This is a genomic window from Shinella lacus (assembly GCF_010994755.1).
Taxonomy (GTDB): domain Bacteria; phylum Pseudomonadota; class Alphaproteobacteria; order Rhizobiales; family Rhizobiaceae; genus Shinella; species Shinella lacus.
Window position 1 is genome coordinate 1 of record NZ_WHSB02000005.1, and the last position, 57128, is coordinate 57128.

The window sequence follows — 57128 nt, forward strand, 5'->3', positions numbered from 1 at the left end:
AGAATCGAAAAGGCCGTGGTGGGAAACCACCACGGCCTTTTCGTTTCAGTTGACGCTGACCGGCTTCGAGCGCATGCGCGACACCGTCTCGCGCTCGGCGCGCTTGCAGCGCATCGGCGGCAGGCCGCGGTCCATCAGCGCCATATCCTCCAGCACCATGTCGCCCATCTTCTTGAAGGCGCTGTCGAGCGCGCCGGCGCGATGCGCCGAGCGTACGAAACCGGCAAGCGTTCGCACCGGATGGTCGAGCGGCAGTGGTTCCTCCGGATAGACGTCACTTGCCGCAACGATATGGCCGGATGCGACGGCCGCCATCAGTGCCGGGAAATCGACCACGTCGGCGCGGCTGAGCAGGATGAAACCCGCGCCCTTGCGCATGGAGGCAAAGGCCTCGGCGCCGAGAAAACCCTTGTTCTCGCTCGTCACCGAGGCGACGACGAAGACGAAATCGCTCATCGCCAGCACTTCGGAAAGCGACGCCGGCTCGACGCCCGCCTCGCGCAGCATCGACGGCGGCAGCCAGGGATCGAACACGCGGATTTTCGCCCGGAAGCCGGAAAGCACGCGGTTCAGCGCCCGGCCGAGATCGCCGAAACCGACGATGCCGATTTCGGAGCCGGAGAGAAGACGGGCGGACTGGTTGCCCTCGCCGCCCCAGAGCTCTTTGCCCTCGCGGAAGGCGACGTCCGCATCGATCACCCCGCGCGCGAGGTTCAAGGCCATGGCGAGGCCGAGTTCCGCGACCGGCTCGGCAAAGACCTGCCCCGTCGTCACAACGTGGATGCCGCGCGAAAACAGGATTTCGTAGGGCATGTTGTTGAGGAGATTGCTCTCGACATTGAGAATGGCGCGCAGTTTCGGCATGCGCGCCAGCGTCTCGGCGGAGAGCGGTGGCTGGCCGAGGATGTAGCGCGCCTCGCCGAGCACATCGTCGGAAAGCCCGCCGATGTTTTCCGGATCGGCCTCGACGATGTGGTAGGTCCTGCGCAGTTCGGCCTCGGCCTCCCGCGTGAAGATCAAGTCCAGCGAGCGCGGCTCGGGCGCGCTGATCACCAGCGGCAGGGGGGCATCGGTCATGGCTGCTCCGGAGAATGGATGGGGGAATGTTACCAGTCGAGGCCGCGCAGGTTGCGCTCGCGCGACAGCGGCATGCCGCTGCCCGTCGTGGTCACGCCGCTGCGCGTGCAGTCATAGACCGTGCGGCCCCAATGCTGCTGCGTGCTGTTTTCCGGCGGCGGAATGTAGCGCGGCGTGCAGTCCACCCGCTCCTCGGCTTCATGCTCCTGTGTCGTCACGACACCCGGCAGATCATGAAAAACCTGCGCCTGCGTGGCGGCCGGGGCAAACAGGAGGGGCAGGGCGACAAGGGCCAATCGTATCTTCATCGTCTCTTCCGGCCGGCGGCCGGTCCTTCGTCTTCCACAAAGAAGTACCGCGAGCCGGAAACATGCGCTATAGGCCTCACGATAATCGTGCAGCTTAGATGGGGTTTTTCATGGCAAGTGCAATCCGCTATCACGAAGGCGACATTTCCGCGGCGGATGCGGCCCGCTATACCGGCGCCATCGCCATCGACACCGAGACGCTCGGCCTCATCCCGCGGCGCGACCGGCTCTGCGTGGTGCAGCTTTCGCCGGGCGACGGCACGGCGGATGTCATCCGCATCGCCGCCGGCCAGAAGGAGGCGCCGAACCTGACGGCCATGCTGGAAGACCCGGCCCGCCAGAAGATTTTCCACTACGGCCGCTTCGATATCGCCGTGCTGTTCCACACCTTCGGTGTCACCACCACGCCGGTGTTCTGCACCAAGATCGCCTCGCGGCTGACGCGCACCTATACCGACCGGCATGGCCTGAAGGACAATCTCAAGGAAATGCTCGAGGTCGACATTTCCAAGCACCAGCAGTCCTCCGACTGGGCGGCCGAAACGCTCTCGCCGGCGCAGCTCGAATATGCCGCCTCCGACGTGCTGCACCTGCATGCGCTGCGCGACAAGCTGAATGCGCGCCTCGTGCGCGACGGCCGACTGGCCCATGCGGAAGCCTGTTTCGCCTTCCTGCCGACCCGCGCCAAGCTCGACCTCATCGGCTGGGAAGAGACCGACATTTTTGCGCATAGCTGAGCCTTTTCGTGCAGGAGCAGCACCAGACCGGGCCGACGCTGGAGCCGCTGCGCCGCGTGATCCGCGGCCGGCTGGCGGCGTTGCCGCCGGGGCTTGCAGAATTCGTGCTGTTCGGGCTGAAGCAGGCCTGGGCCTGCCTGTTCGGCGGGCTGATGCTCGGCCTGATCATCCTGACGAAACTCGTCTGGCAGCCGGACTGGCCGATCCATCGCTACGACGCGCTTTTCGTGATGGCGCTCGCCATCCAGATCACCTTCCTCAAGCTCAAGATGGAGAGCTTCGAGGAAGCGAAGGTCATCCTGATCTATCACCTCGTCGGCACGGCCATGGAGATCTTCAAGGTCCATATGGGCTCGTGGGTGTATCCGGAGGAGGCGCTCATCCGCATCGGCGGCGTGCCGCTGTTTTCCGGCTTCATGTATGCCTCGGTCGGCAGCTACATGGCGCGCGCCATCCGCATCTTCGACATGCGCTTCACCCACTATCCGCCCTTCTGGGCGACGGCGCTCCTGGCGATCGCCATCTACGTCAATTTCTACATGCACCATTTTTTCATCGACATCCGCATGGTGCTCTTTGCGGCGACCGTGCTGCTGTTCTGGCGGGTGCGCATCTACTATACGGTCGAGCAGAAACCGCGCTGGATGCCGCTCGTGCTCGCGGCTTTCTTCACCAGCATTTTTCTCTGGATCGCCGAAAACATCGGCACGGCGACGGGCGTCTGGCTCTACCCGGGCCAGAAGATCTGGCACATGGTGCCCTTCACCAAGCTCGGCTCGTGGTATCTGCTGCTCTATGTCAGCTTCGTGCTGGTCACGGTCGTCTGCCGGCCGCAGCCGCCGGATACCCCCGAAATCCGACGGGCACAGGCTTAACGTTCGGTTAATCGCCTGCGGACTATCCTCCGGCAAGACTGGAGGTTGCCATGTTGACACCCCTGCAAAGCGCGCAGTCCACCGCCGCCGTCTCGGCGATGCAGTCGATCGTCGAGACGATCGAGGATAGGCGCCGCGAGGAAGCGGAAAAGACCAGCGGGCGCAAGACCGATGACGTCCTGCAGCCGGCGGCCCTGCGTTCGGATGACACCGCGCGGCAGGCGAATGCCCGCATCAACGAACATTTCTTCGGCAGCAACGGCCGCGGCGAGGATACGCTTGCCAAGCTGATCTCCCGCTTCAGCGACGCGCTCGGCGTCACACAGCAGGAGGGCGAAACGCCCCGCGCCTTCGCGCAACGCCTTTCCGACATGCTGACGCTCGTTGACGGCATCGCGCTGCCGGCGAAGGGCAGCACGCTCAACGTGACACTCGGCGGGCTCGGCACGACGCTGACCGCCGTCAAGCAGGCGATGGCCGGCCCCTCGGACGACCAGACTGCCAACCTCGTCGCCCGCCTCGCCTTCGCCTCCGGCGTGGAGCAGGGCGAGGAGGAAGCCGACGCCGATTTCGAAAAACGCCTTTCCACCATGCTGACGCGCCTGCGCGGCGAATTGCCGACGGACGTGGCGACGCTGGAAAGCAAATCCGGCCTTTCCGACCTCGGCCTCAAGGCCACGGATCTCGTCGCGGCGATCCGCAGCCCCTATGGCGCGGAAGCGGAGCGCGTGAAGGAAGCGCTCGCCGAGAAGGCGCGCGACGAAAAGGCGCTGACGCCCGAGATGCGCAAGGTGCTCGCCCGTCTGGAAGACGCGGCCGACCCGAAGAGCATCGAGGAACTCAAGCTCGACCGCACGAAGCGCGACCCGACCCGTGTCGAGGATGCCGAGACCCGCGCCGAGCGCGAGGAAACCATCCAATCGCTGGAAGCCGGCGAGAAGCTTGAAGACGTGCAGAAGCTGCAGGACGCCGTCGGCCGCGCCCATGAGGATGCGACGAAGGACAAGACGGACGGCAAGGCGGCGGACGACCCGGCCAAGGCCGCGGTCGACACGATCCAGCTGCTCGCCGCCGGTGCCGCGGCGACGGCACTTGCCGAGAAGACGCCGGCGACATCCGACAAGGCTCCGACCGACGCCAAGGACATCACGGCGGAAACCGTTCGTGATCTCGATGCCGCCAGCGTGCGCGAGCAGGAGGAACGGGAAGAGGCCAAGAAGGAAATCTTCACGCTGCGCGTCGACGACAACGGCATCTACGACCTCATCACCCGCCAGCTCGTGGCCTGACGATCAGGGCTTGCGCCGCACGATGCCGAGCCGGGCGATGACTTCCGGCGGAATGGCGTAGCGTCGGACCGCATCCTTCTGGCTGCGCAGGCCGCACATTTCCCGCTGGATGAAGAAGGCCCAGACTTTGTCTGCCGCGTCGTTCAGGAGGTCCTCGCGTTCCAGCTCGGTGCAGCCGGCGGCGAGGCGCTCGGCGAGCAGCGCCAGTGCCTTCTCGACCTTCAGCCCGTGCCGGCCGAGCGCGTCCGCCCGTTCCGACATCAGCTCGTATTCCAGGATGTTCAGCCCCGTATCCTTGGTGAAGGAGGGGGCGAGCGCCTGCGGCGGGCGTACCGTCATCTCTCGTCTCCAGTCATCGAAGCCAAGATGGAGCGGCGGACGCCCGTCTGCAAGGGGATCAGGCGGCGCGGGCGCGTACCTCGTCGAAGGTCCAGTCGCGCAAAAGCTTGCCGTCACGCCAGACCGGCTGGAGCAGGTTTTCGCGGCCGACCAGCTGGTCGATGCGCGCGGCTTCCAACCCGCCGACGCCCGTAACCACCGCCTGCCGACCGGCCTTCGAGGCTTTCAGGTTCATCGTCGCCGGGCGCTTGTAGACGTCGTGCCAGGCGCCGGCCGTATCCTGCCGGGCATTGGCCTTCATGGCGAAGGAATAGGTGTCGCGGTTGACCTTCTGCAACAGCCCCGCGCCCATGCCGAAGGCGATGTTTTCCGCGGAGAAGCCGAAGGCCTCCAGGCGGCCGAGGATGAGGCCGATATCGGCGGGTGAAATGCCGTCGCCCTGGATGACGCGCACGCTGTCGTCGAGCACCTTGTAGCCCTTGGCATTCAGGTGCGTGCCGAAGGCATAGGCGAGCTGGCGCACGACCTGCACCGGTGTCTCCACCGGATCGCCGCTGTCGGGCCGCACGACCAGCGTGCCACCCGCCGTCTGCACCCGCTCCTTCAGTTGCTTGCCCCAGATTTCCGCGACGGCATTGTTGATGTCGTAGCTGTCGGAGACGACGGCATAGAGGCCCTTCGCCCCGAACTTGTCGATCATGTTGCCATAGGCTTCCGCCTCATGCTCCTGGCCCCAGGACGTCATGGTCGAGTGTTCGGAGGCCGGGATCGAGAAGCCTGCCATGTCCGCGCCGTAGTAGCGGCGGGCAAAGAGCACCGCGCTCACCGTATCCGTGCCCATGAAATTGACGAGATGCGCCGCACCGCCGATGCCCGCCTGCTCGAAGCTCGTCGTGCCGCGCGCGCCAAAATCGTGCAGGCGGAAGGGGAGGACGGCGGCCGGGTCGTCGCAGGTCTTTTCCAAGAGGGGCTGGATGATCTGCTTCACCTTGCGCGAATTGGAGGCGACCGTGCTCGGATACCAGATGGCGCGCAGAAGAGAGGTCTCGATATAGGAGGTCAGCCAGTAGCAGGCCGGATCGGTGTTCACCACCTGCACGACCGGCACGCCGCGGCGCACCATGGTTCCCTCCGGCAGCGCCTCGATCAGCAATGGCAGGAAGCCGCCGTGCTTGTTGACGATATGCGCCCAGCCCTCGCGATTGAACGGCAGGCCATGCGCCGTCACGATGCCCTCGGCCTCCTCGATATCCTCGCGCGTGACCGGCTTCGACAGATAATCCTTGAGGAACATCTGGAGGCCGAAGAACAGCACTTCCGGCTGCTCGGAATGGCCGCGGGCCTCGACATAGGAGGAAATCGCGCGCGTTTCCGGCGGATATTGCAGGTAGTGGCTGAACTTGTAGCTGTCGGTGTTGAGGATGGGATTGGTGAGGTTCATCGAGGGGGTCTCCGCCGCATCCGCGGCCCGCAAAACACCGGCGGCCAACAGTGCCGAGAAGATTTACGCGAGCTGAGCATAAGGGGCAAGGCCCGTTTCGCGCGACAATTCGGGATGAACAATGCTGCATGCGCGAAGCGTTTCTGCACGCGTTAGCAATTCGTTAACCATAAAATGCCAATTCTAATGGATAGGAAGTTGTTCGGAATAGCGGGCTCACCCGTCCGGCACAGTTGCAGCGGTTCAGTGCTTCGCCGGGTTACCCGTCGCCTCCGCAGAAATGCCCGGTTCGTCCGGGCCGAAGATCATCACCTCGCAGCGTCGCGCATGATGCGCCATCCGACGAACGATGGAACATTGGCAGGCTTTGCGATGCGGATAGCATCGGCCGGGAAGAACAGGAGGCGGGCATGCTGCCACGAGTGGCACCTACGACCGGGGCACTACAGCCCTCCCCCGCCCTTCAGGCCGGCACCCCCGTCGAGGCCGCCGTCAAGCCGCAGCTTTCCGCCGCCGCCCTCGCCAACCTCCGCGCCGAGGTGCTGTTGCGCCTCATCGAGACCATGCTCAAGCACATGCCGCGCACGAGCGAGCCGAGCCCGAGCCGCGACCTGCTCGAAACGCTGCTTGCCGCGCTGAAGACCCTGCCCGGCCGGGAGGGCGAAGGCGGGCGCAAGCTTGCCGACATCCTCGCCAAGCTGCCGCCGGAACTTCGCCCCGCCGTGGAAAAACTGATCGGCACCGTGCTTTCCGCCATGCCGACGCGCAGCCTCGTCGAGGTGGTGCGCAACCCGAACGGGCCGGAAGCGCAAAAGCTCGCCATCCTGCTGACGGCAAGCCTCGATGCCGACGATCTTCCCGCCGCCGGCGCGGAACGCCAGCAGAAGCCGCTCGGTCTCACCGCCCAGCAGCTCGCCGCCGTCGGCCGCCATGGTCCGCAGCAGACCGCTCAGGCAACGCAGATCGCCGGCGATGCGCGCGCCCTCCAGACCGTGCTGAAGCGCATCTTCGATCTCGACAGCGGCAGCAAGCCGCGGACCGTGAGCACGGCGCGCGCGGTGGAGACGGAGCTGGCCCGCCCCGCCGCCCTCGCCGGCACGAACCGCCTGCCGGTTCAAGCAAATATAACAGTGCGGACGGAGCTGCCCGTGCCGGCTCCCATCGCCAAGGTCGCCGACCGACCGCCGGTGGAAGCAACCGAGGCCGTGACCCGCGACAACGTCGATACGGAAGAAACGCAGAAAGCGGCCCCGGCCGTGAAGCGGGACGAGATGCCCGCCAAGGCGCAGACCGCCAATGCCACGGGCCAGGCGCTCGCCCGCAGCGTGCTGCAAGCCGTGGCACGCGACCTGCCGCAGGCACTCGTGATGCAGGCCGTCGCCCATCTCGTCGAAAACCTCTCGCCGGAAGAGGCGAAGTTCCTGCAAGCGCTGCTGGAACAGCCCATCGATCCGCCGGCGGAGCAGAACCAGAATCCCCTCAGCACCGAACTGCCGGAACAGGCCGCAGAACAGGCAGTGGAGGCCGAAACGGTCGCCGATGGCGGCAAGGTGCGCGCCGAGACCGCACAATCGACCCCGGCCCTGCCGCGTCAGACGGCCGAGCTGGACGACGCCCTGCCGCTGCCGCAGGCCCGAGAAACCGTCCGGGCCGCCGTCGCGGCCGACACGACACCCGAGAGACTGCTTGCGGCAACGGTCTTGCCGCGCGAGGGCGTGCCGCTCGCCTTCGTGCCCTACCTGCCGGCGGAAGAGGACCTTGAATGGTTCGAAACCCGCGACACGGAGAAGGATGAGGATCAGGCGGAGGGTGAAGGCGAAGGGGACGGCGAGGATGCGGAGCCCGATGCCTCGGGCGACGAACCGGAAGAGGTCACCCCGGAAACCACCGAGATGGTGCGCCGGCGCGAGAAGACGGCGGAGATGGTCGGCGTCATCGAGCCGGGCCTCGTCTTCTACCAGAAGCTCGGCGACTACTGGACCTGAACAAAAAAGCCCGCGGAGATCGCTCTCCGCGGGCTTCTTATTTTTCAAGCAAGCAAGGCTTACTCGGCGTTGTTGCGGTTCTTCAGAGCCGCGCCGAGGATGTCGCCGAGCGACGCGCCGCTGTCGGACGAACCGAACTGCGCGACGGCTTCCTTCTCTTCGGCGATTTCGAGCGCCTTGATCGAAAGCTGGATCTTGCGATCCTTCTTCGAGAAGTTCAGCACGCGGGCGTCGACGGTCTGGCCGACCGAGAAACGCTCCGGACGCTGTTCGTCACGGTCACGTGACAGATCGTTGCGGCGGATGAACGAGGTGAGGTCTTCGTGGTTGACGAGACGCACTTCGATGCCGCCATCGTTGATCGCGATGACTTCAGCCGAAACGACAGCGTTCTTGCGCAGGTCGCCGGACGCAGCGGCGTCGCCGACCGAGTCCTTGCCGAGCTGCTTGATGCCGAGCGAGATGCGCTCCTTGTCGACGTCCACATCCAGAACGACAGCCTTGACGACGTCGCCCTTGTTGAACTCCTCGATGACCTGCTCGCCCGGACGGTTCCAGTCGAGGTCGGAGAGGTGCACCATGCCGTCCACGTCGCCGTCGAGGCCGATGAACAGGCCGAATTCGGTCTTGTTCTTGACTTCGCCTTCGACTTCCGTGCCAGCCGGGTGGCTGTGCGCGAAGGCCTGCCACGGGTTCTCGAGGGTCTGCTTGAGACCGAGCGAGATGCGGCGCTTCGTCGGGTCGACTTCGAGAACGACCACGTCGACTTCCTGGCTCGTGGACAGGATCTTGCCGGGGTGAACGTTCTTCTTGGTCCAGGACATTTCGGAGATGTGGATCAGGCCTTCGATGCCCGGCTCCAGCTCAACGAACGCACCGTAGTCGGTGATGTTCGTGACCGTACCGGAGATCTTCTTGCCGGTCGGGTACTTGGTGCCGATGCCATCCCACGGATCCGACTCGAGCTGCTTCATGCCGAGCGAGATGCGGTGGGTTTCCTGGTTGATGCGGATGATCTGAACCTTGACCTGCTGGCCAATGGACAGGATTTCCGACGGATGGTTGACGCGGCGCCAGGCCATGTCGGTGACGTGCAGCAGGCCATCGATGCCGCCGAGGTCAACGAACGCACCGTAATCGGTGATGTTCTTGACGACGCCGTCAACAACCTGGCCTTCTTCGAGGTTCTGAACGATTTCAGAACGCTGCTCGGCGCGCGATTCTTCGAGAACCGTACGGCGCGAAACGACGATGTTGCCGCGACGCTTGTCCATCTTGAGGATTTCGAAGGGCTGCGGGTTGTGCATGAGCGGCGTGACGTCGCGGATCGGACGGATGTCGACCTGCGAACGCGGCAGGAAGGCAACGGCGCCGTCGAGATCGACGGTGAAGCCACCCTTGACCTGGTTGAAGATCACGCCTTCGACGCGCTCGCCGGCTTCGAACTTGACTTCGAGCTTGGCCCAGCTCTCTTCGCGGCGAGCCTTTTCGCGCGAAAGAACAGCTTCGCCCAGCGCGTTTTCGATGCGCTCGACATAGACTTCGACTTCGTCGCCGACCTTCAGCGTGCCGTCCTTGGACTTGGCACCGAATTCCTTCAGCGGTACGCGACCTTCGACCTTGAGGCCGACGTCGACGATGGCGACGTCCTTCTCGATGGCCGTAACGATGCCCTTGGCGACATAGCCTTCGGCCAGATCGTTAGACGCAAAGGATTCCTGCAGAAGGGCTGCGAAATCTTCGCGCGTGGGGTTTGCTTGAGACATGAAAACTCCTGGTGTGCCACTCGGGCACGGGCGCCGGGGGTTAGCGTTGATGATAAACGGAGCTTTGTCCGCTGCCTCGGGAGGCAGCAAATCCGGCGCGGGGACAGGCTTCGTTCTAGTGCTTCAGAGCGGCGTCGATGATCGATTTAGCCGCCGAAAACGCCGCCTCTATACTCATTTCCGAGGTATCAAGCAAGTGCGCATCGTCGGCGGGGCGAAGCGGGCTGTCGGCGCGGCCCATGTCGCGCTCGTCGCGGCGGCGGATATCGTCGAGGATCGTCTCGAAATCAGCCACCCCGCCGCCCGCCACGATCTCGTCCAGCCGGCGCGTCGCGCGCACTTCCGGCGAGGCCGTGACATAGAGTTTCACCGCCGCATCGGGGCAGACCACGGTGCCGATATCGCGTCCATCGAGCACCGTGCCGGGCTCGCGCGCCGCAAAACCGCGCTGCGCCTCGACCAGCGCCCGGCGCACCGAGGGCATCACGGCGATCTTCGACGCCGCCTCGCCGATGTCATGGGCGGACAGCACCGTGCGGTCGAGCCCGCCGAGATCGAGATTGCGCGCCACGCCGGCCGCCACCGCCTCGTCGTCGAGCGGCAGCCCGCGATCGATCAGCGCCTTCGCCGTCGCGCGATAGGTCAGGCCCGTATCGAGGTGATGAAAGCCATAGTCCTCCGCAATGCGGCGCGACAGCGTGCCCTTGCCGGCAGCGGCGGGACCATCGATGGCAATCGTTTTCATAGAACACCCATGTGTCACATGTTTTTCATGAAGGGTGTTAGCGGAAGACGAGGGGCGATGCCAAGAGGCAAGACATTGTCCTGGAACTCATTGGCCATAGCTTTTTGCCCTCGACCTACAGAAGTCAACGCCGCTCGTGCTCAGCCGCCCTACGTGCGCGAAGCACGAGCAGTAGGCACAGACCATAGGTAGCCGACAGTGTGACAAGAATAGCAGGATGAATGTCCGGAGCTATTTGAGCTTTCCCTCGCACTTGCTCAACAAGAGCGAAAAGCGCTCCGAAAAACGTTATCCCCAGATACAGCAGCAATGCCCAGAACACCAACCGGGGCGCCCTAACAATGCTATTCCTCAGGATAATCCGAAGTGCCTTTATCTGAGATGGAACAGCCTCAAGGCGGTCTGCCGCAGAAACAGGAGCAGCATCGAGCATGGCGTTCGCGCGGGTCAAGAGGCGTTTCTCAGCTATTGTCGCCAACACCACCAGAACAGCCACGAAGATGACAAGCACAACCGACGAAACGATGCCGTGCCTGTATAAATGAAGCGAGAGCAACACCGAAAGTAAAATTCCGATGCCACTGATCACGCCGATCAGCCATCTCCGTAAGACCAGCCTTTCAACGGCCTGAAATTCGACTTCGCTCAGCACAACCGCCTTCGCCCGCAAATGCAGGCGATAAACTACGCGTCCGTCGTCAAGACGTCGCACGAGGCGGCCGGGAAATTTCGTCATGCTCTGTCTTTCGGCTTCGGTGAAACCTAGGCGGAAGCCATTAACGCTCCATTCCCGTCCAAGTCGAAAGTTTAATCGTTCACCTCGATCTTCGCCCCAAGCCCCGCCATCAGGTCCATGAACTCCGGGAAGCTCGTGGCGATCATCGTGGCGTCGTCCACGGTCACGGGATGTTCCGAAACGAGGCCCATGACGAGGAAGCTCATGGCGATGCGGTGGTCGAGATGCGTGGCGACGGCGGCACCCGCGGCATTGCCGAGGCCCTTGCCATCCGGGCGGCCGCGCACGACGAGCGAGGATTCGCCCTCGTCGCAGTCCACGCCGTTAAGCTTGAGGCCGATCGCGACGGCGGAGAGGCGGTCGCTTTCCTTGACGCGCAGCTCTTCGAGGCCGTTCATCACGGTCGTGCCCTCGGCAAAGGCAGCGGCGACGGCGAGCACCGGATATTCGTCGATCATCGACGGCGCGCGGTCTTCCGGCACTGTCACGCCCTTGAGCTCGGAGGAGCGTACGCGCAGGTCGGCCACGTCTTCGCCGCCGGCAAGACGCGCGTTCAGCACGTCGATATTGGCGCCCATTTCCTGCAAGGTGAGGATCAGGCCGGTGCGGGTCGGGTTCATCAGCACGTTGAGGATCGTGATGTCCGAGCCCGGCACGAGCAGGGCCGCCACCAGCGGGAAGGCCGTCGAGGACGGATCGCCCGGCACGTCGATGACCTGGCCGGTGAGCTTGCCACGACCTTCAAGCCGGATCGTGCGTACGCCGTCCGCATCCGTCTCGACAGTCAGGTTGGCGCCAAAACCCTGCAGCATCTTTTCCGTATGGTCGCGCGTCATGATCGGCTCGATGACCGTCGTGATGCCCGGCGTGTTGAGGCCCGCGAGCAGCACCGCGGACTTCACCTGGGCGGAGGCCATCGGCACGCGGTAGGTGATCGGCGTCGGGGTCTTCGGGCCATGCAGCGTCACGGGCAGGCGGTCGCCGTCGACGGATGTCACCTGCACACCCATTTCGCGCAGCGGATTGAGCACGCGACCCATCGGGCGCTTGGTCAGCGAAGCATCGCCGATGAAGGTGGACGAGAAATCGTATACCCCGACGAGGCCCATGGTCAGGCGGCAGCCGGTGCCGGCATTGCCGAAATCGAGCGGCGCTTCCGGCGCGAGAAGCGCGCCGTTGCCGAGGCCGTTGATGATCCAGGTGTCGCCGTCCTTGCGGATCTTGGCGCCCATGGCCTGCATGGCCTTGCCGGTGTTGATGACGTCCTCGCCTTCGAGCAGGCCGGTGATGCGCGTCTCGCCGCTGGCCAGGCCGCCGAACATGAAGGAGCGGTGGGAAATCGACTTGTCGCCGGGGATGCGGACGGTCCCGGAAAGGCCTGAGGATTTGCGGGCGGTTGCGGGCCGGCTGCTTGCGCCGTGCGACATGGGCGTCTTCCTTATATACATCCACCGCTCCCCGGAGAGGATCGCCCGGGGAGAACGCGGGCTTGCTATCACAAACGATTTAAAGCGTCATCATCCCGCCGGAAAACATTCGTCCGGGAGCGGCGGCCGTTTCCTCCCGAAGTTTGGCTTTGACAGGATTGCCCAAGACGACTATGGGGACCGGCTAATCATTCTACCGTTCAACGCGCCGGCAACCCGGCCCCGCCGGAAACATACGGCACAGAGAAGGCTTCGACTGTGGCAAAAGCGGAACTCGGAACCAAACGCATCGATCCGGAAACGGGCAGGAAGTTCTACGACCTGAACCGCGATCCGATCGTCTCCCCCTACACGGGCAAGTCCTACCCACTGTCCTATTTCGAGGAAACGGCTGCTGTCGCCGTTCTCGAAAAGGCTGAGGAAGAGGACGTCAACGAAGTCGATACGGAGAACACCGAAGTCGAACTCGTCTCGCTCGAGGATGCCGACGACGAAGCAGCGGCCGGCGACGACATCCCGGACCTGGGCGATGACGACGTCGAAATCGACGGCGACGAGGACGATACCTTCCTGGAACAGGAAGAAGACGACGATGACGACATGACCGGCCTGATCGGCGTCACCGGCGACGAAGACGAAGTTTAAGCTTTTGATTTTCCGGCCGGTTTCAAAAAAACCGGCCGGATCTCATTTTTCGGCTTGCCATCTCCGATCACCGGAAGTAATAAGCCGCACACCGAACGGACACACCGCTTCGGTTCCCGGAAAACCGGCCATGCCGGACCCGTTATGGGGCTATAGCTCAGCTGGGAGAGCGCTTGCATGGCATGCAAGAGGTCAGCGGTTCGATCCCGCTTAGCTCCACCAAACTTCCCTTGATCCATAAAAGACTGAAACCGCCAGCACCCTACGGCTGTTCGCGTGTGCCCGGCACCTCGCGCTGGTCGGCGTCTTCAAGGTCGGTCTTCACGACGAAGGCGTCCGTGTGCTGGCGGGCGGCTTCGCGTACTGCGGCGAGGTTGGGGACGTCGTCGCCCTCGATTTCGCCGTCGCCCTGGTCGATTTCGCGGGCCGCCTGAAACCAGTGATCGTCGGGCTTGCCGTCAGGCTGGCCTTCCTGCCGCCAGAGTTCGTGGGCGCGTTTGCGGATTTTTTCTTCGCGGTCGTCGGTCATGGAGTTGCTCCCTTCGCATTTCAGCAATGAACGAAGGGCGTGGCGGGATGTTCCGCGCCCTGCCCTTCGCCCCCGCTGAATTATGTGCCCGCTTGCGCAGGTAAGGAAGCGCGAATAAGCATGAGCTTTCGGGCGTCTCAGGGATTGGACGCACGCCTTGTCGGGGGACAACATGAGCTTTACGGAAACGACGACCACCTCTTGGTTCTCCAGGCTGAAGGGCGCGCTGATCAAGATCGTGGTCGGCTTCATCCTTCTCATCGCCTGCATCTGGCTGCTGTTCTGGAATGAAGGCCGGTCGGTGAAGACCTATCGCGCGCTCGTCGAGGGTGCTGGCCTCGTCGTTTCGGTCGACAATGGCAGCGTCGATCCGGCAAACGACGGAAAGCTCGTGCATATTTCCGGGCCGGTGAAGCCGGTGGGCGTGCCGGAGGACGACGTGCTCGGCATTTCGGCGGATGGCGCGGTCGGCGTCAACCGCATCGTCGAGATGTACCAGTGGATCGAGACCTCGAAGTCGGAGACGCGCAAGCAGCTCGGCGGCAGCGAGGAAACGGTCACCACCTATTCCTACCACAAGGAATGGAAGAGCAACGAAGTCAACTCCAACAACTTCCGCCAGTCGGGCCATGACAATCCGCAGAAGCCCATCGACGATGCGAGCTTCCCGGTGAAATCCGCCACGATCGGCGCCTTCAGCGTGGAGGGCCGCGCGGTCGCCCGCCTTGGCGACGAGCGCCCCGTGCCGCTGACCGCCATCGAGGCGAACCGGATGGGCGAGGCGGTGACGCTCGGCAAGCCGGTCTCGACGATCGCCGGCCAGGCCGTCTTCTCCTTCAACCCGGAGGACCCGCAGGTCGGCGATATCCGCATCCGCTTCGAGCGCTCGGACATTTCCGAGGCAAGCTTTATCGGCGCGCAGCGCGGCAGCGGGCTGACGCCCTACAAGACAACAAACGGGCGCGACCTCTTCCTGAGCGACGCCGGCCTTCTCGATGCGCCGGCCATGTTCGACGCGGCGCAGAGCGAGAACACGATCATCACCTGGCTGGTGCGGGTCGGCGGCCTCGTCGGCATCTTCGTCGGCTTCGCCTTCATCCTGTCGATCCTCGGCGTCATCGCCGACGTGGTGCCCTTCATCGGCTCCATCGTGCGCTTCGGCACGACGGCGATCGCCCTCATCTTCACCCTGCTGATCGGCCCGGCCGTCATCGCCATCGCCTGGATCGCCTATCGCCCGTTCGTTGCCATTGCGGTTTTCGCCGCCGGCATTGCGATCGCGGCCGGCATCCTCTATCTGCGGCGCGGCAAGGCGGCGGCGACAACGCCGGCTCTCGGGAGAGCGTGAACGCGCCCGCACGACGACAACAGGGCGGGTGACGCTTGACCTATTATGCCTCGAAGATCTTCTGGCTCGCGGCCCAGCCCCTGTCGCTTGCCCTTCTGCTGGTCGTGTTCGGCCTGCTGGCCGGGCTGATGCGCTGGAAGCGGCTGCGGACGACGGCAAATATTTTTGCTGCCCTCCTGCTCTTTGTCACGCTGTTCACCTCGACCGGCGCGGTGCTGCTGCAAACCCTGGAAGACCGCATCCCGCGGGCGGAGCTACCGGCCGGCGGACCGGGCTGCGTCATCATGCTCGGCGGTGGCATCGAGGCGGAAGTGATTGCGGCGCGTGGCGGCTTCGAGATGAACCAGGCCGGCGACCGCTTCATCGAGACGCTGCGGCTGGCGCGGGAGTTTCCCGCGGCACGCATCCTGATTTCCGGCGGCGATGGCTCGTTCAGCGGCAACTATGAGGGCGATGCGGCGGTGGCGACGCGCTTCTTCGAAGCCTTTGGGGTTCCTGCCGACCGGCTGATCCGCGAGACGGAATCACGCACCACCTTCGAGAATGTCGAGAACACCAAGGCACTATTGGCGGCAAACGGCCTCGGCCGCTGCCTGCTGGTGACCTCTGCCTTCCACATGCCGCGCTCGGTCGGCCTGTTCCGCAAGCTCGACATCGACGTGCTCCCCTGGCCAACAGATTTCCGCACGACGGGCCAGGCCGGACTTGCCTTCGATTTCAGCCAGCCCTCGACGAACAGCCAGCTGATGACGACGGCACTCAGGGAATGGACGGGCCTGCTCGCCTACTATCTCGCCGGCCGCACGCACGCGCTCTTCCCGCAATAGAAGCTATTTTTTCGAGATCGTGTCGAACTGGGCGCCGCGCACGCGGATCGTCATGATGCAATATTCGGAATCGTCGCGCCCGCAGCTTGCGGCATTGGCCTTCAGTTCCAGCACCATGTTGCCGTAGCGCTTCTTCAGCTCGTAGCCGTAGAGATCGGCATTGGCGGCGAGGAAATAGCCGCCCTCGGCCACCTGGATGTAGAATTCGTAGGGGCAGCCGACATTGCCGCACAGGCCGCCGGGCGTGCCGTCGCAATTGACCGCGCCGAGATTGACGATGGCGTCGGGAAGGCTGTCATTGTTGAAATCGATGGTTTCGGAAAAGTCCTCGCCGTAGATCGGCGTCTTGCAGCGCTTGGCGACTTCGGCCTGCGCCGTCGCGATGGCATCCGGCACGATTTCCGCCGCGCGGACCGGCAGGACGGTCGAAACGAGCGCTGCGCAGACAAGCGCCAGGATTCTGATGCGGATGGCCATCTCTCAAACCTTTCCATGGCAGGCGATTCGGTCATTATGCGGACAAGCCGGCGCGCTGCCTGATTCTGCCCGGGTACACGGGCGCGCACTCTAACGCGGCAAAGCTGTCGCGAGGCTTGGCCCGAGAACGGGCCTGTGATGGAAGGGGACAACAAGCGTGCCGATCCTGGAACTGCTCGACTATACCGGCGTGGCGGTCTTCGCCGCCACCGGCGCGCTTTCGGCCTCGCGCAAGCAGCTCGACATCATCGGCTTCCTGTTCCTTGCGGCCGCGACCGGCATCGGCGGCGGCACGTTCCGTGACGTGATCCTCGGCGCTACACCGGTCTTCTGGGTGGTGAACCCGACCTATCTCATCGTCTGCGTGGTGGTGGCGCTTGTCGTCTTCGTGCTCGCGCACCGCATCGAGTCGCGCTACCGCCTGCTGCTCTGGCTCGATGCGATGGGGGTCTCGGCCTATTGCGTCATGGGGGCCGCCAAGGGGCTTGCCGCAACCGGATCGCCGACGGTCGCGATCACCACCGGCGTGCTGACCGCAAGTTTCGGCGGCATCCTGCGGGACCTGCTGGCTGGCGAGCCTTCCGTGCTGCTGCGGCCGGAGGTCTACGTCACCGCGGCACTCATCGGCTCCGCGGCCTTCACGGCGGCGAGCGTCGCCGGCGTACCACTCTGGCTCGCCTCGGCAATCGGAATTGGCGCGGCCTTCATCGTGCGCGGCGGGGCGTTGCGGTTCGGCTGGCGGTTTCCGGTCTACAGGCCGCGGCCGGGGCGGCATCCGGATGACGTGATGTGAGGGCTTAGAGTGCTCTCAAGGCTTGCGCGGGCGCAGGCGGATGATCACATCAACGTGAGCGATCTCCATGCCTTCCGGCGGCTCCGGCAGGTTGCCGATCGCGATATTGCTCACCGGAATGTCGAGAACGTGGTTTTCGCCCTCGACGAAGAAATGGTGGTGGTCGGAGACATTCGTGTCGAAGTAGGTCTTCGAGCTTTCGACCGCGAGAACACGGATCAGGCCCGCCTCGGTGAACTGGTGCAGCGTGTTGTAGACGGTTGCGAGAGACACCGGAACGCCCGCAGTCACGGCTTCTTCGTGCAGTTCTTCCACCGTCAGGTGGCGATCGCCCTTGGCGAACAGCAGGTCGGCGAGAGCCACGCGCTGGCGCGTCGGGCGCAGGCCGGAATGGCGCAGGCGCTCTTCGATGGGCAACTCGTGTGCATGCGTCATGGGCGACGGATCCGCTTGTCTGGCCTTGAACAACAATCTTGATATTTCGATATAACTTTAGCGCCGCCGGGATTCAATAGGATTACGGCGCTTGAAAGGCGCGCAACAGGCGGAAAAACCGGGGCCTTTGCTTGCCCCGCCCGAATTTAGGCTGGCTGTCACCGCAAGCATCATGTATGCGGACTGCTGAATTAACGTATCGCCCGGCCAGGGCGCGACGATAAAAAGGGGTGGTCCGGGGTGCTTCAATTCGCGCCTTAGCTGCTCTAAATCTAAACGCAATAAGCGTCTACGCGACCGGGGATGAGACATTCGATGACGACCAGGCAATCCAGCTACAACTATGAGGAAATTCTGAGCTGCGGCCGCGGCGAGCTTTTCGGCCCCGGCAATGCCCAGCTTCCTCTGCCTCCCATGCTGATGGTCCATCGCATTACTGACATTTCCGAAACGGGCGGTGCCTTCGACAAGGGCTATATCCGCGCCGAATACGATGTGCGCCCCGACGACTGGTATTTCCCCTGCCACTTCCAGGGCAACCCGATCATGCCGGGCTGCCTCGGCCTCGACGGCATGTGGCAGCTCACCGGCTTCTTCCTCGGCTGGCTCGGCGAACCCGGCCGCGGCATGGCGCTCTCCACCGGCGAAGTGAAATTCAAGGGCATGATCCGCCCGACCACGAAGCTCCTGGAATACGGCATCGATTTCAAGCGCGTCATGCGCGGCCGCCTCGTGCTTGGCACGGCCGACGGCTGGCTGAAGGCCGACGGCGAGACTATCTATCAGGCATCCGACCTGCGCGTCGGCCTGTCCAAGGACAAGGAAGCCTGAGGCGGCGGCCTACGCCGCCTTCACCACGAGACGTTCTAGATAAAGGTCAGAAACATGAGACGGGTTGTTGTCACGGGTCTGGGGATCGTATCCTCCATCGGGAACAATGCTGACGAAGTAACGGCGTCGCTGCGCGATGCGCGCTCCGGCATCAGCTTTTCCCAGGATTTCGCCGACCACGGCTTCAAGTGCCAGGTCTGGGGTGCGCCGAACATCGACACGGCCGACCTCGTGGATCGCCGCGCGGCCCGCTTCCTGTCGCAGGGCGGCTCCTGGAACCATGTCGCCATGAAGCAGGCGATCGCCGATTCCGGCCTGGAAGAAGCCGATTACGCCGCCAACGAGCGCGCCGGCATCATCATGGGCTCGGGCGGCCCCTCCACCCGCACGCTGATCGAGGCGGCCGAGATCACGCTGAAGAACAACTCGCCCAAGCGCATCGGCCCGTTCGCCGTGCCGAAGGCGATGTCGTCCACGGCATCGGCGACGCTTGCCACCTGGTTCAAGATCCACGGCGTCAACTATTCCATCTCCTCGGCCTGCTCGACCTCGGCGCACTGCATCGGCAATGCCGCGGAAATGATCCAGTGGGGCAAGCAGGACATCATGTTCGCCGGCGGCCACGAGGACCTCGACTGGACCATGTCGAACCTCTTCGACGCCATGGGCGCCATGTCGTCCAAGTACAATGACACGCCTGCCACCGCCTCGCGCGCCTATGACGTCAGCCGCGACGGCTTCGTCATCGCCGGCGGCGCCGGCGTGCTGGTGCTGGAAGAATACGAGCGTGCCAAGGCCCGCGGCGCCAAGATCTATGCGGAAATCGTCGGCTACGGCGCGACCTCGGACGGCTACGACATGGTCGCTCCGTCGGGCGAAGGCGCGATCCGCTGCATGCGCCAGGCGCTTGCCACGGTGAAAGGCGACGTCGACTATATCAACACGCACGGCACCTCGACGCCCGTCGGCGATTCGAAGGAGATCGGCGCGATCCGCGAAGTCTTCGGCGACAAGATCCCGCACATCCAGTCGACCAAGTCGCTGACCGGCCATTCGCTGGGTGCAGCCGGCGTGCAGGAATCGATCTACGGCCTCCTGATGATGCAGGCCGGCTTCATCGGCGAGAGCGCGCATATCACCGAGCTCGACCCGGAATTCGACGGCGTGCCGATCGTGCGCAAGCGCATCGACAATGCCAAGATCGACACCGTTCTTTCCAATTCCTTCGGCTTCGGCGGCACGAACGCCACGCTGGTCTTCCAGCGCCACAACGGATGACCAGCATGACGGGGATCATGAACGGCAAGCGCGGCCTCATCATGGGGGTCGCGAACAACCACTCCATCGCCTGGGGCATCGCCCAGAAGCTGGCGGGCCAGGGCGCGGAACTCGCCTTCACCTACCAGGGCGAAGCGCTCGGCAAGCGCGTGAAGCCGCTTGCCGCCGAGCTCGGCTCGGATTTCGTCATCCCCTGCGACGTCGAGGACATCGCCTCGGTGGATTCGACGATCGAGGCCATCAAGGAAAAGTGGGGCAAGCTCGATTTCGTCGTGCACGCCATCGGTTTTTCCGACAAGAACGAGCTGAAGGGCCTCTACGCCGACACCTCGCGCGACAATTTTTCGCGCACCATGGTGATCTCCTGCTTCTCGTTTACGGAGATTGCCAAGCGGGCGGCAGAGCTGATGACGGAAGGCGGCTCGCTCCTGACGCTGACCTATGGCGGCTCGGTGCGCATCATGCCGAACTACAATGTCATGGGTGTCGCCAAGGCGGCTCTGGAAGCCTCCGTGCGCTATCTTGCCGGGGACTACGGCCCGCGCGGCATCCGCGTCAACGCGATCTCGGCTGGCCCGATCCGCACGCTCGCCGGTGCCGGCATTTCCGATGCACGCGCCATGCTCTCCTGGCAGCAGAAGAATGCGCCGCTGCGCCGCACCGTCACCATCGAGGATGTCGGCAATTCGGCGCTGTACCTGCTTTCCGACCTGTCGAGCGGCGTCACCGGCGAAATCCACTACGTGGACGCCGGCTACAACATCACCTCCATGCCGACGCTGGAGCGTCTGGCAAAGGCCGACAGCGAATAGGATTTGCGGCGCGAAGCGGAAGCTTCGCGCCGTCTTCCCCTGCGCTCAAAGCGCCATCAGCACGACGACGAGCAGGATGACCACGGCGAGCACGCCGAGGAACAGCACGCGCACGCGGCTGTTCATTTCCGGCACTTTTCCCTCCGCGGCGCGCTTCAGGAAGGCGAGCGGCACTTCGGAGGTCGGCGTATGCCCCTCCGCCTCCTTCACATCCTTGACGATGACTTCCGCCACATCTTCCGTGATCGGCGGTCTTGCAGGTCCAAAAGCCATTACGGATCTCCTGAACGGAACGGTTCCGTGATGGTGGACCTCTTTCATTGAAATGGCAATCGGTCGCTATTCCAGCACGACCGGCACAAGCGAGAGGACGAGCAGCAGCGCCATCGCCCGGTTGAACAGCCGGAGGCTGCGCTCGCGCGTAATGAACCGCGCGGCTCCCACGCCGACGGCGGTCCAGGCCAAGGTGCTGACGAGGGTCGCACCGCCGAAGATGACGGCGAAGGCGGCCGGAACCGTCAGGTCTCCGGCGATGCCGCTGCCATAGGTGACGACGGCGCCCGCCACCATCACCCAGAGCTTTGGATTGACGAGTTGCAGCAGCGCGCCTTCCACGACCGTGAACGGCCGCTGCCTGCCATTCTCCGCGGCAAAGCCTGCGGGCGCGGCATTGGCAATGCGCCAGGCGAGCCAGAGCAGATAGGAGACGCCCACCCACTTCAGCACCAGATGCACGCGCGGCTCCGAGACGATCGATCCGCCCGCCGCCGCAACGACGAAGATGATGACGGCGACACCGATGCCCATGCCGATCGCCACCGGAAGCGTGCGGCGGAAGCCGTAATTCGCGCCGGAGGCCGTCACCATCGTGTTGTTCGGCCCCGGCGTGCCCGCCATGGCGAATGCAAAGCCCGATGCCGCCAGAACCCAAGCCCAGTCCATATCGCTCTCCTCGTCAAACCGAGGCAAGCCTAGCCGACCCCGTGCGCAACGGGGTTGCCAAGATGCCAAAGCTGGGGAAGAGTTTGGCATCAGCTGCCGTCAAGCGGCTTGAACGTTTGTGAGGATTCCAATGCAGCTCGACGACATAGATCGCCGCATCCTGCGCGAGTTACAGCAGGACGGTCGGATGCAGAATATCGAACTGGCAAGGCGCGTCGGCCTGTCGCCCTCGCCCTGTCTGCGCCGGGTCAAGCTGCTGGAGGAGGCGGGCGTGATCAGCCGTTACGTGGCGGTGGTCGACCAGGCGAAGGTCGGTCTGCAACTTTCCATGTTCGCCCGCGTCTGGCTCACGGCACAGGATGCCGAGACGATCGACCATTTCATCGCCGCGATGAAGCGGCTGCCCGAGGTGGTGGAGTGTTACATCATGCTCGGCGAGAGCGACGCGCTGTTGCGCGTCGTCGTGTCGGACCTTGCGGACTACCGCCGCTTCCAGGCGGCCAACCTTACCCGCAAGAACGGCATCCAGAACGTCAAGACGGACGTGCCGAGCGAGACGATCAAACAGACCTTCGCGCTGCCGCTGTGAGCATTTAGACTAGCGCTTGCCCCAGAGGACCTTGAAGCGGGCGTTGCGGCAGACCTCGCCCGATTCCTTGAAGGCTTCCTTCAGCACCGGCTCGTAAGGCAGGCCGCGGTTGGCGACCATCAGCAGGCGGCCGCCGACCTTGAGCGCCTTCGCCGCCGCCTGGATCATGCCGGCGCCGAGCGCGTGGTCGGCCGCATGGCCCTCGTGGAAGGGCGGGTTCATGACGATGAGGTCGTAGTGGTCGCGCGGCGTCTCGGCTGTCAGGTCGAACCAGTAGTAGCGCGTCGGAATGTTCGGGCAGTTCTCCGCCATGTTCTCCTTGGCGGCTTCGAGCGCTTCGTAATGCGCCTCGAACAGGTCGATGCCCTTCACCTGCGGCGCGCGGCCGCCGAGCATGACGGAGAGGTAGCCCCAGCCCGCGCCGAAATCGGCGGCGTGGCCGTGGAAATCTTCCGGAATGCGGGTCGCGAGCAGTTCGGAGCCGTCGTCGATCCGGTCATGCGAGAACATGCCCGGGGCTGCGGTAAAGCGGCCGACGATGCGCACCGGCTTGGCCGCCAGCTTGGCGATCGCATCGGCCGGGTCTTCCGGACGGGCGAACCAGATGGCGAGGCCGTGATATTTCGGCATGTAGTCGCCGGTCAGGCCCAATTGGTCCAGGCGCTTGCGCATGGACTGGATGCCGTCTTCCTTGCCGCCGGCAACGATGATGATGCCGCCGGTGCGCACGCGGCGCAGCGCTTCCGCGATGCGGTTCTCGTTCTCGCCCTTGTGCTTGTTGATCAGGATGAGCGCGCCGTCATAGTCCTCGCCCTCGACCAGCGGCTTGACGGGCACGCGCACCGCCTCCAGGCCGCGATAGAGCGGGCGAAGCGGCTGGACCGCGTCGAGCACCGCCCCAAAGCCTTCCGGCGGCCGCTGGCCGGCCTCTGCGCCGAGGAACAGATAGCGCTCGTCCTCGCCGGGCATGGCAAGCGTGCCGGAGGCGAAAGGATGGAACAGGGTTTTCAGGGCTTCGCGGGTCATATGGGTGGGCTTTCGGACGGGCGGGAGAACAGATTGAGCATAAGTAAAAGGGGCGCGGAACGTGCCGCTCCGCGCCCCTTTCAAAGGTAGAGAGTAGGCTTACTCGGCGGCTTCGCCGTCGCCCTTTTTCTCGGCAGCGACTTCCTTGCCGGTCGCCTGGTCGACGACCTTCATGGAGAGGCGAACCTTGCCGCGCTCGTCGAAGCCCATCAGCTTGACCCAGACCTTGTCGCCTTCCTTGACGACGTCGGAGGTCTTGGCAACGCGCTCCTGGGCGAGCTGCGAGATGTGCACGAGGCCGTCGCGCGGGCCGAAGAAGTTGACGAAGGCGCCGAAGTCGGCGGTCTTGACGACCGTGCCTTCGTAGATCTGGCCGACTTCCGGTTCCGCGACGATCGAGTGGATCCACTTGCGGGCCGCTTCGATCTCCTTGCCGGAGGACGATGCGATCTTGATCGTGCCGTCGTCTTCGATGTTGATCTTGGCGCCGGTCTTCTCGACGATTTCGCGGATGACCTTGCCGCCCGTGCCGATGACTTCACGGATCTTGTCGACCGGGATGTTCATGACTTCGATGCGCGGTGCGAATTCGCCGAGCTGCGAGCGGCCTTCGGAGATGGCATTGGCCATTTCGCCGAGGATGTGCTTGCGGCCGCCCTGTGCCTGGCTGAGCGCGACCTTCATGATCTCTTCGGTGATACCGGCGATCTTGATGTCCATCTGCAGCGAGGTGATGCCGTCGGCGGTGCCGGCGACCTTGAAGTCCATGTCGCCGAGGTGGTCTTCGTCACCGAGGATGTCGGAGAGAACGGCGAAACGGTCGCCTTCGAGGATCAGGCCCATGGCGATGCCGGCAACCGGCTTGGCCAGCGGAACGCCGGCGTCCATCAGCGCGAGCGAGGTGCCGCAAACCGTTGCCATCGAGGACGAGCCGTTCGACTCGGTGATCTCGGAGACGACGCGCAGCGTGTAGGGGAACTGTTCCGCCGTCGGCAGCATCGGGCGGATAGCGCGCCAGGCGAGCTTGCCGTGGCCGATTTCGCGGCGGCCCGGGGAGCCCATGCGGCCCGTTTCACCGACCGAGTAGGGCGGGAAGTTGTAGTGCAGCAGGAAACGTTCCTTGTACATGCCGGTCAGGCTATCGACATACTGCTCGTCTTCGCCGGTGCCCAGCGTCGCAACGACGACAGCCTGGGTTTCACCGCGGGTGAAGAGCGCCGAACCGTGCGTGCGCGGCAGGATGCCGACTTCGGAGACGATGGCGCGAACGGTGTCGAGGTCGCGGCCGTCGATGCGGCTCTTGGTGTCGAGGATGTTCCAGCGAACGATCTTGGCCTGGAGGTGCTTGAAGACGGCGCCGATGACTTCGGCCGTGTACTTCGGCTCAACGCCTTCCGGGAAGAAGTGGGCCTTCACCTTCGCCTTGACGGCGTCGACGGCGGCGTAACGATCGGCCTTCTGGGTGATCTTGTAGGCAGCGCGCAGTTCGGTTTCGGCAAGGCCGAGCATTTCGGCTTCGAGCGCGGAATGGTCTTCCGGGTTGAAGTCGCGCGGTTCCTTGGCAGCCACTTCAGCGAGCTTGATGATCGCGTCGATGACCGGCTGGAAGCCCTTGTGGCCGAACATGACGGCGCCGAGCATGACGTCTTCGTTCAGTTCCTTGGCTTCGGATTCGACCATCAGGACGGCGTCCTGCGTGCCGGCGACGACGAGGTCGAGAACGGACTCGTCCATCTCGTCGAGATGCGGGTTCAGGACGTATTCGCCATTGATGTAGCCGACGCGCGCACCGCCGACCGGGCCCATGAAGGGAACGCCGGAGATCGTGAGCGCTGCGGAAGCGGCAACCATCGACAGGACGTCGGGATCGTTTTCGAGGTCATGCTGGACGACGGTGACGACGACCTGCGTGTCGTTCTTGTAGCCTTCCGGGAAGAGCGGGCGGATCGGGCGGTCGATCAGGCGGGAAACCAGCGTTTCCTTTTCCGACGGGCGGCCTTCGCGCTTGAAGTAGCCACCCGGAATCTTGCCGGCGGCGTAGGTCTTTTCCTGGTAGTTGACGGTCAGCGGGAAGAAATCCTGGCCCGGCTTCGGCGCCTTGGCGGAAACGACGGTGGCGAGAACGACGGTTTCGCCGTAGGTCGCGAGAACCGCGCCATCAGCCTGACGGGCGATCTTGCCGGTTTCCAGCTTGAGCGGACGGCCCGCCCATTCGATTTCAACCGTATGGGTATCGAACATGTCTTGTCCTTCTTGGCAGATACGCGCACCGCCGCCCGAAAAGGCGCAGGTGGTCTATCCGCTTTCATGACGCATCATGGGCAAGACAACGGGAGGCTTCCGGGTGGTGGCTCGCGAACTCTGCGGGCGAAGGCTCTTTGAGCCCGGCCGACGACAGGCGCGCGCCTGAAGCATCCTGCAATCCTGCCCCATGACAGGTCATCGGTTGGTTCCGCAGGACCGGCCCATCCGGCCTGCTGGAGAATTCCGTTTCACGAGGCGGTCGCAACCGGCACAGGGGGAACGGTCTGGCGAAGCGTCTGCTCCGCAAAAGAAAGCGGCGGGCGCTCACGAAGAACGCCCGCCGAAAAGGCTTAGCGGCGAATGCCCAGGGCAGCAATCAGCTTGCTGTAACGGGCTTCGTCCTTCTTCTTGAGGTAATCAAGAAGCGAGCGACGGCTGGAAACCATGGTCAGAAGGCCACGACGGGAGTGGTTGTCCTTCTTGTGGTCCTTGAAATGGCCGGTCAGGTTGTTGATCCGCTCGGTCAGGATAGCAACCTGGACTTCCGGGGAACCGGTGTCGCCTTCGACAGTTGCATATTCCTTGATCAGCGCAGCCTTGCGCTCAGCAGTAATCGACATCGTATGTCCTTTCATGAATGGAGAACTTAGGACGCCAAAAGCCGGGATGTCGTCCAGCAATGGCCGTGAATGCAAGCGGAGCCTAGGCCCGCATTGCTGGCGGTGCCTATAAACCATTCCCTTATGAAAGGGAAGAGCCGTCGTTCGGGACGCCTAGCGCTGCTCGGCCGGCTGGCTCGGTCCCGCCTCGCGCGTTTCTCCCGGCTGCTTGCACACGACATAGGCGCCGAAGATCCAGCCGAGCCGTTCACCCTGCCGCGCCACGAAGAGCCAGTGTTTCTGGCCGACCTTCATCTCGTCGACCACCTCGACGATCGAGCCGTTCGCAAGCGTCGTCAGGATCGTGCCGTTGGGCGCCGTGCGCACGTTGAGCGGCGTGCCCGTCGGGTCGTCGACGTAACATTCGCCATAGGCGGCGAAGGCGGAAGGGATGGAGGCGACAAGGCATGCCAGGACGGCGAACACACGCAAGAAGGACGTCATGAAATAGACCTGCAATGGATATGTCGGAAGAAAGCCGGCTTGCTCATGGCGCGGTGCCCTGCTGGTGGACGTCCTCATCGCGCAGCCGCGCCAGGGGGATCGTCACCCGCCATTCGATGCCGTCGTCATGCACGATGAAGTCGAGTTTGGCATCGAGCGCCATGCCGAGCATGCGTTCCAGCACGACGCTGCCGAAACCCTTGCGGCTTGCGGCGATGGCATCCTTGTCGATCGTCGCCCGGCTTTCGCGCCAGATGAGATTGAGGTCGTCGCCCGATGTCACCCAGCTCAGCGAGACCACGCCCGTCTCATTGGCGAGCGCACCGTATTTCGTGGCATTGGTGGAAAGCTCGTGCAGCGCCATGCCGAGGGTCTGGGAGGCCTGCGGATCGAGCAGCACAGCGGGGCCGGCGATGCGCACGCGCGTCGTGTCGTCCGGCGTGAAGGGTTTTAGCTGGTTCTTGGCGAGTTCGGCGAGGTTTACGCCCTGGGTGGCATTGGCGATCATCAGGTCCGTCGAGCGGGCGAGACCGGCGACGCGCTTGCGGAAGGTATCCGCAAAGTCGGCCGCATTGTCCGCACCCGCCGCCGACTGGTTCAGCATGGCCTGGATGACGGTCAGTTGGTTCTTCGAGCGGTGCGCCACCTCGCGCATCAGGAAGCGCACCTCGTTTTCCGATTTGACACGGGCATCGGCCGCCTCGGCGAGCGCGCGCGATACTGTCTCCAGCTCGGAAATGGCATAGGGGCGCGGCGCGACCCGTTCGCCGTGGCCGAGCCGGCGCGCATCATGCGCCAGCAGCCTGACGTCGCGCGACAGCACGCGGGCGATGCCGACGGCGCTGGCCGCGGCGAGCGCCGCAAAGACCGCGCCGCCGATCGTCAGCCAGAGGAAGGAGGAGACGGCCGGCCCCTGCACATCCGACGATTTCGCCCAGGCGATCATGCGCCAGCCGGCAAGCGAGGAGAATTCCGTGACGACCTGATACTCGGTGCCGCCCTGCCGCATGGTGCTGACGCCGAGGCGCAGCGACGGCACGACGCGCAGGAAGAAGGGCGTTCCCGTCTTCTGCTTGTCATCCGTCGAGACGATGACCGTGCCTTCGGAATCCAGCACCGCCGCATTCCAGCCGGGCGAGAGAATATCCGGATTGACCGCGCGCCGGAGCGACTCGGCGTTCTTCGTCAGCGTCAGCAGCACATGCTGGCCATTGGCAAGGCGCATCGGCTGGTAAACATTGAACACCCATTGCTGCGCGGTCCTGCCGAAGAACAGGTCCGAGACGATGCGCTCGCCGCGCTCCAGCGCCAGGCCGGCGGAGACCGGCTCGGAGGTCGTTTTCAGCACCGTGCCGTAGGGCACGCGCGTGTTGAGCAACTGCCGCATCGTCTGGTCGATGACGAGGAAATAGATGTCCGTGCCTTCGAGCGCCTTGGTCGCCTGCCCATGCAGGGACGCGTAATCGCCCTTTTCCAGGCTGTCCGAGGTCGACAGGAAGTTGAGCGTCGAGAACATGCCGGAAATCTCGCGCTCGACCGCACGGTTCACGGCGCCCGTCGACGTGCGCAGCAGCGATTCGAAGATGCGTTCCTGCGCCTCATTGGTGCGCTTCAGCACGACGATCGAAAACAGGAAGGACGGAATGACGATGACGAGGATGAGGCAGACGAGGTAGAAGACGACCGGGTGGTGCATGCGCCGGCGGCTCTGAACAGGGCCTGCGCCCTCACCCGCGTCCTCATCGGACACCGTTCTGTCAGTCGGCGCAATCGTCAACGGCCAGCCCTTTCACCCTTCGCCCGCGACCGGGCGAGACGGCAATGCGCCGCCCTGCCCGCTTGTGAGCGAACCTCGCCGGCCATAAAGCCTGTAGCTTGTGGTGAAATCAAGTCGGCAGCGATTGGTTCCGCCGACCCATTGTTAGCCGGCAAAGACCCGCTTGGGCCGGAATTCGCCGCCGCCGATCTCGCCGATCGCCACCAGTTTTCCGCGCGCCGTGGCATAGGCCTCGTCCGCCGAAACCGGCGCATCGCGACCGCGCAGGATGATCGGATTGCCCATGCGCAGGCGATGCGCCTGGTCGTCGTTGATGACGATCTGCGGCAGGCTGGAGAGCGCCTCGCCAGTATCGATCAGGAAAGCGTCGAGGGCAGCCAGGCGCTCGGCCTCATCCTCGATCTTTTCCAGCGCCGTAAGCTCGGCGAGCGGCACCATGTCGTCCTCGCCGAAGGGCGCGACGAAGCTGCGGCGCAGCCCGGAAATATGGCCGTAACAGCCGAGCTGGCGGCCGAAATCGCGGGCGAGCGCGCGCACATAGGTGCCCTTGCCGCATTCGACCTCGAATTCCGCCGTGTTCTCGTCCGGGCAGCCGATCAGCGTCAGCCGATGGATTTCCACCTCGCGCGACGGGATTTCGACGACTTCGCCTTCGCGGGCGAGATCGTAGGCGCGCTCGCCGTCGATCTTGATTGCGGAAAACTGCGGCGGAATCTGCTGGATGGTGCCGGTATATTCGCCGAGGATCGCCTTGATCGCGTCGGCCGTGGGGCGCTTGTCGGCGCTCTGCGTCACCGTACCTTCGAGGTCGTCTGTGCTGCGCTCCTCGCCCCAGGTGACGGTGAATTCGTAGATCTTGCGGCCATCCATGACATAAGGCACGGTCTTGGTGGCGTCGCCCAGCGCGATCGGCAGCATGCCGGAGGCGAGCGGATCGAGCGTGCCGGCATGGCCGGCCTTCTGCGCCTTGAACAGCCACTTGATCTTGGCGACGGCTTCGGTCGAGCCGAAATCGAACGGCTTGTCGAGGATAAGCCAGCCGGAAATCGGCCGGCCCTTGGGCTTGCGGGGCTTGGACATCTTATTCCTAGTTTATTTGTCGCCGTCGTCGTCGGCGGCAAGATCGCGGGCGACTTCCGGCGAACGCAGGATTTCGTCGATCTTCTTGTAATTGTCGAAGCTCGTATCGTCGCGGAAGCGCACGTCGGGCATGTACTTCATCTGGCGAAGCTGGGAGCCCATACGGCCGCGGATGAACTTTGCGTTCCGGTTGAGCGCCTCGATCACCGTGTCGTGGTCCTTGACGCCGAGCGGCGTCACGAAGGCCGTGGCGTGCTTGAGGTCGGGCGACATGCGCACCTCCGAGATGGAGATCACCGTCGTCTCGATCAGCGGATCGCGCACTTCGCCGCGCTGAAGCACCTGGGTGATCGCCGCGCGCACCTGCTCGCCCACGCGCAGCATGCGTTGCGAAGGCGCTGAGGATGTTGCTCTTACCATGGTCGTCACCTTTAAAAAAATGCGAGCGCCGAAACGATCCGGCGCTCGCATGATGTTTGGATCGCCGGACGCTTAGAGCGTGCGCGTGATGTGCTCCACGCGGAAGCACTCGATCGTGTCGCCGGCGCGGATGTCTTCGTAGTTCTCGAAGGCCATGCCGCATTCCTGGCCCATCGGCACTTCGGCGACTTCGTCCTTGAAGCGCTTGAGCGTCTTGAGCTTGCCTTCGTGGATGACGACGTTGTCGCGTACGAGACGCACGCCGGCACCACGCTCGACCTTGCCTTCGATGACGCGGCAACCCGCGACCTTGCCGACCTTCGTGATGTTGAACACCTCGAGGATTTCGGCATTGCCGAGGAAGGTTTCGCGCCGTTCCGGCGAGAGCAGGCCCGACATGGCCGCCTTCACGTCATCCACCAGATCGTAGATGATGTTGTAGTAGCGGATTTCGAGACCGGCACGCTCGGCCGCGGTGCGGGCCTGTGCGTTGGCACGGACGTTGAAGCCGATGATGGCCGCATTCGACGCCTCGGCGAGCGAGATGTCGGATTCGGTGATGCCGCCGGCGCCCGAATGCACGATGCGTGCACGGACTTCGTCGGTGCCGAGCTTGTCGAGAGCGCCGGCAATGGCTTCGATCGAGCCCTGCACGTCGCCCTTGATGACCAGCGGGAACTCCTTGAGACCCGTGGACTGGAGCTGGCTCATCATCTGCTCGAGCGAGCCGCGCGACCCGGCCTGGCGGGCAACCTGCTTCTCGCGGGCGAGACGCAGACGGTATTCCGAGATTTCGCGGGCACGGCTTTCGTTTTCGACGACGGCGAAGCGATCGCCGGCAGCCGGCGTACCGGAGAGACCGAGCACTTCGACGGGCATGGAAGGCCCTGCCGACTTGACGTGTTCACCCTTGTCGTTGACGAGCGCGCGCACACGGCCCCACTGGTCGCCGGCCACGATGATCTGGCCGGGCGTCAGCGTGCCCTTCTGCACGAGAACCGTCGCGACGGCACCGCGGCCGCGGTCGAGTTCGGCTTCGACGACGACGCCCTCGGCGGTGCGGTTGACGTTCGCCTTGAGGTCGAGGATTTCGGCCTGCAGCAGCACGGCTTCGAGCAGCTTGTCGAGATTCAGGCCGTTCTTGGCCGAGACTTCGACGTCGAGCGTTTCACCGCCCATCGATTCGACGAAGACCTCGTGCTGAAGGAGCTGGTTGCGCACCTTCTGCGGGTCGGCTTCGTGCTTGTCGATCTTGTTGATCGCCACGATGATCGGAACACCGGCCGCCTTGGCGTGGTTGATGGACTCGATCGTCTGCGGCATCACGCTGTCGTCGGCCGCGACCACGAGGATCGCGATGTCCGTCGCCTGCGCACCACGGGCACGCATCGCAGTAAACGCGGCGTGGCCGGGGGTGTCGATGAAGGTGATCTTGTGGCCGTTGTGCTCGACCTGGTAGGCGCCGATATGCTGCGTGATGCCGCCGGCTTCGCCGGAGACGACGCTCGTCTTGCGGATAGCGTCGAGCAGCGAGGTCTTGCCGTGGTCGACGTGACCCATGATGGTCACGATCGGCGGACGGGCTTCCAGATCGCCGTCGTCGTCGGATACATTGAAGATGCCCTCTTCGACGTCGGATTCCGAAACGCGCTTGACCGTATGGCCGAATTCGCCAGCGATGATTTCAGCCAGGTCGGCGTCGATCAGATCGCCGGGCTTCATCATCTGCCCTTCCTTCATCAGGTACTTGATGACGTCGACGGCGCGTTCGGACATGCGCTGCGACAGTTCCTGGATGGTGATGGTTTCCGGCAGGATGACTTCGCGCATGACCTTTTCGCGGGTCTCCTGCATCTGGCTGCGCTTGAACTTCTCCTGGCGACGGCGCATGGCCGAGAGCGAACGGCCACGCTGCGTGGCGTCCTCGTCGGTCGAAGCGGTGGTCAGCGTCAGCTTGCCCTGGCGGCGGCCGTCGTCGGCCTTCGGACGGGCCGGGACCTTGGCAGGTTCCGGACGCGTGACCTTGCCACGGTTGACCGGGGCACCGCCGCGCGGGCGTGCTGCCTCTTCCTCTTCCGTCTCGCGACGGCCACGGCCGGGAACGGCTGCAGGCGTCACGGCCGGAGTGGTGCGGGTCGGCTGCGGGCGGCTGTCGGCACCTGCGGGCGCCGTAACGGCGGGCTTGGCGACAACGACCGGCTCGGCGGCAACCTCGGCCACGGCCGGGGCCGGCGAAGCGGCCTCGATGGCGCGGCGCTCGGCTTCTTCCTTCTCCAGGCGCAGACGCTCTTCTTCGGCGGCCTTCTGGCGCGCTTCCTCTTCCACCTTGCGGCGGGCCTCGTCCTCGGCGCGCTGGCGCGCTTCGGCGGCGTCGCGGATCTGCGCTTCTGCAAGCGCGCGGCGACGGGCCTCGACTTCATCGGGGGAAAGCTGGTTCAGCACGACGCCGCCGCGCGGACGGCTATGTTCCACCTGCGGCGTCTGGCGCTGCACCGGGCGCGGCTGCTGCGGCTGCGGCGCGGGCTGGCGCTGCTGCACCGGTGCAACAGGTGCTGCTACCGTGCGTTCGTCTCCCGGGCGGCTGAAGTGGCGCTTCGTGCGGGTCTCGACCACGACGGCCTTCGTCCGGCCACGACCCATGTCCTGGCGAACGGTTCCCTGCTGAACCCCCGAGGGCTTCAGGCTCAGGGTCTTCTTGCCAGCCACACTGATCGTCTTGTCGTCTTCGTTGTCGGTCATTCCGTTCCGTTCCTAAGATCAGAGCCGGATGCGTATCACCAGACTCCGTCGTTCAATTGTGTTCGTCCAATGCGATTTCGGCCGGCCGAATGCCGGTAACCGCGTCATCGGTTGGTATGGCCAGCGCCACCTTTTGCCATCATTTGGCTGTCGCCCCGGTACTTTTCGAGCATGATTGCGCGCTTCACTACACCCTCACCCGCCTGCCCTGCAAGCGCTGCGGCGTGGATAAAAGCATTCTGGCCCAAAAGGCCCTCCAATTCACTCTCCGAGAAGAGCTTGAAGGACGGTATTTCCGTCTCGTCATCGCGCAGGAAGCTTGCCGCCTTGCGCGCCTGGTCAATTTTTCGCACGCCATCGGCGGCGGCATCCGTCGCGTGGAAGACCGCAAGTGCCGCCAATGCACGCACCGCCTGGTCGACCTTCGACGAACCGGTGATGAACTGGGCCGCCTTGCGCGCCATGTTCATCATGCCGCCAAGCTGGCCCGCCAGAAGACGGTCCACTTCGGCGCCGAGTTCCGCATCCGCCCTGGCTTCCGCCTTCAGCGCCCGCGAAAAAAGCTTCTTGGCGACCGCCTTGTCGACGATCGCCCGTTCGGCCTTCACCCAGCATCCACGTCCGGGGAGCTGACGCTTCAGGTCCGGCACGACATTCCCGTCCGGGCCGGCGACGAAGCGGATCAGATCATCCGCCTCACCTTTTTCGCGCGTCACGATGCACATGCGGTCGTTCACGCCGTCGTCGTCCTTCTTACCCATATAGGTCCTCGCAATTCCGTCCGCAAAACCGTTCATACACTTTTGCTGGAATGCTCGGCCAACGGCGTCTCCAGCGCGCGGGACGCCGATCAGGCGTCCTGCTCGCCGCCTTCGACGACCGGTTCTTCCTCGGTAGCCAGGTCCTCTTCCGTGATCCAGCCAACCGCAAGGCGGGCCTGAACGACCATGGCTTCGGCTTCGGCGCGCGAAACTTCGAGCTTCGAGAACAGGCCCTCGAACTTCTTCGTCTCGCCGTCCTTGCGCTCCGACCAGCCGACGAGATCGTCAGCCGCGCAGCCCGCAAAGTCTTCCATCGTCTTGATACTGTCCTCGCCGAGCGCGACGAGCATCTGGCCCGTCATGCCGTCGATCTGGCGCAGCTCATCGGCAACGCCGAGTTCCTTGCGCTTGGCGTCCATCTCGGCCTCGATGCGGTCAAGATATTCGCGGGCACGCGTCTGGATTTCCTGGGCCGTGTCTTCGTCGAAACCGTCGATCGAGGCGATTTCATCGAGATCGACGTAGGCCAGTTCCTCGACGGCGGCAAAGCCTTCGGAGGCCAGAACCTGGCCGACCATCTCGTCGACGTCGAGCGAATCCATGAACAGGTTGGTGCGCTCGTTGAATTCCTTCTGGCGGCGCTCGGACTCCTCGGCTTCCGTCAGGATGTCGATATCCCAGCCGGTGAGCTGCGACGCGAGGCGCACGTTCTGGCCGCGGCGGCCGATGGCGAGCGACAGCTGCTCGTCCGGCACGACCACTTCGATGCGCTCCGCATCCTCATCCAGAACGACCTTGGCGACTTCCGCCGGCTGAAGGGCGTTGACGATGAAGGACGCCGGATCCTGCGACCACGGAATGATGTCGATCTTCTCGCCCTGAAGCTCGCCGACGACGGCCTGGACGCGCGAACCGCGCATACCGACGCAGGCGCCGACCGGATCGATCGAACTATCGTTCGAGATGACGGCGATCTTGGCGCGCGAACCCGGATCACGGGCGACCGACTTGATCTGGATGATGCCGTCGTAGATTTCTGGCACTTCCATGGTGAAGAGCTTCACCATGAACTGCGGATGGGTACGCGACAGGAAGATCTGCGGACCGCGCTGCTCGCGGCGCACGTCGTAGACGAAGGCGCGAACGCGGTCGCCGTAGCGCATGTTTTCGCGCGGGATCATCTCGTCGCGGCGGATGATGCCTTCGCCACGGCCGAGATCGACGATGACGTTGCCGTATTCGACGCGCTTGACCGTGCCGTTGACGATCTCGCCGATGCGATCCTTGTATTCGTCGAACTGGCGGTCACGCTCGGCTTCGCGCACCTTCTGCACGATGACCTGCTTGGCCGACTGGGCGGCGATGCGGCCGAAATCCATCGGCGGCAGCGGATCGGCGATGAAGTCGCCGAGCTTGGCGTCCGGGTTGCGGTCGCGGGCAAGCTCCAGCGGGATCTGCGTCGAATAATCCTCGGCCTTCTCGACGACTTCCAGCAGGCGCTGGAGGCGGATTTCGCCGGTCTTGGAATTGATGTCGGCGCGGATGTTCGATTCCGTGCCGTAACGCGAGCGGGCCGCCTTCTGGATGGCGTCGGCCATCGCGGCAAGCACGATCTCGCGGTCGATGACCTTTTCACGGGCCACGGCATCCGCGATCTGCAGAAGCTCAAGCCGGTTCGCACTGACTGCCATTGTCTCAGGTCTCCATGATCAAGCCGGGGCGAAGCCTCCGGTTCCGTCCTCTCCGTTTCGCCCGCATCGGGGGCAAAACGCACTCACATAGTCATTCGTCGTCTTCGACTTCGTCGTTCTGGTTCGCGGCCTGCGCAGCCTTCGCCTTTTTGTCGGCGGTCAGCGCGTCGCGGATCAGGTCGTCGGTCAGGATCAGCTTACCCTCGGCGAGCGCCGTGAACGGGATGACGACCGAGGGCTCCTCGCCATAGGCGGGCTGGTCCCGCTCCAGCGTAAAACCGTTTTCGTCGGCGGCGACGATCTTGCCGCGGAAGCGCTTGCGGCTGTCGACGAGGATCGACGTCTCGCACTTTACCAGATGGCCGAGCCAGCGCGTGAAATCCGACTTGCGGACCATCGGCCGGTCGATGCCGGGCGACGACACTTCGAGATGATACGCCTTGTCGATCGGATCCTCAACGTCGAGCACCGGCGAGACGGCCATCGAGACCTTCTCGCAGTCCTCGACGGTCATCGTGCCGTCCGGCCGCTCGGCCATGATCTGCAGGGTCGCGCCGTTCTGCGCCGAAAGGCGAACGCGCACCAGCCGGTAGCCGATTTGCTCGATGCTCGGCTCGATGATCTCGGCGACGCGCCGGTCGAGACCGGTCTCGACGATCAGGCGCGGCTCGACGGCCGCATTTTCTGTCTGGGTCGTGTCGTTCATGACATGCCCTCCCGGGGTAGTCGTTATCATGCGCTCGATCGGGGCAATAAAAAAGAGCGGGTCCTCGCGGGCCCACTCTTCATCTGACGATCAAGAATTTGAGGGTGATATAGACGCTCTCGCCCGCAATTGCAAGTTCGGCTTCCCAGGCCGGTTTTTCGCCCGGCTTCGACTTGCCGCATTCCCCCGATGGGCTAGATTGCTCGTAACGCTGCGTCGAGAATGAGTGCCTGCCCGTGCCAGACCGGACATCCCCCCTTGCCCCCTTCCGGAACGAAACCTTTCGGCTGATCTGGGCGGCAAGCCTGGTCTCCAACTTCGGCGGGCTCATCCAGGCCGTCGGTGCCGCCTGGATGATGGCCTCGATCTCGTCTTCCGCCAACATGGTGGCGCTGGTGCAGGCCTCGACCTCGCTGCCGATCATGCTTTTCTCCGTCGCCGCCGGCGCGCTCGCCGACAATTTCGACCGGCGCAAGCTGATGCTGACCGCCCAGTGTTTCATGCTGACGGTGGCGATCGCGCTGACGCTCTGTACCTGGTACGGCGTCATCACGCCCTGGCTTCTGCTTACCTTCACTTTCCTGCTCGGCTGCGGGACGGCGCTGAACAACCCGGCCTGGCAGGCCTCCGTTGGTGATATGGTGCCGCGTGAGGACCTCCCCGCCGCCGTCTCGCTCAACAGCATGGGCTTCAACCTCACCCGCAGCGTCGGTCCGGCCATCGGCGGCGCGATCGTGGCGGCTGCGGGCGCGGCAGCGGCCTTTGCGGCGAATGTGCTGAGTTACTTTGCGCTTCTCTTCGTGCTGTTTCGCTGGAAGCCGGCCATTCCGCCGCGCACTCTGCCGCGCGAGGATTTCATCCGCGCCATCTCGGCCGGCCTGCGCTACGTCTCGATGTCTCCGAACATCGGCAAGGTGCTCCTGCGCGGCTTTGCCTTCGGCCTCGCGACCAGCTCCATCCTCTCGCTGCTGCCGCTGATAGCGCGCGACCTCGTCTCCGGCGGGCCGCTGACCTACGGCGTGCTGCTCGGCTGTTTCGGGCTCGGCGCCATCGGCGGCGCGCTGATGAATGCGCGGCTGCGCGAACGCTTCACCAGCGAGACCATCGCCCGCCTCGCCTTTACCGGCTTTGCCGTCAGCGCGAGCGTTTCCGCCATCAGCACTTCGGCGTTCCTGACCGGCGCGGTGCTGCTGATCGCCGGGGGCTCCTGGGTCATGGCGCTGTCCCTGTTCAATACGACCGTGCAGCTCTCGACGCCGCGGTGGGTGGTGGCACGCGCGCTCTCGCTCTACCAGACGACGACCTTCGGCGGCATTGCGGCGGGAAGCTGGATCTGGGGCACGACGGCGGATACGCACGGCGCGCAGACTGCGCTTCTCGCCTCCGCCGTGGTGATGATCGCCGGTGCAGCGCTTGGCCTACGCTTTGCACTGCCGGAATTGCAGAGCCTCAATGTCGACCCGCTCAACCGTTTCAGCGAGCCGGACCTGCCGCTGGACCTGAAGCCGAGAAGCGGCCCGATCGTCATCCTGATCGACTACGAGATCGCCGAGGGCGACATTCCGGACTTCCTGGAGGCGATGACCGAGCGGCGGCGCATCCGCATCCGCGACGGCGCCGGGCAGTGGGCGCTGATGCGCGACCTCGAAAACCCGACCGTCTGGACCGAGACCTACCATGTGCCGACCTGGGTGGAATATGTGCGCCACAACCAGCGCCGCACCCATGCGGATGCCGCCAATGGTGAAAAGCTGAACCAGCTGCACAGCGGTGCCGAGCCGCCCCGCGTTCACCGCATGATCGAGCGACAGACGATCATTCCGCACGAATACGAGCGGTTCAAGCAGCAGGTGGAAATTCACTAACTCCTAGCGGAGCTTGGATTTCAGCGAAGCATCCGGATAGCAGGTCGGCGCGAGGCCGGCCTTGGCTTGCCAGTCGCCCAGCGAGCGGCGCGTCTTGTAGCCCGGCAGCCCATCGACCTTGCCGACATCATAGCCCTTGGCGACCAGCGCCTTCTGCATGGCCAGCACATCCGAGCGCAGCATCTTGCCGACATCGCCCCATTCGCCGCGGAACGGGCCGCTGCCATAGGCGATGCGATCGGCGAGATTGCCGATGAAGAGGGCGTAGAGGTCGGAGTTGTTATATTCCTTCAGCACGTAGAAATTCGGCGTGACGATGAATTCCGGTCCATGCGTGCCGGCCGGCACCAGCATCATGCCGGAGGCCTTCGCCTCGCCGGAGGAAAAGCCCTTGCCGGAAACGCGCGTGATGCCGGTCGATGCCCAGGCCGAGATCGGCTTTTCAAGGTCCGGCCCCTCCTGCGCGCAGGAAACACCGGCCGGAATCGTGACCTCGTAGCCCCAGCCGCGACCGGCCTGCCAGCCCTTCTTGGCAAGATAGTTGGCGATCGACGCCAGGCTGTCCGGCACCGAACCCCAGATGTCGCGCACGCCATCGCCATCGAAATCGACGGCATATTGCAGGAAGCTCGTCGGCATGAACTGCGGCTGGCCGAGCGCGCCGGCCCAGGAGCCCTTCAACTGCGCCACCGTCCGGTCGCCGCCATCGACGATGTGGAGGGCTGCGATCAGCTCCTTGCGGAACATGTCCTTGCGTGTCGACATGAAGGCTTTCGTCGCGAGCACCTCTACCGCCGAATAGGGGATCTTCGCGCTGCCGAAGCCGGATTCGCGGCCCCAGATCGCGACGACGATCTCGCCCGGAACGCCGAAGCGCTGCTCGACCTTGCGCAGCGTCGCGGCATGGGTTTTCGCAAGGCTGCTGCCCCGCCCCGCCAGCCCTTGCAGGCGCTTTTCGGAGAAATAGGCGCCGGGCGAGGAGAATTCCGCCTGGCTCTGCGACTGTTCCTTCCTGGGCTTCGAGCCCGGCGGCACGAGATCGGGCAGGTCCCAATTGAGCGTCACACCCTCCATCGCCGCGCGAAAGGTCTTTTCGCTGACGCCGGTTTTTTGCGCGGCCGGCCAGAGGTCCTTGTCGATCCAGGCCCGGAACATCTTTTCGACCTCGCCCTTGGAGGCGGCGTGGGCGGGAAGGGCAGCGGCGAAGAGCGCCAGTGCAAGTATGGGTGCGAAGCGGGCGCGAATACCCCCCTCTGCCCTGCCGGGCATCTCCCCCTCAAGGGGGGAGATCGAATCGTGGCACCGCCTTGCCCCCAGCCGATCTCCCCCCTTGAGGGGGAGATGCCCGGCAGGGCAGAGGGGGGTGAGCCGCAGGAGCCAACCTATCATAATCGAAACCCTTCCCTCAGATCGCCGTGCGGGCGCGCAAAGCGGCCGTCAATGTTCCTTCGTCGAGATAATCGAGCTCGCCGCCGACCGGCACGCCGTGTGCGAGCCGTGTAATCTTCACGCCGAGGCCGGAGAGCTGGTCGGTGATATAATGGGCCGTCGTCTGGCCCTCGACGGTCGCGTTGACCGCGATGATCAGCTCCCGCACGCCGCCCTTCGCCACGCGGTCGACGAGGCCGCGGATGTTGAGGTCGTCGGGGCCGATGCCGTCGAGCGGCGAAAGCGTGCCGCCGAGCACATGGTAGGCGGCGTTCATCGCCGCGGCGCGCTCCAGCGCCCAGAGATCGGAGACGTCCTCGACGACGATGATGACCGTGTGGTCGCGGCGCACGTCCGTGCAGACGGTGCAGGGATCGCTGGTATCGACATTGCCGCAGCACGAGCAGATGCGCACCTTGCGATGCGCCTCGCCCATCGCGTCGGCGAGCGGCCCAAGCAGCTGGTCCTTCTTCTTGACGAGATGCAGCGCCGCGCGGCGCGCCGAACGCGGCCCGAGACCCGGCACTTTCGCCAGGAGCTGGATCAGTTTTTCGATTTCGGGGCCGGTGACTCGTTTTGCCATTGCCGGTATCTAGCCCATATCCAGGGGAAACGGAATCTCGGGAGTTCGACGCGTGATCAAAATCCTCGCCGTGTGCACGGGCGTCGCCCGCCCGGTCCCTGGCAAAAGCTACAAGACCGGCATTTTCAAGACGCCGACCGATGCGGCTATCATGGTAGACCGCGAAGGCCTGCTCGGCGATGCGATCTGCAACAGCAAACACCATGGCGGGCCGGAACAGGCGGTCTACGGCCTCGGCTCGATCGACCTCGACTGGTGGTCGAAGGAACTCGGCCGGACGATCGAGCCCGGAACCTTCGGCGAAAACCTCGTCATCGAGGGCGTCGACAGTCGCGCGGTCTCCGTCGGCGACCGGTTCGAGACGGAAAGCGTGCTGATGGAGGTGACCTCCACACGCATTCCCTGCAACACGCTGACCGCACGCATGGGCGACCCGGGTTTTGCCAAACGCTTCATGCAGGCCGGCCGGCCGGGCTTTTACTGCCGTGTGCTGCGCGACGGCGTGGTTCAGGCCGGTGACGCGGTGACCTACGCGCCGTTCGACGGCGAGCCGGTCTCGATGCCGGAGCTTCTGCGCACCTATGGCAGGAACCTGCCGGAGGATGACCGGCTGCGCTACCTCGCGGCCCCCATCAACGATAAGCTGCGGGCCGCGCTGACCGGCTGATCAGCGCGCGGCGATCGCCGCCGCCGCACCCGCCATCGTTCCGGCGCTGACGCGGTTGGCGATGCGCACGGCGCGTGGGCTCTTCAGGAACAGGCGCGCGCGAGAGGCGAGGAATACCCAGGCAAGGTCGATCGCCACCAGCACGACGAACATCGTCACGACCAGTTCCACCCAGCCGACCACCGTGACGGCGCCGAGATCGATGATCGCCGGCAGGAGGGCCACGTAGAACATCATGATCTTGGGATTGCCGAGAGTCACGGTCAGCCCGGCGAAGAACAGTTTCAGGCCGGAACGCGCTTCGGGAAGTGCCGCTTCGTCCGCATCGGTCGGGGCGAACCACATCTTCCAGGCGAGATAGAGCAGATAGGCGACGCCGAACCATTTGATGGCGACGAAGGCGGCGTGGAAGGTCTCGGCAATCGCGGCGAGGCCGAGCACGGCGCAGGTGAGCCAGATGCCCTCACCGATCCACATGGCGGCGAGGAAGGGAAACACGTCCCTGGCGCCACGCGACAGAACACGGGCGACCAGCGCCGCGATGCTCGGGCCGGGCGAGCCCGCCGCCATCATCAGCGCGCCGGCGAAGACAAGCAGGGTCATCAGGCTCATCGAAATCCTCCTCGAAAAACCCGACCTTATAGAATCAGAACGGCAGTTTGAAGCCGGGCGGGATCGGCAGGCCGGCGGTGAGCGCCTTGGTCTTTTCGGCGGTCAGCGCCTCGGCCTTGTCCTTGGCGTCCTTGTGGGCGGCGACGATCAGGTCTTCGAGGATCTCGACGTCGTCTTCCTTGAACAGCGACGGATCGACCTTCAGGCCCTTGAGGTTGCCCTTGCCGTCGAGCGTGACCGAGACGAGACCGCCGCCGGAGGTGCCGGCGACTTCGAGCGCCGCGATCTCCTCCTGCATCTTCTCCATCTTGGCCTGCATTTCCTTGACCTTGCCCATCATGCCCATGATGTCACGCATCGGTCTCTCCTCTTTTTATTGACTGTCAGGTTTCGATATCGTCGCCGGGCAGGATGTCGCCCTCGGCGGATTCCGCAACGGCCGCGACCTCGATGGTCTCCGGCTCGTCTTCCGTTTCCTGCACCTTGATGCGCACATCGGTGATCTTGGCGCCCGGGAAGCGCTGCAGGATCGCCGCCACGTCCGGGTCCTGGCGTGCATCGGCGACGCGGGCCTCCTGCGCCTGGGACTCGGCTTCCGAAAGGGTCGGGCCGCCGGCTTCGCGCGACAGGATCACCATCCAGCGCGCACCGGTCCATTCCTGCAAGCGGTTCTGGAGGTCGGGCACCAGCGATTTCGGCGCGTCATTGGCAAGGCTGATTTCCAGCCGTCCGGCCTCGACGCTGACCGGCCGCACGAAGGCGCGAACCAGGGCGCGCAGCCGGATGTCACGGTTCTTGGTGCAGAGATCGGCGACGTCCGAGAGCGACTTGACCGGCACCAGCGGCACCGCCGCCGGCTGCTCGGCCGGCACGGGCTCGATGCGGCCGACCGGTTCGGGCGCGGGATCGGCCTGCGGCACGGGGCGCAGCATGGTCACGGTCGCGCCGCCCGACTGGGCGCGCTGGGCCGGGGCGTCCGGCTGCCGTGACATGGCCGAAACGGCGGCGGCCTGCGACGTCGGCTGGCCACCGTTGCCGCTATAACCGGCGGATTGCGGCGCGCGGGCGCCATCGCTGCCGGAAAACTCGGCGAGGCGGCGGGCGGCGTCTTCCGGCGAGGGCAGGTTGGCGGCATGCGCCAGGCGGATGATGACCATTTCGGCGGCACCGGCCGGGCGACTGGAGGATTCCGTTTCCGGAATACCCTTCAACAGCATCTGCCACATGCGCGACAGCGCGGTGACCGCGATGGAATTGGCGAACTCGACGCCGCGCACCCGCTCGATCTCGCTCAGCGACTGGTCGCCGGTGGCGTCGGGCACATATTTCATGCGGGTGACGAGATGGGTGAAATCGGCAAGGTCCGTCAGCACGACGGGCGGGCTCGCACCGGCCTCGTATTGCGCGGCGAATTCGGCGAGCGCCGAAGCCGCGTCGCCCTTCACGATATGCTCGAAGAGATCGACGATGCGGGCACGGTCGGCAAGGCCAAGCATGGAGCGTACGGCATCTACCTCGACGCGGCCGCCGCCATGCGCGATCGCCTGGTCGAGCAGCGAGAGGCCATCGCGGGCGGAGCCTTCTGCGGCGCGCGCGATCATGGCAAGCGCATCGGCTTCGGCCTCCACGCCTTCCTTGCCGAGAATGGTGGTGAAGAGGCCGACGAGATCAGACGCATCGATGCGGCGCAGGTCGAAGCGCTGGCAGCGCGACAGCACCGTAATCGGGACCTTGCGGATTTCCGTCGTCGCGAAGATGAACTTGACGTGCTCCGGCGGCTCTTCGAGCGTCTTCAACAGGCCGTTGAAGGCCTGCGTCGAGAGCATGTGCACTTCGTCGATGATGTAGACTTTATAACGCGCCGAAACCGGGCGGTAGCGCACCTGCTCGATGATCTCGCGGATATCGTCGATGCCGGTATGGGAGGCGGCGTCCATCTCGATGACGTCGACATGGCGGCCTTCCATGATCGCCTGGCAATGTTCGCCGGGCACACGAAGGTCGATCGTCGGGCGGTCGATCTCGGGGGTCTTGTAGTTCAGCGCGCGGGCGAGAATGCGGGCGGTCGTCGTCTTGCCGACGCCGCGAACGCCCGTCAGCATATAGGCCTGCGCGATGCGCCCGGTCTCGAACGCGTTGGTCAGCGTGCGGACCATCGGTTCCTGACCGACCATCAGGTCGGAGAAATCCTTGGGGCGGTATTTTCGCGCGAGCACCCGGTAGGCGGCGGGCTTTTCGCTGGACGGATTTTTGATGTCGTCGCTCATCGACCCTGCCGTTATTCAAATGTCTGTCCCGACAGGACGGCCAGAAGCAGGACGGTAAGGTGGGAGGCTGGCACGATGACCCGTGCCGGGCTCGTTGGGGCTGCTTCCTTCCGGACCTGACCCGGTTGGCGAGTGGCTCGTCCACCACCAACCTCCCGTCCCCCATATCGGCAATATTCCAACCGAATGCAAGCGCGAGCGACAAAAAACTATTGGGGGAATTTCGATGCCATGGCATGACTCTCTTCCATGATCGCAATTCCGGACGCAAAACCGCAGCGCCCTTTTGCTGGAGTTGCTCATAACAAGCATGCCGGAGGCCCCCGTGAGCGAATTTCGACCCGATGAACGGCTGGCGCGCGACAGCGATCTCCTGACGAAGATCGGCCTGTGCGAACTGCGCCTGATGAAGGATGGCCGCTGGCCCTGGCTGGTGCTGGTGCCGCAGCGCCCGGATGTCAGCGAGATCTTCGACCTGACGCCGCTCGACCAGACCATGCTCGCCTTCGAGACGACGCTGGTCGCCGAAGCGCTGAAGGCCGCGACCGGGGCGACGAAGATCAATACGGGCGCGCTCGGCAATATCGTGCGCCAGCTTCACGTCCATGTCATCGCGCGCAGCGAAGGTGACCCGAACTGGCCCGGCCCCGTCTGGGGCTACGGCGCCGCCGAACCCCGCTCGGCCGACGACACCAAGGCCTTTGCAGCCAAGATCCTGGACGCGCTCTCGCCATGAAGCCATCGCTTTTCGATCTCTACCGCCCGCATCCCGAACCGAGCACCATGGTCGCCTTTGCGGAAAACAGCCTCGACCGCCAGTCGGAGCACCGTGCGCCCGATTGCCTGGAGCAGGCCTTCAAGGCCGAGACGGTGCATGCCTTTGCGCTGGCCGGCGGCAAGCTCGTCGTCAAGCATGACGAGAAGATCATCGACCCGCTGTTTGCGCCCTACGAGCTTGCCGAACTCGACCCGATCCCGGAGGAATCCATCCTTCTCGGCTACCTGAAGAACGGCGAGCCGCGGCTGGCGATCCCCGTGCGGGCCGATCCGGATACCTTGCAGGAACCGCTGAAGGCCACGGACGGGCGCACGCTCTATCGCCAGCAGATGCTCGACGACGACCTGCTCGGCCAGTTCGCGCAGGCCTCCAGCCTGATGACGTGGAACGGCAACAACCGCTTCTGCGGCAAGTGCGGCTCACCGACGCGCTCGGAGATCGGCGGCTATCGCCGGGTCTGCGAGGCGTGCAGCCACACGATCTTCCCGCGCACCGACCCGGTCGCGATCATGCTGGTCATCGATATCGAGCGCGACCTGTGTCTCCTCGGCCGCTCGCCGCATTTTCCGGAAGGCATGTATTCGTGCCTGGCCGGTTTCCTTGAGCCCGGCGAGACGATCGAGCACACGGTGCGCCGCGAAACATTCGAGGAATCCGGCATCAAGGTCGGCCGCGTGCGCTACCACGCCTCGCAGCCCTGGCCGATGCCGCACTCGCTGATGATCGGCTGCTACGGCGAGGCGATCTCCTTCGAGATCCACCGCGACGACAAGGAACTGGAAGATTGCCGCTGGTTCACCCGCGAGGAAACCGCAGCGATGATCGAGCGCAGCGCCTCCTCGGGCGTCGCCCCCGGTTCCACCACCCCGCCGCCGAAAGGTGCCATCGCGCACCGGCTGATGCGCGACTGGCTGGACTGGAAAGGTTAGAAAGCACTCCGCATCGGATGCGCCCGGTAGGTGCCGAGGATGCGGACCTTTTCGGAGAAGAAGCGCAGTTCTTCCAGCGCCTGGCGGACATGCGGCTCGTCCGGATGGCCTTCGATATCGGCATAGAACTGCGTGGCGATGAACTTGCCGCCGATCTGGTAGCTTTCGAGCTTCGTCATGTTGATGCCGTTGGTGGCAAAACCGCCGAGCGCCTTGTAGAGGGCGGCCGGGATGTTGCGCACATTGAAGACGAAGGTGGTGACGACGATATCGTCGCCGCTCTGCTCCGCCTTCTTCTCGTCGCGCGACAGCACGACGAAACGCGTCATGTTGCTTTCGGTGTCCTCGACGTTTTCCTGAAGGATCGACAGGCCGTAGAGATCGGCGGCAAGCCGCGGGGCAAGCGCCGCCATGGAGCGGTCGCCGGTTTCCGCCACCAGCTTTGCCGCGCCGGCCGTGTCGCCGGCGATCACCGGCTTCCAGCCGTTGAGGCGGACGATCTTGCGGCACTGGCCGAGCGCATGGATATGGCTGTGCACGGTGCGGATCTCATCCTTCGTCACGCCCGGCAGCACCATGAGCTGGAAGCGGATCGGCATGAAATATTCGCCGACGATGTGCAGGCGCGATTCCGGCAGGAGATGGTGGATATCGGCGACGCGGCCGGCGATCGTGTTCTCGATCGGGATCATGCCGAGATCGGCATCGCCGTTCTCCACGGCGAGAAAGGCATCCTCGAAGGTCTGGCAGGGCAGCGGCTCCATGTTGGGGAACATGTCGCGGCTCGCCATGTCCGAATTGGCGCCGAACTCGCCCTGGAAGGCGATCTTGTTGGTCTTCATGATCATGACGGTTCGCCTCAGACTGGGTTGGCCGCGAGGATGGCGCGGGCTTTTTCGAGGTCGGCCGGGGTATCGACGCCGAGCGGCACGGTATCGACGATCTCGGCATCGATGCGCATGCCGGCTTCGAGCGCCCGCAACTGCTCCAATGATTCGCGCTTTTCCAGCGTCGAGGGCTTCAGCGCGACGAAGGCTTCCAGCGCCTTGCGGCGGTACGCATAGAGACCGATGTGGTGGTAGAGCGGGCCCTTGCCGTGCGGCGCCGTCGCGCGCGTGAAATAGAGGGCGCGCAGGCGGCTGTCGCTGAGCGGCGAGCCGACGATCTTCACGACGTTCGGATTGGTCTTCTCTTCCTCGTCGCTGATCTCGGTCGTCAGCGTGGCGATGTCGGTCGAGGCGTTTTCCAGCGGGCGGAGGGCGGCGCGGATCGTTTCCGGGTCGATCGTCGGCAGATCGCCCTGCACGTTGATGATGATCTCGGCGCGGCCCTCCGGGTCGCTCTTGGTCAGCGCCTCGTAGATGCGGTCGGAACCGGACTGGTGATCGACCCGGGTCATCACCGCCTCGAAGCCCGCTGCCACGACAGCGTCAAAAATATCCGTATGATCGACGGCCACGACGACACGACCGACATCGGCCGCGGCCGCCCGGCGGGCCACCTGCACGATCATCGGCAGGCCGGCAATATCGGCCAGCGGCTTGCCCGGAAGCCGCGTCGAGGCCATGCGCGCCGGAATGAGGACGAGGGTCGTGTCAAAATTGGCGGGTTTCATCTCAGGCCCTTCAAAACCCCCGGGAAAAGTGTCAAAACGTCTCAGTGCGGGGGCTACAATCACTGTTGCAACGAAGCAGCAAAAGACATAGGTTCCGCGCGATTTCAAGACTGGCCGGCGCATGTCCGCTGGTTCCTAGGGGAGCGTTTGGATGAACTCTTATGTGAACATGGGCGTGGGTGCCCTATTGGGCACCGTCTTCGTACTGATGTCCGTGTCGATCGCTTCTGAAGGCATTTTCCACTCGGCGCACCCCGAGAAGGAAGGTTTTGCCATCGTGGCCGAGGAGACCGGCGGCGAGGAAGCGGGCGGCGACGCCCCCGCAGCTGTTCCGATCGCGACCCTGCTCGCCACCGCCGATGCCGGCGCCGGCGAGACCGTCTTCAAGAAATGTGCGAGCTGTCACACCCCAGAGAAGGGCGGACCGAACAAGGTCGGACCCGGTCTCTGGGACATCGTGAACCGCCCGATCGCTTCGCATGAAGGCTTCAGCTATTCCGCCGGCATGACCACCTTCTCCGAAGGCCACAAGGTCGTGTGGGACTATGACCACCTGAACTTCTTCCTCGAAGCACCGAAGAAGCACGTTCCGGGCACCGCCATGGGCTTTGCCGGTCTCAAGAAGAACGACGAGCGCGCCAACCTGATCGCCTACCTGCGCACGCTTTCCGACAGCCCGGCGGCCCTGCCGACCGCATCGAACGAAGGCGCTGCTGCCACGACCGAGGGTGCAACCACCACCGAAGGTGCCGCTCCCGCCGATGGCGCGGCGACGACCACCGAGGGCGCAGCCCCGGCGGATGGCGGCGCAGCCGCCACGACGACGACCGAAGGGACGGCACCGGCCGAAGGCACGACCACCGAAGGCACCACGGAAAAGCCGGCTCAATAAAAGCGGCCCGCATCCGAGACGACAAAACCCGGCCTTCGTGCCGGGTTTTTTGTTGCCGTCAGGTGAGTAGCCAGGCCCAGAAGGAGACGGTGAAGACGCCGAGCGCCGTCGTCATGGTGATCGTCGAGGAGGCGAGCGCGTGGCCGACACCGAAATGGTTGGCGAGCAGCCAGGCATTGACGCCGGTCGGCACCGAAGAGGTCAGCACCATCGCGGCCGTCCATTCCGGGCTGAGGCCCAAAAGCCGGCACGCGACATAGACGCAGCCCGGCAGCAGAACGAGCTTGAGGCTGGTCATGGCGAACGCGATGCCGGCATTGCCGCCGACCTTGTACTTGTTGAGCGCCATGCCGATCGAGACGAGGGCTGCCGGTGCCGCCGTCGCCGCCAACTGGTCGACCACCACCTTGACCGGCCCCGCGAGCGGCACGCCGCCGACATGGAACAGCGCACCGGCCGCAAGGCCGATCACCAGCGGATTGCGCACGAGGCTCTTGCCGATGCCGAGCAGCAGGGCGCCGAAACGCTGCGGCTCGCGCGTGCCACTTTTGCGCTCCGCACGCTCCATCAGCACGGTGCCGGCGATCATCATGACCGGCAGGTGCACGGAGAGCAGCACGGAGATCGCCACCAGCCCGTCCTCACCCACGATGCGCGAGACGAGCGGCAGGCCGATGAAGACCGTATTGGCGAAGGCGGAGGAGACGCCGGCGAGCACGCCGATGCGCCGGTCGCGCTTGAAGCCGAGCGTCGCCACCAGATGGGCGATCGTCCAGGTGACGGCGACGCCGGCGAAATAGGCAAGCCAGATGCGCAGCGGCGATTCGCCGGCAAAATCCGCCTCGGCAATCGTGCGGAACAGCAGCACCGGAACCGCCACGCGGAAGACGAATTCGCCAAGCCCCTCGCCCAGCTCCTCCCGCAGATAACGGGTGCGCACGAGCACCCAGCCGATCAGGATCAGCGCGAAGATGGGCAAGACATTGAGGGCGACGTCCGACATGAAACCGTCCGGAAAACAGGGGAATGAGAGACGACGGACAGCCGCCTTACAGGCGTCATGGGTAGGCCAAACGTCGGGGAGGGTCCAGCGCGAAGCCGGCGCGAGGGGGCGCCGGAAATGAAAAAAGCGAGGGTTATCCCCCCGCTTCCTCATCCCGACCTAGCCGGGGAAGTGCTTCGCGCGGTGCCAGTACATCCGTGGTCACTGCTGTGCGAAACACGACTTTCGTGTCTGACGAGGTTCTACCGAGCCGCTATTACAGCGGTATGACAGAGGAATGCCCGTCGATGAAAACAAGTCTGCGCGCATATGGTTAACAAAAGGTTAACGCGCCATCGGGCAAAATTTTCGCATTTCCGGCGATTGAACGGCAGATCTGAAACGTCTTCCCCCTGGTTCCATGCGCCACCCCTTCCGGCCTCCCCGACGCGCCCTGTCTTTCGATTGACAAGCCGATCCCGGGTCTGGACAGTGGCGGCGGCAACGAGACGGGCAGCGTTAGAGCATTTCCGCTTTTCTTCGAAGCGCGCAAACGCCCTAATTCTTGGTTTTTACGCAATTCCGGACGCAAAACCGCGTTTTGCCCTTTTGCTGGAATTGCTTGAGGAGGACTTGATGTCTATGCGCGCATTCTTCGGTTTCTCGGCACTTCTTCTTATGGCCGTGGCCTCCCCTCCCCTTCCCGCCAGCGCCCAGGAGACGCGCACCGTCGTGACGACGGAAAACCGCGATTATTTCGGCTTTGATCTGCGCACCGTGCAGGACGTGACGCTGGACCAGTGCAAGGCCGACTGCGTCGACGACCTTTCCTGCCGCGCCTTCACCTACAATCCCAAGGTGAAATGGTGCTTCCTGAAGAGCGATTTCAACCAGCTCAACCCCTTCCAGGGCGCGATTGCCGGCAAGATCGTCAAGGCCGACACGGCAGCCGATATCGGCGCGCCGGCCGCCCTGCCGTTCATCACCGAATATATGATGAGCGACGCCCGCTCCTTCCGCAACGGCCTGTCGCTTGCCGCCGACCAGCAGGGCCAGGGTGCTGAAAGCCTCGCCTCGCTTGGCCGCATCGAGACGGCATCCGGCCGCTTCGACTACGCGCTGACCGCCTTCAGGGGCGCCCTGTCGCTCGCGCCGGACGACTACTATCTCTGGATGGAGACGGCCGAGTCGATGGCGCGCGCCTTCAACAACAGCTATCTCGCCAGCCAGGGCGCGCTCGCCGCCATCAACGCCTATGAGCTCTCGCGCACGACCGAGACCCGCGCCAGGGCGCTCGCCGTGCTTGCCGACACGCTCGACAAGTCGAGCAACTACCGCGCCGGCATCAACGCCTACAAGGCGAGCCTGGACCTGAAGGACGACGTCGCGGTGCGCTCGGCCTATCTGGGGCTTCGCGCGCGCCAGGGTTTCCGCATCGTCAACCACACGATCGATTCGGACAGCGCGACGCCGCGCGCTTGCGTCGAATTCTCCGAGCCGCTCGTCAAGTCGGGTGCCGACTACGCCTCCTTCGTCACGCTGGACGGTGCCGCTCCCAAGGCCGTGGACGCCAAGGACCGGCAGATCTGCGTCGAGGGCCTGACCCATGGCCAGCGCTACAAGATCGCCTTCCGCCCCGGCCTGCCGTCCGCCGTCGACGAGCCGCTGGCATCCATGGTCGACCTCGACATCTACGTGCAGGACCGCGCCTCCATGGTGCGCTTCACCGGCGACAGCTTCGTGCTGCCGGGCAGCGCGCGCCGCGGCATCCCGATCGTCTCGGTCAACACCGACAGCGCCGACCTGAAGCTCTACCGCGTGGGCGACCGCGCCATCGCCTCGCTGCTCGCCGACAGCCAGTTCCTCACGCAGCTCGACGGCTATTCGGCCGAACGCATCGAAAGCCAGAGCGGCCAGCTCGTCTGGCAGGGCAAGATCGACATTTCGCCAGAGCTCAACAAGGACGTCGTCACCAGCTTCCCGGTCGACGAGGCCCTGCCGGAGCGCAAGCCCGGCGTCTACGTGTTGACCGCCGCCGCCTCGAACGGCCGCACCAACGAATGGGAGGCGAAGGCCACCCAGTGGTTCGTCGTCTCCGACGTCGGCCTCACCACCTATGCCGGCACGGACGGCCTCAACGTCTTCGCCCGCTCGCTGGACAGTGCCGCACCCATCGACGGTGTCGAACTCCAGCTGATCGCCAAGAACAACGAAGTGCTCGGCACCGCGACGACCGATGCGGACGGCCGCGCGACCTTTACCGCCGGCCTGATGCGCGGCACCGCCGCCATGACGCCCGCCGTGATCCTCGCGAAAAAGGGCGATTCGGACTTCGTCTTCCTCGACATGACGCGCGCCGGCTTCGACCTTTCCGACCGCGGCGTCACCGGCCGCCCGGCACCGGGCGCGATCGATGTGCTCGCCTGGACCGAGCGCGGCATCTACCGCGCCGGCGAGACGGTGCATGCGACGGCGCTTGCCCGCGACATCGAGGCGAATGCCGTCGAGAAACTGCCGCTCACCTTCGTCTTCAACCGGCCGGACGGCGTGGAAGATCGCCGCATCGTCAGCGACGGCGCAGCCCTCGGCGGCCATGCTGTGGACCTGCCGCTGCAGGCCAACAGCATGCGCGGCACCTGGACCATGCAGGTCTATACCGACCCCAAGGGTACGGCGATCGGCGAAAAGCAGTTCCTCGTCGACGATTTCGTGCCGGATCGCATCGAATTCGACATGACGAGTGAGGCCAAGGCCATCGAAACCGGCGTTCCGGCGCAGGTATCCGTGGAAGGCCGCTATCTCTACGGCGCGCCAGGTGCGGGCCTGGAGATCGAGGGCGATGTCACGCTGAAGCCGACGCGCGCGGACACCGCTTATCCCGATTATGTCTTCGGTCTGGCGGATGAAGAGGCGATCGAGGCCAGCAGCACGGCGCTGGTAGGCCTCGACGTGCTCGACGACGACGGCAAGGCGACCTTCGACGTCAATGTCACCGACCTGCCCGCGACGACGCAACGCCTCGAAGCGCTCGTGACGCTGCGCATGACGGAAGCCGGCGGGCGCGCCGTCGAGCGTTCGCTCACCCTGCCGGTCAAGGCGACCGGCCCGATGATCGGCATCAAGCCGGAGTTCAAGGACGAGCTTACGGAAAACAGCGTCGCGAATTTCAACGTCATCGCTGTTGGTGCCGATGGCGCAAAGCAGGTGATGCAGGGCATGCCCTGGAAGCTGCTCGCCGTCGAGCGGAACTACCAATGGTATCGCGACGGCAGCTCATGGCGGTATGAGCCGGTGCTTTCGACCAAGCAGTTGGCCAACGGTACTGTCGATGCCACGGTAGATGGCGGCCAGATCTCGGTTCCCGTCACCTGGGGCCGCTACCGCCTGGAAGTGGAAAGCGCCGAGCCGGACGGCCCGGCCACCAGCATCGAATTCGATGCTGGCTGGTACGTCGCCGCCACCTCGACGGAAACGCCCGACGCGCTGGAAATCTCGCTCGACAAAGAAAACTATACGGTCGGCGACACGGCGAAGCTGAAGATTTCGCCGCGCCATGCCGGCCAGGTTCTCATCACCATCGGCGCCGAAAGCCTGATCGCCACCCAGACCGCCGCCATCGGCGCCGAGGGCGGCGAGGTGGAAATCCCGATCACCGAGGAATGGGGCCCCGGCTCCTACGTCACCGCGACGCTGTTCCGCCCCGGTGCGGACCGCGAAAGCCGCATGCCGATGCGCGCGATCGGCATCACCTGGCTGAAGGTCGACCCCGCGGAGCGCAAGCTCAACGTCGCGCTCGACGTGCCGGAAAAGACGCTGCCGCGCCAGGCGCTCGAAATCTCGCTCCAGGTCGCCGGTGCGGGCGCCAACGAGGACGCCTATGTCACGGTTGCCGCCGTCGACGTCGGTATCCTCAACCTCACCCGCTATGAAGCGCCCGATCCGGCCGGCTGGTACTTTGGCCAGCGCCGCCTCGGCATGGAAATCCGCGACCTCTACGGCCGCCTGATCGACGGCTCGCTCGGCGCCACCGGGCGGCTGCGCACCGGCGGCGACGGCGGCGAAGGCGCTCTCCAGGGCAACCCGCCGACCGAAAAGCTCGTCGCCTTCTTCTCCGGCCCCGTAAAGCTCGACGCGGAAGGCAAGGCCAAGGTCAGCTTCGACATTCCGCAGTTCAACGGCACGGCCCGCCTCATGGCCGTCGCCTGGACGAAGACCGGTGTCGGCAGCGCCACGAAGGATGTCATCATCCGCGATCCGGTCGTCGTGACCGCCAGCCTGCCGAAGTTCCTCTCCCCCGGGGACCGCGCCGACCTGAGGCTCGACATCGCCAACACGGATGCGCCTGCCGGCGACTACACGGTCGAGATCACGCACAATGCGTCGGTGATGGTCGAGCAGACCGGCACCGGCCAGACTCTGCGCCTCGAACCCGGTGCAAAGTCCGCGCTCACCCTGCCGCTGATCGGCGGCGAGGTCGGCGACGGCGTCGTCACCGTAAAACTCTCGAACGGTGCGGGCATGTCGCTCGAACAGGCGCTCAACATTCCGGTGCGCCCGGCCGCCATGCCGATCACCACGCGCCGGCCGATCGAGATCGCCGCAAACGGCAGCCTTACGATCGACGACCAATTGCTCGCCGACAGCCAGCTTGCCGGCGCCTCCGTCAGCCTCAGCGTCTCGCGCGCTGCCGCCTTCGACATCCCGGCACTGCTGATGGCGCTCGACCGCTACCCCTATGGCTGCGCCGAGCAGACGACGAGCCGCGCCCTGCCGCTGCTCTATCTCAGCGAGCTCTCCAAGCAATCCGGCCTGCCGGAAGACACGGAGACGCAGAAGCGCGTGCAGGATGCGATCTACCGCGTGCTCGCCTATCAGTCGTCTTCGGGCAGCTTCGGCCTCTGGGGTCCGGGTTACGGCGATCTCTGGCTCGATTCCTTCGTCACCGACTTCCTGACGCGGGCCCGCGAACAGAAGTTCGACGTGCCGGAGCAGGCCATGCTTCAGGCGCTCTCAAACCTGCAGAACGCCATCTCCTACGACGTGAATGTCACCAACCAGGGCAACGAGATCGCCTATGCGCTCTACGTGCTTGCCCGCAACCGCAAGGCCGCGATCAGCGACCTGCGCTACTATGCCGACACGAAGCTCTCGGAGTTTTCCTCGCCGCTGTCGCGCGCCCATCTTGCCGCAGCGCTTGGCCTCTATGGCGATGCCCAGCGTTCGATGACGATCTTTTCGAATGCGCTCGGCCTCTCGCGCGACAGCATCCTGAACGCCAGCCTCTCGCGCAACGATTATGGTTCTTCGCTGCGTGACGGGGCCGCCGTTCTGGCGCTCGCCGCCGAAGCCCGTCCGGTTCCGGACATCATTCCGCAACTGACGAAGATCGTCGCCAAGCAATGGGAAGAAAAGCGCTGGACCAGCACGCAGGAACAGACCTGGATGCTGCTTGCCGCCCGCTCCGTGAAGGACGCCGACAAGGACCTGAAGCTTGAAATCAACGGCGTCGCCCGCGATGGCGGCTATGCCGCGCAGATGACCGGCAAGGCCCTGCTTGAAAACCCGCTGACGGTCGCCAACCGCACCGGCGAGCCGGTCTCGGCCGTGCTCACCACCGTCGCGGCCCCGGTGGACCCGCTGCCGGCCGGCGGCGACGGCTTTGCCATCGAGCGCACCTATTACACGCTCGACGGCGAGGAGGCGAACGTCTCCGAGGCGACCCAAAACGAGCGTTACGTCGTGGTGCTGAAGGTGACGGAGAGCAACGACTGGCCGTCACGCATCATCATCACGGACCTGCTGCCGGCCGGCTTCGAGATCGACAATCCGAGCCTCGTCGACAGCGCGAAACTGGCGAATTTCGACTGGGTCGGCGAAGTGGAGCCGGCGCATACGGAGTTCCGCTATGATCGTTTCGTCGCTGCCTTCAACCGCAGCGGGGGCGATACCCGCGAAGTGACGCTCGCCTATGTCGTGCGCGCCGTCACCCCCGGTACCTATGACCATCCGGCCGCGCAGGTGGAGGACATGTACCGTCCGCAATACTCCGCCCGCACGGCGACCGGCCGCATGCAGGTCGTCAAGGCCGAGTAAGAGGACCAGTCCATGGCGCTCTGGCGCAAGCTCGTTATCGGCTCCCTTGGCGGGGCGGCGTCCATCGCCGCCCTCGCCTTCGGCCTCGACTATGCCGACAAGGCTTATCCGCCGCCGATCGCGGTTGCCGGCACCGTGTCCAAGGAAGTGCTTGACCGCGACGGCCGGCTGCTGCGCGCCTTCGCCACGCCGGATGGCCTCTGGCGGCTGAAGACCACGGCGGCCGATGTCGACCCGCAGTTCCTGCGCATGCTCGTCGCCTATGAGGACCGGCGCTTTAACGAGCACGCCGGCATCGACCCGCTGGCGCTGCTGCGCGCCGCCGGGCAGTTCGTCACCAACGGCCGCATCGTTTCGGGCGCCTCGACGCTCTCCATGCAGGTCGCCCGCCTGATCGAGCCGCGCGAAAACCGCTCGATGCTGGCGAAACTGCGCCAGATGGCCCGCGCCATCCAGCTCGAACGGCGGCTCTCCAAGGCGGAAATCCTCGATCTCTACCTGACGCTCGCCCCCTATGGCGGCAATCTGGAAGGGGTTCGCGCCGCAAGCCTCGCCTGGTTCGGCAAGGAGCCGAAGCGGCTTTCGGTGGCCGAGGCCGCCCTGCTCGTCGCCCTGCCGCAGCTTCCGGAAAAGCGCCGGCCGGACCGGCACCGTGCGGTGGCGGAAAAGGCCCGCGAGCGCGTGCTGAACCGCATGGCGGTCTCCGAGATCATCGGCGAGGGCGAGGCGGAACGCGCCTCCGCCGAAGCCGTGCCGGATCGTCGTCGCCAGCTCCCCTCCTATGCCGCCCATCTTTCCGAAATGGCGCTGCGCAAGGACCCGAAGGCGACCGAACACAGGACGACGCTTGACCGCACGGTGCAGGACGGGCTGGAAACCGTCGCCCGCGAGGCCGCCGAACGACTCGGCGCGAAAATCTCGATCGCCATGGTGATGGCGGATGCCCGCACCGGCGAGATTCTCGGCGAGGTCGGCTCGGCGGACTACTTTGATGGCAGCCGCGCCGGCTGGATCGACATGACGCGCATCCGCCGCTCGCCCGGTTCCGCGCTGAAACCCTTCATCTATGGGCTTGCCTTCGAGGAGGGCCTGGTCGCACAGGAGACGATCGTCGAGGATCGGCCGTCCGACTTTTCCGGTTATCGCCCGCGCAATTTCGACATGACCTATCAAGGTGATGTCAGTGTGCGCAAAGCGCTGCAACTGTCGTTGAACGTGCCCGCCGTGCGCCTGCTGGAGGCTGTCGGCCCGACGCGGCTGATGGTGCGCTTCCGTCGCGCCGAGGTGCATGCGGAACTGCCGCCGGGCGAAACGCCGGGGCTCGCGATCGGCCTTGGCGGCGTTGGCGTGACGCTGCGCGAGCTCACCCAGCTCTATGCGGCGCTCGCCAATCGCGGCATGCCGGTGCGGCTCGGCGACGGCATTTCGCGCAACGCGTCGCAAATCGAGGGCGAACCGCTGCTCGACCCCGTCGCCACCTGGCAGGTTTCCGACGTGCTTTCCGGCGTCACCCCGCCGACCGGCAGCCGCCGCCTCGGCATCGCTTACAAGACCGGCACCAGCTACGGCTACCGCGACGCCTGGTCCGTCGGCTACGATGGCCGCCATGTGCTCGGCGTCTGGGTCGGCCGTGCCGATAACGGCGCCGTGCCCGGCCTGACCGGCTATGGCGCCGCCGCCCCCATCCTTTTCGAGGCCTTCTCGCGCTCCGGCATCGCCATCACCGCGCTCCCGCGCGCGCCGTCCGGCGCCGTGCGCATCGCGCAGGCCGAACTGCCCGCCAGCCTGCGCCGCTTCTCCACCACGACGGGCGGCCTCGTCGCAACGGTGGCGCGCGAGCCGGCGCCGGAAATCATCTACCCGCCGGAAGGCGCCCATGTGGAACTCGGCGCCACCACGAGCACGGATATCTCACCGCTCGTGCTGAAGCTGCAAGGCGGCCGCGCGCCCTTCCGCTGGCTCGCCAACGGCAAGGTCCTGCCGGACGCCTCCCGCCGGCGCACGACGCAGTGGATGCCGGAAGGTGCCGGTTTCTCGACGCTGACGGTGATCGACGCGGCTGGGCGGGCGGCGAGCGTTCGGGTGTTCATCGAGTAGCGAGGCCGCAAAGCCCCTCATCCGGCCTGCCGGCCACCTTCTCCCCGTAAACGGGGCGAAGGAGATGTGCCGCGCCGGCTTCCCATCCAAAAGCGTTACGTGGGCCACGTCCCCTCTCCCTGCTTGCGGGGAGAGGGTTAGGGTGAGGGGCAAAGCCAGGACCGCAGGGCGTTATTTCGTTGTATCCCCCGGCACCCACCCCGGCTTGCGCTTCTCCAGAAACGCCGCAATTCCCTCCGCCGCTTCCGGCGTTTCCCAGGTATCGGCAAGCCGCGTCAGCGTCATCTCGATCACCTTCTCGTCGATCGGCGGAGCCAGCGCGTGCGCCAGCGCCTTGGTGGCCGCCACCGCTTCAGGAGAGGCCGCGAAATAGGGCGTGATCTCCGCCTCGATCGCCCCATCCAGTTCGTCACCCGCGGCGACACCGCTGACGAGCCCGATGCCACGCGCGGTCGGCGCGTCGAACAGGCGAGCGGAGGTGGCGAAGCGCAGCAGGGCCGCGGGGCCGATGCGGGCGGCGACATAGGGGCTGATCGTTGCGG

Annotated in this window: 52 protein-coding genes, 1 tRNA gene and 1 other RNA gene (1 of these 54 running past the window's edge); 20 read left to right on the plus strand and 34 right to left on the minus strand. The window is 64.8% G+C overall.

The window, feature by feature from the left end; translation table 11 throughout:
• Positions 1 to 45 precede the first annotated feature (45 nt).
• Both GB927_RS14420 and GB927_RS14425 read right to left on the minus strand, forming a co-directional pair.
• A complete protein-coding gene (locus tag GB927_RS14420) occupies positions 46 to 1077 on the minus strand; it encodes a hydroxyacid dehydrogenase (RefSeq protein WP_256117793.1) in 1032 nt (343 codons plus the stop codon).
• Between the two features lie 29 nt (positions 1078 to 1106).
• Positions 1107 to 1385, minus strand: a complete 279-nt coding sequence (locus GB927_RS14425; RefSeq protein WP_256117796.1) for a hypothetical protein — start codon at positions 1383 to 1385, stop codon at positions 1107 to 1109.
• A 110-nt stretch (positions 1386 to 1495) separates the two neighbouring features.
• Here GB927_RS14425 and GB927_RS14430 point away from each other — a divergent pair, with 110 nt between their 5' ends.
• Genes GB927_RS14430 through GB927_RS14440 form a run of 3 tightly spaced genes read left to right on the plus strand, consistent with a single transcriptional unit; the run spans position 1496 to position 4286 of the window.
• Entirely contained in the window at positions 1496 to 2122 is a 627-nt protein-coding gene (locus GB927_RS14430) for a ribonuclease D (RefSeq protein ID WP_256117797.1), read from the plus strand.
• 8 nt (positions 2123 to 2130) lie between these two features.
• The gene (locus GB927_RS14435) at positions 2131 to 2997 is read left to right on the plus strand and encodes a DUF817 domain-containing protein (protein WP_439655496.1); all 867 of its coding nucleotides are present in this window, start codon (positions 2131 to 2133) and stop codon (positions 2995 to 2997) included.
• Positions 2998 to 3047: 50 nt separating this feature from the next.
• Entirely contained in the window at positions 3048 to 4286 is a 1239-nt protein-coding gene (locus tag GB927_RS14440; protein ID WP_256117799.1) for a hypothetical protein, read from the plus strand.
• A 3-nt stretch (positions 4287 to 4289) separates the two neighbouring features.
• On the opposite strand, the gene GB927_RS14445 is transcribed toward GB927_RS14440, so the two are convergent.
• Positions 4290 to 4625, minus strand: a complete 336-nt coding sequence (locus GB927_RS14445) for a DUF6665 family protein (protein ID WP_256117800.1) — start codon at positions 4623 to 4625, stop codon at positions 4290 to 4292.
• Positions 4626 to 4683: 58 nt separating this feature from the next.
• Complete coding sequence (locus tag GB927_RS14450) at positions 4684 to 6066, minus strand: nicotinate phosphoribosyltransferase (RefSeq protein ID WP_256117802.1); 1383 nt, start codon at positions 6064 to 6066, stop codon at positions 4684 to 4686.
• A 410-nt stretch (positions 6067 to 6476) separates the two neighbouring features.
• On the opposite strand from GB927_RS14450, the gene GB927_RS14455 reads away from it, so the two are divergent.
• The gene (locus GB927_RS14455; protein WP_256117803.1) at positions 6477 to 8051 is read left to right on the plus strand and encodes a hypothetical protein; all 1575 of its coding nucleotides are present in this window, start codon (positions 6477 to 6479) and stop codon (positions 8049 to 8051) included.
• A gap of 59 nt (positions 8052 to 8110) precedes the next feature.
• Here the strand turns inward: GB927_RS14455 and rpsA are convergent, their stop codons facing one another.
• The 4 genes from rpsA to aroA form a co-directional block, all read right to left on the minus strand.
• Positions 8111 to 9817 carry a 30S ribosomal protein S1 gene (gene rpsA / locus GB927_RS14460; protein WP_256117804.1) on the minus strand — a complete coding sequence of 569 codons (1707 nt, stop codon included), beginning with the start codon at positions 9815 to 9817 and terminating at the stop codon, positions 8111 to 8113.
• A 115-nt stretch (positions 9818 to 9932) separates the two neighbouring features.
• Positions 9933 to 10562: a (d)CMP kinase gene (gene cmk / locus GB927_RS14465; RefSeq protein WP_256117805.1), complete on the minus strand. Its 630-nt coding sequence runs from the start codon at positions 10560 to 10562 to the stop codon at positions 9933 to 9935.
• Between the two features lie 124 nt (positions 10563 to 10686).
• Complete coding sequence (locus tag GB927_RS14470; protein WP_256117806.1) at positions 10687 to 11298, minus strand: hypothetical protein; 612 nt, start codon at positions 11296 to 11298, stop codon at positions 10687 to 10689.
• A gap of 71 nt (positions 11299 to 11369) precedes the next feature.
• Positions 11370 to 12725 carry a 3-phosphoshikimate 1-carboxyvinyltransferase gene (gene aroA / locus GB927_RS14475; protein ID WP_256117807.1) on the minus strand — a complete coding sequence of 452 codons (1356 nt, stop codon included), beginning with the start codon at positions 12723 to 12725 and terminating at the stop codon, positions 11370 to 11372.
• Positions 12726 to 12983: 258 nt separating this feature from the next.
• Between aroA and GB927_RS14480 the strand changes: the two genes are divergently transcribed.
• A complete protein-coding gene (locus GB927_RS14480) occupies positions 12984 to 13370 on the plus strand; it encodes a TIGR02300 family protein (RefSeq protein ID WP_256117808.1) in 387 nt (128 codons plus the stop codon).
• A 146-nt stretch (positions 13371 to 13516) separates the two neighbouring features.
• Positions 13517 to 13592, plus strand: a tRNA-Ala gene (locus tag GB927_RS14485).
• 40 nt (positions 13593 to 13632) lie between these two features.
• On the opposite strand, the gene GB927_RS14490 is transcribed toward GB927_RS14485, so the two are convergent.
• Entirely contained in the window at positions 13633 to 13899 is a 267-nt protein-coding gene (locus tag GB927_RS14490; protein ID WP_439615005.1) for a DUF2934 domain-containing protein, read from the minus strand.
• 172 nt (positions 13900 to 14071) lie between these two features.
• Between GB927_RS14490 and GB927_RS14495 the strand changes: the two genes are divergently transcribed.
• Positions 14072 to 15247: a TMEM43 family protein gene (locus tag GB927_RS14495; protein ID WP_256117811.1), complete on the plus strand. Its 1176-nt coding sequence runs from the start codon at positions 14072 to 14074 to the stop codon at positions 15245 to 15247.
• Between the two features lie 35 nt (positions 15248 to 15282).
• Positions 15283 to 16074 carry a YdcF family protein gene (locus GB927_RS14500; protein ID WP_256117812.1) on the plus strand — a complete coding sequence of 264 codons (792 nt, stop codon included), beginning with the start codon at positions 15283 to 15285 and terminating at the stop codon, positions 16072 to 16074.
• A 3-nt stretch (positions 16075 to 16077) separates the two neighbouring features.
• Here the strand turns inward: GB927_RS14500 and GB927_RS14505 are convergent, their stop codons facing one another.
• On the minus strand, positions 16078 to 16551 hold the full coding sequence (locus GB927_RS14505) for a hypothetical protein (protein ID WP_256117813.1): 474 nt from the start codon (positions 16549 to 16551) through the stop codon (positions 16078 to 16080).
• A 157-nt stretch (positions 16552 to 16708) separates the two neighbouring features.
• On the opposite strand from GB927_RS14505, the gene GB927_RS14510 reads away from it, so the two are divergent.
• A complete protein-coding gene (locus tag GB927_RS14510; RefSeq protein WP_256117814.1) occupies positions 16709 to 17344 on the plus strand; it encodes a trimeric intracellular cation channel family protein in 636 nt (211 codons plus the stop codon).
• Positions 17345 to 17359: 15 nt separating this feature from the next.
• Here the strand turns inward: GB927_RS14510 and irrA are convergent, their stop codons facing one another.
• The gene (irrA, locus tag GB927_RS14515) at positions 17360 to 17779 is read right to left on the minus strand and encodes an iron response transcriptional regulator IrrA (protein WP_256117815.1); all 420 of its coding nucleotides are present in this window, start codon (positions 17777 to 17779) and stop codon (positions 17360 to 17362) included.
• 315 nt (positions 17780 to 18094) lie between these two features.
• Here irrA and fabA point away from each other — a divergent pair, with 315 nt between their 5' ends.
• From fabA to fabI, 3 genes are read left to right on the plus strand one after another with little or no spacing between them, the layout of a single operon-like run.
• Positions 18095 to 18610: a 3-hydroxyacyl-[acyl-carrier-protein] dehydratase FabA gene (fabA, locus tag GB927_RS14520; protein WP_256117816.1), complete on the plus strand. Its 516-nt coding sequence runs from the start codon at positions 18095 to 18097 to the stop codon at positions 18608 to 18610.
• A gap of 54 nt (positions 18611 to 18664) precedes the next feature.
• Positions 18665 to 19888 (plus strand): beta-ketoacyl-ACP synthase I, encoded by a 1224-nt coding sequence (gene fabB / locus GB927_RS14525; RefSeq protein ID WP_256117817.1) that lies wholly within the window; start codon positions 18665 to 18667, stop codon positions 19886 to 19888.
• A 5-nt stretch (positions 19889 to 19893) separates the two neighbouring features.
• Positions 19894 to 20700, plus strand: coding sequence for an enoyl-ACP reductase FabI (gene fabI / locus GB927_RS14530; protein ID WP_256117819.1), 807 nt, complete (start codon positions 19894 to 19896; stop codon positions 20698 to 20700).
• A 45-nt stretch (positions 20701 to 20745) separates the two neighbouring features.
• Here fabI and GB927_RS14535 read toward each other — a convergent pair whose 3' ends face one another.
• Both GB927_RS14535 and GB927_RS14540 read right to left on the minus strand, forming a co-directional pair.
• A complete protein-coding gene (locus GB927_RS14535) occupies positions 20746 to 20973 on the minus strand; it encodes a hypothetical protein (RefSeq protein WP_256117823.1) in 228 nt (75 codons plus the stop codon).
• 66 nt (positions 20974 to 21039) lie between these two features.
• A complete protein-coding gene (locus GB927_RS14540) occupies positions 21040 to 21642 on the minus strand; it encodes a LysE family translocator (protein WP_256117824.1) in 603 nt (200 codons plus the stop codon).
• 130 nt (positions 21643 to 21772) lie between these two features.
• Between GB927_RS14540 and GB927_RS14545 the strand changes: the two genes are divergently transcribed.
• Positions 21773 to 22231: an Lrp/AsnC family transcriptional regulator gene (locus GB927_RS14545; protein WP_256117825.1), complete on the plus strand. Its 459-nt coding sequence runs from the start codon at positions 21773 to 21775 to the stop codon at positions 22229 to 22231.
• Positions 22232 to 22240: 9 nt separating this feature from the next.
• On the opposite strand, the gene GB927_RS14550 is transcribed toward GB927_RS14545, so the two are convergent.
• The 11 genes from GB927_RS14550 to rimP all read right to left on the minus strand — a co-directional run bounded on the left by GB927_RS14550 (position 22241) and on the right by rimP (position 35778).
• Positions 22241 to 23257, minus strand: coding sequence for a class I SAM-dependent methyltransferase (locus GB927_RS14550; protein WP_256117827.1), 1017 nt, complete (start codon positions 23255 to 23257; stop codon positions 22241 to 22243).
• 99 nt (positions 23258 to 23356) lie between these two features.
• Positions 23357 to 25498, minus strand: a complete 2142-nt coding sequence (gene pnp / locus GB927_RS14555; RefSeq protein ID WP_256117828.1) for a polyribonucleotide nucleotidyltransferase — start codon at positions 25496 to 25498, stop codon at positions 23357 to 23359.
• A gap of 353 nt (positions 25499 to 25851) precedes the next feature.
• A complete protein-coding gene (rpsO, locus tag GB927_RS14560) occupies positions 25852 to 26121 on the minus strand; it encodes a 30S ribosomal protein S15 (protein ID WP_230807809.1) in 270 nt (89 codons plus the stop codon).
• Between the two features lie 153 nt (positions 26122 to 26274).
• Positions 26275 to 26604: an SH3 domain-containing protein gene (locus GB927_RS14565; RefSeq protein WP_256117829.1), complete on the minus strand. Its 330-nt coding sequence runs from the start codon at positions 26602 to 26604 to the stop codon at positions 26275 to 26277.
• 43 nt (positions 26605 to 26647) lie between these two features.
• Complete coding sequence (locus GB927_RS14570) at positions 26648 to 28354, minus strand: sensor histidine kinase (protein WP_256117831.1); 1707 nt, start codon at positions 28352 to 28354, stop codon at positions 26648 to 26650.
• A gap of 171 nt (positions 28355 to 28525) precedes the next feature.
• Positions 28526 to 29461, minus strand: a complete 936-nt coding sequence (gene truB, locus GB927_RS14575; protein WP_256117833.1) for a tRNA pseudouridine(55) synthase TruB — start codon at positions 29459 to 29461, stop codon at positions 28526 to 28528.
• Between the two features lie 12 nt (positions 29462 to 29473).
• A complete protein-coding gene (rbfA, locus tag GB927_RS14580; RefSeq protein ID WP_256117838.1) occupies positions 29474 to 29881 on the minus strand; it encodes a 30S ribosome-binding factor RbfA in 408 nt (135 codons plus the stop codon).
• A 72-nt stretch (positions 29882 to 29953) separates the two neighbouring features.
• Positions 29954 to 32620 (minus strand): translation initiation factor IF-2, encoded by a 2667-nt coding sequence (gene infB / locus GB927_RS14585; protein ID WP_256117839.1) that lies wholly within the window; start codon positions 32618 to 32620, stop codon positions 29954 to 29956.
• A gap of 104 nt (positions 32621 to 32724) precedes the next feature.
• Positions 32725 to 33381, minus strand: coding sequence for an RNA-binding protein (locus GB927_RS14590; RefSeq protein WP_256117841.1), 657 nt, complete (start codon positions 33379 to 33381; stop codon positions 32725 to 32727).
• 89 nt (positions 33382 to 33470) lie between these two features.
• Entirely contained in the window at positions 33471 to 35072 is a 1602-nt protein-coding gene (gene nusA, locus GB927_RS14595; RefSeq protein ID WP_256117842.1) for a transcription termination factor NusA, read from the minus strand.
• Between the two features lie 91 nt (positions 35073 to 35163).
• Entirely contained in the window at positions 35164 to 35778 is a 615-nt protein-coding gene (gene rimP / locus GB927_RS14600; protein WP_256117843.1) for a ribosome maturation factor RimP, read from the minus strand.
• Between the two features lie 236 nt (positions 35779 to 36014).
• On the opposite strand from rimP, the gene GB927_RS14605 reads away from it, so the two are divergent.
• Complete coding sequence (locus GB927_RS14605; RefSeq protein WP_256117844.1) at positions 36015 to 37643, plus strand: MFS transporter; 1629 nt, start codon at positions 36015 to 36017, stop codon at positions 37641 to 37643.
• Between the two features lie 3 nt (positions 37644 to 37646).
• On the opposite strand, the gene GB927_RS14610 is transcribed toward GB927_RS14605, so the two are convergent.
• Both GB927_RS14610 and recR read right to left on the minus strand, forming a co-directional pair.
• Positions 37647 to 38912, minus strand: coding sequence for a lytic murein transglycosylase (locus GB927_RS14610; protein WP_256117845.1), 1266 nt, complete (start codon positions 38910 to 38912; stop codon positions 37647 to 37649).
• Positions 38913 to 39048: 136 nt separating this feature from the next.
• On the minus strand, positions 39049 to 39654 hold the full coding sequence (gene recR, locus GB927_RS14615) for a recombination mediator RecR (RefSeq protein ID WP_256117846.1): 606 nt from the start codon (positions 39652 to 39654) through the stop codon (positions 39049 to 39051).
• A gap of 55 nt (positions 39655 to 39709) precedes the next feature.
• Between recR and GB927_RS14620 the strand changes: the two genes are divergently transcribed.
• On the plus strand, positions 39710 to 40321 hold the full coding sequence (locus GB927_RS14620) for an MOSC domain-containing protein (protein WP_256118344.1): 612 nt from the start codon (positions 39710 to 39712) through the stop codon (positions 40319 to 40321).
• Here the strand turns inward: GB927_RS14620 and GB927_RS14625 are convergent, their stop codons facing one another.
• From GB927_RS14625 to ffs, 4 genes are all read right to left on the minus strand, one after another.
• Entirely contained in the window at positions 40322 to 40933 is a 612-nt protein-coding gene (locus tag GB927_RS14625; protein ID WP_256117848.1) for a LysE family translocator, read from the minus strand. It lies immediately after the preceding gene.
• A 34-nt stretch (positions 40934 to 40967) separates the two neighbouring features.
• Complete coding sequence (locus GB927_RS14630) at positions 40968 to 41291, minus strand: YbaB/EbfC family nucleoid-associated protein (RefSeq protein ID WP_256117849.1); 324 nt, start codon at positions 41289 to 41291, stop codon at positions 40968 to 40970.
• Positions 41292 to 41316: 25 nt separating this feature from the next.
• Positions 41317 to 43200, minus strand: coding sequence for a DNA polymerase III subunit gamma/tau (locus tag GB927_RS14635; protein ID WP_256117851.1), 1884 nt, complete (start codon positions 43198 to 43200; stop codon positions 41317 to 41319).
• Positions 43201 to 43259: 59 nt separating this feature from the next.
• Positions 43260 to 43356, minus strand: an RNA gene (ffs, locus tag GB927_RS14640) — signal recognition particle sRNA small type.
• Positions 43357 to 43510: 154 nt separating this feature from the next.
• On the opposite strand from ffs, the gene GB927_RS14645 reads away from it, so the two are divergent.
• Positions 43511 to 43936: an HIT domain-containing protein gene (locus tag GB927_RS14645; RefSeq protein ID WP_256117852.1), complete on the plus strand. Its 426-nt coding sequence runs from the start codon at positions 43511 to 43513 to the stop codon at positions 43934 to 43936.
• Positions 43933 to 44907, plus strand: coding sequence for an NAD(+) diphosphatase (gene nudC / locus GB927_RS14650; RefSeq protein WP_256117853.1), 975 nt, complete (start codon positions 43933 to 43935; stop codon positions 44905 to 44907). The genes GB927_RS14645 and nudC overlap by 4 nt, the downstream gene beginning before the upstream one ends.
• Here nudC and GB927_RS14655 read toward each other — a convergent pair.
• Positions 44904 to 45755: a prephenate dehydratase gene (locus tag GB927_RS14655; protein WP_256117854.1), complete on the minus strand. Its 852-nt coding sequence runs from the start codon at positions 45753 to 45755 to the stop codon at positions 44904 to 44906. The two genes, nudC and GB927_RS14655, sit on opposite strands and share 4 nt — an antisense overlap.
• An 11-nt stretch (positions 45756 to 45766) precedes the next feature.
• The gene (locus tag GB927_RS14660) at positions 45767 to 46522 is read right to left on the minus strand and encodes a 3-deoxy-manno-octulosonate cytidylyltransferase (protein WP_256117855.1); all 756 of its coding nucleotides are present in this window, start codon (positions 46520 to 46522) and stop codon (positions 45767 to 45769) included.
• A 151-nt stretch (positions 46523 to 46673) separates the two neighbouring features.
• On the opposite strand from GB927_RS14660, the gene GB927_RS14665 reads away from it, so the two are divergent.
• Positions 46674 to 47414, plus strand: a complete 741-nt coding sequence (locus tag GB927_RS14665; protein ID WP_256117856.1) for a c-type cytochrome — start codon at positions 46674 to 46676, stop codon at positions 47412 to 47414.
• 58 nt (positions 47415 to 47472) lie between these two features.
• Here the strand turns inward: GB927_RS14665 and GB927_RS14670 are convergent, their stop codons facing one another.
• The gene (locus GB927_RS14670) at positions 47473 to 48417 is read right to left on the minus strand and encodes an AEC family transporter (protein WP_256117857.1); all 945 of its coding nucleotides are present in this window, start codon (positions 48415 to 48417) and stop codon (positions 47473 to 47475) included.
• 621 nt (positions 48418 to 49038) lie between these two features.
• Here GB927_RS14670 and GB927_RS14675 point away from each other — a divergent pair.
• On the plus strand, positions 49039 to 54489 hold the full coding sequence (locus GB927_RS14675) for an alpha-2-macroglobulin family protein (protein WP_256118345.1): 5451 nt from the start codon (positions 49039 to 49041) through the stop codon (positions 54487 to 54489).
• Positions 54490 to 54501: 12 nt separating this feature from the next.
• A complete protein-coding gene (gene pbpC, locus GB927_RS14680) occupies positions 54502 to 56586 on the plus strand; it encodes a penicillin-binding protein 1C (RefSeq protein WP_256117858.1) in 2085 nt (694 codons plus the stop codon).
• 171 nt (positions 56587 to 56757) lie between these two features.
• On the opposite strand, the gene GB927_RS14685 is transcribed toward pbpC, so the two are convergent.
• On the minus strand, positions 56758 to 57128 hold the final stretch of the coding sequence (locus GB927_RS14685) for a crotonase/enoyl-CoA hydratase family protein (protein WP_256117859.1). The gene runs 430 nt beyond the window's last position; only the last 371 of its 801 coding nucleotides appear in the window; its start codon lies beyond the right edge, outside the window — the gene reads right to left on this strand; it ends in the stop codon at positions 56758 to 56760.

Coding starts and splice junctions, on each gene's coding strand:
- GB927_RS14420 (WP_256117793.1), bottom strand. CDS start 1,077: ATGACCGATGCCCCCCTGCCGCTGGTGATCAGCGCGCCCGAGCCGCGC.
- GB927_RS14425 (WP_256117796.1), bottom strand. CDS start 1,385: ATGAAGATACGATTGGCCCTTGTCGCCCTGCCCCTCCTGTTTGCCCCG.
- GB927_RS14430 (WP_256117797.1), top strand. CDS start 1,496: ATGGCAAGTGCAATCCGCTATCACGAAGGCGACATTTCCGCGGCGGAT.
- GB927_RS14440 (WP_256117799.1), top strand. CDS start 3,048: ATGTTGACACCCCTGCAAAGCGCGCAGTCCACCGCCGCCGTCTCGGCG.
- GB927_RS14445 (WP_256117800.1), bottom strand. CDS start 4,625: ATGACGGTACGCCCGCCGCAGGCGCTCGCCCCCTCCTTCACCAAGGAT.
- GB927_RS14450 (WP_256117802.1), bottom strand. CDS start 6,066: ATGAACCTCACCAATCCCATCCTCAACACCGACAGCTACAAGTTCAGC.
- GB927_RS14455 (WP_256117803.1), top strand. CDS start 6,477: ATGCTGCCACGAGTGGCACCTACGACCGGGGCACTACAGCCCTCCCCC.
- rpsA (WP_256117804.1), bottom strand. CDS start 9,817: ATGTCTCAAGCAAACCCCACGCGCGAAGATTTCGCAGCCCTTCTGCAG.
- cmk (WP_256117805.1), bottom strand. CDS start 10,562: ATGAAAACGATTGCCATCGATGGTCCCGCCGCTGCCGGCAAGGGCACG.
- GB927_RS14470 (WP_256117806.1), bottom strand. CDS start 11,298: ATGACGAAATTTCCCGGCCGCCTCGTGCGACGTCTTGACGACGGACGC.
- aroA (WP_256117807.1), bottom strand. CDS start 12,725: ATGTCGCACGGCGCAAGCAGCCGGCCCGCAACCGCCCGCAAATCCTCA.
- GB927_RS14490 (WP_439615005.1), bottom strand. CDS start 13,899: ATGACCGACGACCGCGAAGAAAAAATCCGCAAACGCGCCCACGAACTC.
- GB927_RS14495 (WP_256117811.1), top strand. CDS start 14,072: ATGAGCTTTACGGAAACGACGACCACCTCTTGGTTCTCCAGGCTGAAG.
- GB927_RS14505 (WP_256117813.1), bottom strand. CDS start 16,551: ATGGCCATCCGCATCAGAATCCTGGCGCTTGTCTGCGCAGCGCTCGTT.
- irrA (WP_256117815.1), bottom strand. CDS start 17,779: ATGACGCATGCACACGAGTTGCCCATCGAAGAGCGCCTGCGCCATTCC.
- fabA (WP_256117816.1), top strand. CDS start 18,095: ATGACGACCAGGCAATCCAGCTACAACTATGAGGAAATTCTGAGCTGC.
- fabB (WP_256117817.1), top strand. CDS start 18,665: ATGAGACGGGTTGTTGTCACGGGTCTGGGGATCGTATCCTCCATCGGG.
- fabI (WP_256117819.1), top strand. CDS start 19,894: ATGACGGGGATCATGAACGGCAAGCGCGGCCTCATCATGGGGGTCGCG.
- GB927_RS14535 (WP_256117823.1), bottom strand. CDS start 20,973: ATGGCTTTTGGACCTGCAAGACCGCCGATCACGGAAGATGTGGCGGAA.
- GB927_RS14540 (WP_256117824.1), bottom strand. CDS start 21,642: ATGGACTGGGCTTGGGTTCTGGCGGCATCGGGCTTTGCATTCGCCATG.
- GB927_RS14545 (WP_256117825.1), top strand. CDS start 21,773: ATGCAGCTCGACGACATAGATCGCCGCATCCTGCGCGAGTTACAGCAG.
- GB927_RS14550 (WP_256117827.1), bottom strand. CDS start 23,257: ATGACCCGCGAAGCCCTGAAAACCCTGTTCCATCCTTTCGCCTCCGGC.
- pnp (WP_256117828.1), bottom strand. CDS start 25,498: ATGTTCGATACCCATACGGTTGAAATCGAATGGGCGGGCCGTCCGCTC.
- rpsO (WP_230807809.1), bottom strand. CDS start 26,121: ATGTCGATTACTGCTGAGCGCAAGGCTGCGCTGATCAAGGAATATGCA.
- GB927_RS14565 (WP_256117829.1), bottom strand. CDS start 26,604: ATGACGTCCTTCTTGCGTGTGTTCGCCGTCCTGGCATGCCTTGTCGCC.
- truB (WP_256117833.1), bottom strand. CDS start 29,461: ATGTCCAAGCCCCGCAAGCCCAAGGGCCGGCCGATTTCCGGCTGGCTT.
- rbfA (WP_256117838.1), bottom strand. CDS start 29,881: ATGGTAAGAGCAACATCCTCAGCGCCTTCGCAACGCATGCTGCGCGTG.
- infB (WP_256117839.1), bottom strand. CDS start 32,620: ATGACCGACAACGAAGACGACAAGACGATCAGTGTGGCTGGCAAGAAG.
- GB927_RS14590 (WP_256117841.1), bottom strand. CDS start 33,381: ATGGGTAAGAAGGACGACGACGGCGTGAACGACCGCATGTGCATCGTG.
- nusA (WP_256117842.1), bottom strand. CDS start 35,072: ATGGCAGTCAGTGCGAACCGGCTTGAGCTTCTGCAGATCGCGGATGCC.
- rimP (WP_256117843.1), bottom strand. CDS start 35,778: ATGAACGACACGACCCAGACAGAAAATGCGGCCGTCGAGCCGCGCCTG.
- GB927_RS14610 (WP_256117845.1), bottom strand. CDS start 38,912: ATGCCCGGCAGGGCAGAGGGGGGTATTCGCGCCCGCTTCGCACCCATA.
- recR (WP_256117846.1), bottom strand. CDS start 39,654: ATGGCAAAACGAGTCACCGGCCCCGAAATCGAAAAACTGATCCAGCTC.
- GB927_RS14625 (WP_256117848.1), bottom strand. CDS start 40,933: ATGAGCCTGATGACCCTGCTTGTCTTCGCCGGCGCGCTGATGATGGCG.
- GB927_RS14630 (WP_256117849.1), bottom strand. CDS start 41,291: ATGCGTGACATCATGGGCATGATGGGCAAGGTCAAGGAAATGCAGGCC.
- GB927_RS14635 (WP_256117851.1), bottom strand. CDS start 43,200: ATGAGCGACGACATCAAAAATCCGTCCAGCGAAAAGCCCGCCGCCTAC.
- GB927_RS14645 (WP_256117852.1), top strand. CDS start 43,511: ATGCCGGAGGCCCCCGTGAGCGAATTTCGACCCGATGAACGGCTGGCG.
- nudC (WP_256117853.1), top strand. CDS start 43,933: ATGAAGCCATCGCTTTTCGATCTCTACCGCCCGCATCCCGAACCGAGC.
- GB927_RS14655 (WP_256117854.1), bottom strand. CDS start 45,755: ATGATCATGAAGACCAACAAGATCGCCTTCCAGGGCGAGTTCGGCGCC.
- GB927_RS14660 (WP_256117855.1), bottom strand. CDS start 46,522: ATGAAACCCGCCAATTTTGACACGACCCTCGTCCTCATTCCGGCGCGC.
- GB927_RS14665 (WP_256117856.1), top strand. CDS start 46,674: ATGAACTCTTATGTGAACATGGGCGTGGGTGCCCTATTGGGCACCGTC.
- GB927_RS14670 (WP_256117857.1), bottom strand. CDS start 48,417: ATGTCGGACGTCGCCCTCAATGTCTTGCCCATCTTCGCGCTGATCCTG.
- GB927_RS14675 (WP_256118345.1), top strand. CDS start 49,039: ATGCGCGCATTCTTCGGTTTCTCGGCACTTCTTCTTATGGCCGTGGCC.
- pbpC (WP_256117858.1), top strand. CDS start 54,502: ATGGCGCTCTGGCGCAAGCTCGTTATCGGCTCCCTTGGCGGGGCGGCG.